The following is a 54,358-nucleotide window of genomic DNA, read 5'->3' as shown; positions in this document are numbered from 1 at the left end:
GCGAGCCGTAGCGCTCGCTGCCGTACGGGAACTCGGCGGGCGAGCTGAGCCGGAACATGCACAGCTGCCCGATCTTCATTCCCGGCCAGAGCTTGATCGGCAGGGTGGCCAGGTTCGACAGCTCCAGGGTCACGTGGCCCGAGAAGCCGGGGTCGATGAACCCGGCGGTCGAGTGCGTGACGAGCCCCAGCCGTCCCAGGGAGCTCTTGCCCTCAAGCCGCGACGCGATGTCGTCCGGCAGGCTGATGACCTCGTAGGTCGAGGCGAGCACGAACTCGCCGGGGTGCAGGATGAACGCCTCGTCCCCCTCGGGCTCCACCTGGCGCGTCAGGTCGAGCTGCTCGATGGCGGGGTCGATGTGGGGGTGGCGGTGGTTCTCGAACACCCGGAAGAAGCGGTCAAGCCTCACGTCGATGCTCGAGGGCTGCACCATGGATTCGTCGTACGGGTCGATGCGCACCCGTCCGGCATCGATCTCGGCCCGGATGTCCTTGTCTGAGAGAAGCACGCTCCCACGATACGCAGAGGGTGCGGAGCTCCCCCAATCGGGAAGCACCCGCACCCTCCGGACATCGTCAGCGCTGCCCGGTCTCCACAGGCACCGCGTGCCGCAGCCGCGCACACCGCGGACACCGGACGAGCCGCGCGGGCCCGATCCGCCCCGCGCCGAGATGCTGCAGCGGGAACGAAGCGGTGCTGAAGACGTGCCCCTCGGCACAACGGACGACGGTGCGCTCGATCAACCCGATCAAGTCCCTTCCCCGACAAGCAAAGTGGTGGACGAGAGAGCCACATTAGGGGATCAACGGGACACCACTCCAGGCGGCACTCCGCACACCCGCCGGCCACCCACCGGCCACCAACTTCGCCTCAAGTGGCGCATGGGGTACAGTGTGCAACGATGTCGCGCCGATCTTCGGGGCGGTTTTCGCGGATGTAGTTTAATGGTAGAACATGAGCTTCCCAAGCTTATAGCGCGGGTTCGATTCCCGTCATCCGCTCGTGGACGAAGGCCCTGGTCTCTGACCAGGGCCTTCTTCGTCGTCCGGGCACGGTCGGGGGCTCAGCCCTCGTCGATCGCGCAGGCGAGGTAGAGGTCGACGCGGTCGCGGGCGGTGGAGAGGTCGCGGCCGGTCAGGTGCTGGATGCGGCCGACCCGGTAGTGGAGGGTGCTGACGTGGATGTGGAGGGCGGCGGCGGTGGTGCGCCAGGCGCCGTTGTGCTCCAGGAAGACCGTCAGGGTGTGGACCATGTCGGCGCCGTGCTCGGCGTCGTACTCCTGGAGGGGGCCGAGGAGGCGGCGCCGGTAGGAGGCGCGGATGTCGGCGGGGACGCCGGCGAGCAGCAGCAGGTGTGAGTCGAGCGCGCGGGCCGTGACCAGGGCCAGGCGGGCGGGGCGGAGGGCCGCGAGGCGGGCGGCGTGGCGGGACTCCTCCAGGGCGCGGGCCAGTCCGGTGGCGTCGGGGGCGGGGGCGCCGAGGCCGAAGGCGATGCGGCCGCCCTCGGCGGCCGGCTCGAAGCGGGCGAGGCGGTCTTCCAGGAGCTCGGCGAGGGTCGTGTCGTCGAGCGTCGGGCCGGGGGAGATCAGGAGGGTCAGGCCGTGTTCGCCGCCGGCGACGACGGTGCGGGTGTCCGGGCTCTCGTCGAGGACGCTCTCGGCGAGGTCCGCGGCCAGGTCCCAGGGGCGCAGCGCGCCCCGGGTGAGGGCGGTCAGGACCAGGAGGGGGCCGTGGGGGTCCAGTCCCGCCGTCCGCAGCCGGGTCGCGAGCGCGGCGGGCGGGGCCGCCTGCTCGACCAGGTCGACCAGGTCGGCGTGGAAGCGCTGTTCCGTCCGGCGGCGTTCGTCGCGGCGGGCCCCGCCGAGGGCGAGGAGCTCCGCCGTCTGCTCGGCGGCCTCCGGATCGGAGGGCTCCCCTCGGACGACGAGCAGACCGCCGCCCGCGCCGCGCCGGCCTATGGGCAGGACCCGGTGGCCGTCGATGGTCGCCGGGAGGCGGTCCGCCCGCTGGGCGGTGGCGGCGAGCCGGGCGCGGACGGGGCCGGGGAAGGGCTCGGCCGGGCCCGCGAGGAGGCGGCCCGCCGAGGACAACGCCCAGCATTCGGTGCCGAGTTCGGCGGCGAGCATGGCCACCAGGCCGCCCAGGTCCGCGCCTTCGACGAGGGCGCCGACCAGCCGCCGGTGACGGCCGAGGACATCGGCGAGTTCGAGGCCGCGTTCGCGGTTGATGCGCTCGATGACGGTGCGGGAGAGCGTCCCGTACGAGATCTCGGGCGGGGCCGCCAGGACGGGGATGCCGTGCCGCGCGCACGCCTCGACGAGGGCCCGGGGCACCTCGCCCAGCAGGATGTCGCCGGCCACCAGCGCCGCCGCGCCGCCGTGGGCGAGGGAGGCGGCGAAGGTCTCGCAGTCGGCCGGGGTGCGGTACCAGCCCTCGCTGGTCAGCACGAGCTCGCCGCCGGTGAGGAACGCCGCGGGCTCCAGCAGGTCCGTCGCGTAGACCCAGCGCAGCTCCCGTGCGAGGTCGCCGTCCGGGGTGAGCAGGGTGAGGCCCAGGTCCGTCATGCCCAGCAGATCCCGCACCTGCATGTGCCGACCCCTTCCGCTCTCCGACGATCATACGAAGAGTAGTGATGTTTCGGCCATGACTTAGGTCGCCGTGAGGATGCCCCGCCACTGTCCACGGGGTGTGTACTGCCGTTGCTGCAGCACTCCGGCATCCCTGACTTCCTACGAATCTTGGAAGGGGGCACGACATGACCCGACAAGGCCCTCTCGCCCGGCGGCTCTCCGCCGCGGTGCGTTCCGCCACCGCGGTGGAGACCTCGGGTATCGAACCGATACCCGCCGACGACCGCGAAGGCGGACCGGGCTCGTCGTTCACGCTCTGGTTCAGCTCCAACGTCCAGTTCTCCAGCCTCACCAGCGGCATGCTCGCCACCGCCGCGTTCGGTCTGGGCTGGGCGCAGGCGCTGCTGGCCATCGTGCTCGGCAGCGCCGTGGGTGCGGCGGCGATCGGCATCACGTCCACGTTCGGCCCGCCCAAGGGCGTCGGCCTGCTCGTGCAGACCCGGCTTCCCCTCGGCCGGCGCGGCGCCGCGGTCCCCGCCGTGCTCGTATTCTTCAAGGCGTGCGCGTGGTTCGCGGTCAACTCGATCCTCGGGGCCTTCGCCGTCCGGACCCTGATCGGCACCGGCTTCGGCCCGGCCTTCGCGATCGTCACCGTCTCCCAGGTCGCCATCGCGCTCGTCGGCTACGGCTTCATCCACCTGGTGCAGAAGGCGATGGCCCTCGTCCTGCCGCTGCTCTTCATCGGCGTCTCCCTCTACGGATTCACCGAGAGCGACCTCGGCTCCGGCTTCGACGCCGTCAAGGCGGGACCGCTCGGCTTCGTCGGCGCCTTCGCCCTGGTGGTGGCCGTCCAGGCGGCCCGGGCGCTGAGCTTCTCCTCGTACGCCGCCGACTACACCCGCTACATGCCCGTCGACACCCCGCCCCGCGCGCTGTTCCTGTACGCCTTCACCGGCACCTGGCTCGGCTCGGTGTGGATCGCGAGCCTCGGCGCCGCCATCGGCACGATCGCGTTCATCGGCACCCCCACCGACCTCGTCGGGCAGGTCCTGCCCGGCGCGCTCGCCACCGTCACGATGCTCGCCCTCGGGGTCTCGACCATCACCTCCAGTTGCCTGGACTGCTACTCCGGCGCGCTGGCCTGGCTCATCGCCGGCGTCAGGATGGCGCGCTGGCAGGCGGTCCTCGTCGTCGGCGGACTCGGCAGCGCCATCGGCTGGTTCGCCGGCCAGGGCGACTACTGGAAGTCGTTCGAGAACTTCCTGATCATCCTCGGCAACTGGATCGCCCCCTGGCTCGCCGTGATGCTCGTCCAGCGCTTCCTCGTCCGGGACGCACCCGACGAGGAGGCACCCCGCGGCTTCGGACCCGGATTCGCCTCCTGGCTCCTCGGACTGCTCGCCGCCGTCCCCTTCATGAGCCAGCCCGGCGTCTTCGTCGGCCCGATCGCCGAGAGCCACCCCGCCCTCGGCGCCTGCGCCGCGGCCGTCGCCTTCCTGACGGCCGGGCTCATCCACTACGCGCTCACCCGGAACAGCCGGACCCGAGCCACCCCGTCCACCGACGACACTCCCAAGGAGATCCACGCATGACCGCCGTCCCCACCCCGACGACCGCGACCGACACCGACCTCGCCCGTCTCCGCGCCTCCGTGGACGTCGCCCGCCGCTCGCGGGCCGCCGGCAACCACCCCTTCGGCGCCCTCCTGACCGGCCCCGACGGCGAGATCCTGCTGGAGGCCGAGAACACCGTCACCACGGAGCGCGACGCCACCGGCCACGCCGAGACCAACCTCGTCCGCCTCGCCACCGGGAAGTACGACGCCGACTTCCTGCGCACCTGCACGCTCTACACCAGCACCGAGCCGTGCGCGATGTGCTCCGGCGCCATCTACTGGGGCAACATCGGCCGCGTCGTCTACGCCCTCGGCGAGGACGAGCTCCTGGCCATGACCGGCGCCAACGAGGAGAACCCCACCATGGCCCTCCCCTGCCGCACGGTCTTCACGGCCGGCCAGCGCGACCTCCCCGTCATCGGCCCGGTCGACCTCCCCGAGGCCCGCGAGGTCCACACCGGCTTCTGGAACTGACCCGGCGGAAACCCCACCAAGCACCCTCCCGAGGGCTGTCAGGGACCCTCGGGAGGGGTCCGTTCCCCGCGCGACCCCCTGGCGCTCCGTGCCCCACCGGCGGGCCCTGGTCACCGACCAGGGCCCGCGTCGTCGTCCGTGCCTCGGGGAGCGCGTGCCGTTCGGGTGCGGGTGGCGTTGAGGAGGTGAGCGACCTCATCGTGGTCGACTGCCTTGGGAGGGCACATGCGCCTGCTGCTGATCCGACACGGCCAGACCGACGCGAACCTGGCGGCCGCCCTCGACACGGCCGCCCCCGGGTCGCCGCTGACGGAGACCGGGCACCGGCAGGCCGAGGAGCTGGTCGGGGTGCTGCGGGAGGAGCCGGTCGGGGCGGTGTTCGTCTCGCCCCTCACGCGGGCCCGGCAGACGGCGGGGCCGCTGTGCTCGGCGCTCGGGCTGCGGCCGGCGGTGCGGGACGGGCTGCGGGAACTGGAGGCGGGCGTCTGGGAGTCGAGCACGTCGGGGGAGGACGTCAGCAGGTACGCGGCGGTCGCCTCGGCCTGGGCGTGCGGGCGGCCCGAGGTCCCGATGCCGGGGGCGTCCGACGGGCGGGAGTTCCTCGGCCGCTTCGACGCGGTGATGGCCGAGGCGGCGGACTGCGGGGCCCGCGTCGCCGCGCTGGTGACGCACGGCACCGCGATCAGGATCTGGACGGCGGCGCGGACGGACAACGTCCGCATCGGCTTCGCCCTGGAGAACGAGGTGCCCAACACGGGTGTCGTCGTCGTGGAGGGCACCCCGGCGACCGGCTGGCGGGTGCGGTCGTGGGCCGGGACCGAGATCGGGGACCGGGCGGAGTCAGCCCTCCTCGTGGGGTGAGCACCAGGCCGGGGACGCCTTGCGAGGGGCCGGCAGGTCGACGAACTCCTGCCCGGACAGCTCGGCGATGCGGTGCATGAGGCGCAGCGTGGTCTCCCGCAGCGCCGCGGTGGCCGGGAAGCCGTCGGCGCGGCGCTCGTGACCGTCGGCCGGGCCGGTGAGCGGCGGTCCGAACCTGATCCGGACCGGGTGGGGGCGCAGCCGGGTGGTGCCGATCGGCTGCACGCGGTCGGTGCCGCTGATCCCGAAGGGGACGAGGGGGGCGCCGCTGACGAGCGCGAGGGCGGCGGCGCCCGGGCGGCCCCGGTAGAGCCTGCCGTCCGGTGAGCGGGTGCCCTCGGGGTAGAGCGCGAGCAGCCCGTCGCCGTCCAGGACCTCGCGGCCCGTGTCCAGGACGGCACGGGCGGCCGCCGGTCCGCCGTACCGGTCCACCGGCAGTACGCCGAGGCGGCGGTAGTGCCCCGCCATCAGGCGTCCCCTGGCACCGGGGCGGGTGAAGTACTCCTCCTTGCCGAGGACGGCGACCCTGCGGGGGACCGCCGCGTAGAGGAAGAGGGTGTCGCAGACGGCGAGGTGGTTCCCGGCCAGGACGACGGGGCCGGTCGCCGGGATGTGGTCGAGGCCGGTGACCGTCACGGGGGCGTAGGCACGGGCGACCAGGCGCATGGCGGCGCGCACGCCTCGGTAGGTGAGGTGCGGCGGCAGGTGCGGCGCCAGGTGCCGCGATCGGCGCGTCATCGGGCGGACGGAGCCGGGGTCGCCGGGGCGAGGACGTCGACGGCCTGGAGCCACAGGTCAGCCAGCTTCTCGGCCATGGGCAGCGCGGTGTCCGCCGTGAAGGAGCAGACGGCCTGGTCGCGCCAGAGGGTGAGCGCCGGCTGGTACGGGAAGGGGGCCGGAAGGCAGTTCAGGCTGGTGAAGCGGGCGGCCCGGCGGCCGGCGAAGCCGATGTCGGCGGTGAAGCCCAGGACGGTCGTCTGCATTCCGGCACGAGCGAACACCCGCCCGGAGAGCGTGCGGACACCGGTGGCGCCGAGTCCTCCCATGGCCCTTCCCATGGCCCAGCGGACCCCCGGGTCCTTCAGCGGCCTGGTGCGTCGGGCGACGGCCCTGGCCCGCTCGGCGAGATCGCTCCGGTCCCAGGGGAGGTCGACCAGGGCCAGGGCGAAGCGGTTTCCGGTGTAGGGGGCCACGCCGACCTGGTCCAGGGACACGGGGAGGACGATGCCCCGGGTGCGCCTGCCCTCCGCCGTCCAGCCCGTGGGGTCGGCCGCCTCCGCGACCCGGGTCAGGGCGGCGACGTGGACGTCCAGGACCGAGCACTCCAGCGCCCGGGCCGCCGCGCGCAGGCGCGCGACCGGCACGGCGACCGAGGTGAACACCCGTCGGCCGTCGCGCACTCCGGGCACTCCGGGTGCACCGGGTGCACCGGATACCCCAGGCACCCCCGGCGCACCCGGCGCCCCCGACGCATCCGACGCATCCGGCAGCAGTGGTCGTCGCGGTGCCCGCGTCAGCAGTCGGGGGGTGGCGGCGGCCACGCGCAGGCGGCCGCCGACGCGCGTGCCGAACGCGGGGCGTTCCTTGCGGCGTTCCGGCGTCGAGGCGGCCGTGCCCGGCTCGGCGAGCGAGAACAGCAGGCGGATCAGGCGCATCAGGCTGACCCCGTCCTGGAGCGCGTGATGGGCCCGGTAGCAGAGGAGATGGCCGTCCCCGTCCTCGCCGGCGACCAGCCACACGCCCCACGGCCGTTGCCCGCACCCGGCCGTCGGCAGGTTGACCAGGGCGTCGTAAGCGCGTGACCAGTCGCCGGAGCGGCAGCCCTGTACGGGGAGCCGGCGCACGTGATCGGCGAGATGGTCACCGCAGCCGGCCAGCGGCGGCAGCAGGGGCAGGCGCCGCCGCACCTGGTCCTCCACCGCCTCGATGCCGGGGGCCGCGCCCCGCATCTCCATGGCCGCGCCGATGTGGAGGTAGTGGACGGACTCCGGCATCTCGCGGATCGTCCGGTCGAGCGCCGGGAAGGCGGCGGCCGCCTCGGTCATGTCCGTCCTCTCATTCATTCACTCAGCCACTCAGCCACTCAGCCACGGATCGCGCAGTCGCGCCGTCACGCCCGTCACGCCGTCACGCCGTCACGCGTTCGCTCATTCGCTCATTCGCCCGGAGCCAGTTCGGGCCACACGACGGTGGTGGCCCCCCAGGTCAGGCCCGCGCCGAACGCCGCCATCACCAGGCGGGCGCCGGGCGCGAGGGAACCGTCCCGGACCGAGTGGTCCAGCAGCAGCGGCACCGAGGCCGAGGAGGTGTTGGCGACCTGGTCGATGTTCGCGAGCCAGCGCTCCTCCGGCACGGCGAGCCGGGTCGCCAGCGCCTGGCAGATGCGGGCGTTCGCCTGATGGATCGCGACCCGGTCGACGGCGGGCAGCTCCCAGCCGCGCCGGTCGGAGGCTTCGGCGATCGCCGCGCCCATCCGCTCGACCGCGTGCCGGAACACCTGCCGCCCCTCCATGCGCACGTACGGGCGCGGTTCGTCGGCGGGGCGGTCGTACCCGGTACGGGAACCTCCCCACGGGGTGCCCAGCAGGCCCGCGCCGGATCCGTCGCTGCCCAGTACGAACGGCCCGAGGGCGCCGGGCTCGTCGGCGTGCCCCGCCCGCAGCACGACCGCCCCCGCGCCGTCGCCGAAGATCGCGGCGGTCGTCCGGTCCCCGGGGTCGGTGATGGCGGACATCGTGTCCGCCCCGATCACGAGGACCCGTTCCGCCGTTCCGGCGGCGATGTGGCCGGCGGCCACCGACAGGGCGTACACGAACCCGGCGCAGGCCGCGCCGAGATCGAGCGCGGCCACCCCCGTCAGCCCGAGGAGGGACGCGATCTCGGGCGCGCACGTCGGGATCAGCCGGTCGGGCGTCGCCGTCGCCAGGAGCACGGCGTCGACCTGTCCGTGCCCCTGCGACTTCAGGGCCCGGGACCCCGCCTCCACCGCCATGGCGACGGTCGCCGTGCCCGGCTCCACCCGGCGCCTGCTGCGCACTCCGGTGCGCTGGTGGATCCAGTCGTCGGTCACCCCGAGCCGTTCGGCGACCTCGGAGTTGGGCACCACCGTGGGCGGCAGCCAGGAGCCCAGGCCGCACACCACCGCCGCCGGAGCGGCGCCGTTCCGTGCGGCCGTCACTGGGCGACGGGCTGCTGACGGCGCTGTTCGAGCAGTGCCGCCACCGCCCCGATCGTCGGGCACGCGGCGAGCTCGTCCTCGTCGACGACGACGCCCCACTCCTCCTGGACGATCATGGCCAGTTCGGTCACGGCCAGGGAGTCCAGCCCCGCCTCGTCCGCCGTCGCCTCGGCGGTCACGGCGTCCTCCGGCAGCCTGAGCCGGTCCACCAGCGTCTCCCGCAGCCACTCGTACACGGTTCTCCCTGTTGCTCGCGTCCGTCGCCGCGGCATCGCGGCATTCCGGGTCAAGCTTCCAGACGGCCAACTCGGGGCAGGCGCCGCGATCATCCTCACGAGTGAACCCCGGCCGGGGATTCCCCCGGTCGGGGGTACGGCGGCACGGAAGCCGCGCGGAGGGGGGTAAGCGGGATCCCTTCCGGCCCTCGGCCTCAGCCCGGGCCCCGGGCCGCCCGGCTCTACCGGACGCGGACGCCCCAACTCCATACTGAGGCCCTGGTTTCCGGGTGGGGGAGGCTTGGGTGTCGTCGGAGCAGAGTGCCGTGCGGGTGCCGGACGCGTTACGCGTCGCGGCCCGGGAGTACGAGCTGGGGGCCCGCAAGGGGCTGGTGCGGAACGAGCCGAAGCGCTTCCCGTGGGGCGGGGTGCTGCCGGTGGGCGCGCTCGGCGTGTTCCTCGGGTGGATCGCCCTCTCGTACGCGATCGAGGACCAGCGGGAGGAAGGCGCCTGGTACTTCTCGCTTCCGCTGATCGTCCTCGCGGCGATCCCGCTGGGCTTCGTCGCGTATCTCCTCTTCGTCTGGCTGTTCCGGCCCCGGCCGCCCCAGGTCTGGGTGGCCTGGTACGAGCGCGGCGCGCTCTGGCACGTCGACGGCGGGGAGACGGCGGCGTTCACCTGGGACGAGATCGCCTCCGTCACCCGGCAGGACACCCAGGTGACGAACGGGGTGACGAGCGCCACCACGCACCAGTTGACCATCCGGTCCGAGCAGGGTGACACGGTCGTGCTGGGAGACGAGTTCGGCGGGATCGTGGCGTTCGCCGAGGGCCTCGGGGACGCGTTCGCCCGGGCGCGGATCCCCCGGGACGCCGCCCGCCTGGAAGCCGGTGAGCGGGTCGGCTTCGGCCTGGTCGGCATCGACGCCTCCGGCATCGGGCAGGACGACAACCGGGTCGGCTGGCCGGAGGTGGCGCGGATCGACGTGACGCGGGGGCGCGTGGAGATCCGCCGCCACGGCGAGCGCAAACCGTGGCTGACGCTGCCGGCCGCCGGGTTCCCCAACCTGATCGTCTTCCTGACCCTCGCCGACGCGCTGCGGCGGCAGCACGAGTCCTGAGGCGGCGGTCAGGCCCGTTCCCGTTCCCGTACGCCCTCCCGTTCCCGTTCCCGGACCACGGTGAACAGGACGGGTGTGCCGACGCCGAGGGCGGCGGCCGCGTCGGCCGCCGTCGCGGCGAGCCAGCCGACCGCGTCGCAGGACCACTCCGCCAACGCGCCCGCGAGGGTGATGCCGTGCCGGGGCGGGCCGTTCCAGAAGCGGTCGTCGAACGGCGGCGCGGGAAAGCCCGCCGGACCGGCCGCCGTCTCGTCCAGCGCGCCCGCGAACACGTCCTGGTCCGCGGGGACGAGGGCGCGGGCGAGCCGCCGCGCCACCGCCGGGACCGTCGGGTCGAGGCCGCCGTCGACGCGCACCCGCACCGGGACCCGCGCCCCCGGGCCGCCGCCCGTGCCGAACCACTCCGGCGTCCGCAGAGACGGCACCCTCGCGTACGGCGGACGGGCCGAGGCGTCGAGGCCCTGCACCGGCAGGAGGACCTGGACCGCGGTGAGCCGCACGGCGCCGACCCGCTCGGTCACCTCCTGAGCACAGCGCAGGAACGGCTGTACGGGGAGCGGCCGGTCGTCCGCCGGCGCGCTCGCCTCGACCTGGAACCACGAGAGGAGACCCGCTCCCGGAGCGGCCAGCGGGTGCTCCCAGCCCGCGTCGTTCATGGCCCACAGGCCGGGCGCGGCACCCTCGTCGCCGCGCCCCGAGCGGTCGTCCAGCCAGCCCATCGCGAGCGACCGCCGGTGGAACAACTGGTAGGCGTCGTACCCCGCGTGGGGCTCCCGCTCCCCGTACAGAGCGGCGAACATGGTCCCCGCCGTGGGCAGCGCGCCGGGCGCGACGCCCGGCCGCGCGGCGGCGTCCTGCTCCGGCATGTGGCTTCTCCCCCGCGAGTCGAAGGCACCGGCAGACGTGGCCTCGGGCGCTCCGCCCCGAGCGACCGGCGTGAGGACGACGATAGCCACCGGGAGCCTGAGCCGGTCGGCGGCGGCTCCGTCACCTCACGGGATCCTCCGGGGATCCGTCACCGACCCGACCCTCCCGACCCGTCCCGGTCCACGCACCGAGCATGGCATCCCCAGCCGGACCGAACAGTGCCGGGCTCCGGCAGCGTTCGCGTACGAAGACCGCGGGCCGACCGGTCCTCTCGCACCCCGTAGGGAGCCGTCCGCTGTGGCGGTCAGGCCGGTCGCGGCCCCCACCACGTCGCCGGGGACGCCGTCTCGTAGCCCAGGGACTCGTACAGGGGGCGGCCCAGTTTCGAGGCCGTGAGGGTGAGGGGGAGGTGGGCCAGGTGGGTCAGGGAGCCCGCCATGACGGCGCGGCCCACGCCCCGGGAGCGGAAGTCCGGGGGCGTGCCCACCCAGTAGTGGCTGGCGATACCGTCCGCCGCCAGGGACAGGCACGCGCCCGCCGGGGCGCCCTCGTACCGGGCCAGGTGGATCTCCAGGCCCGGCTCCGCCAGCAGCGGCGCGGGGAAGAGTTCGCCCGCGCGGTACGGCAGGAAGCCGTCCAGTTCGAAGCCCGCGATGACGATCCGCTCGGCCGCCTCCAGGTCCTCCGGGGTCTTCGCCCGCACCACCTCCAGGGCCGGTTCCGGCGCCGGGGCCGGGCGGCGGAGCATCACCGGCATCTGCCAGCTCCGCAGGTCCAGTCCGGCCAGGTCGGTGGCGCCGAACGGGTCCTCCGCGTTCACCGGGCCCTTCGCCGCCCGGACCAGGTCCTCCAGGGTCGACCTGTCCTCCCGCGTCAGGCTCGGCTCCTGGATCAGGACGCGCAGGCCCGCCCGTTCGCCGCCCTCCACCGCCACGAAGCCCGGGCGGCTGGTCACCTCGTGGCCCCTCGCCCTTCCGATCGTCGTCCAGGCCGTCGCGGAGTTGCGGGCCTGGAGGCGTGGGGCATCCGTCAAGGGGGGCGGGGTGGGGGGTGGGGGCTGCGGTGTCGTGCGTGCCGTGCGTGTCGTCATGGGGCGTACGGTAGTGCGCTGTTGACCGGGTCGACAGGCCAATCGGGGGGCTCGGGCGTGGGCCATTTCCTGGCTTCCGCCGCGTCTTGGGCGGGTCTTGGACGTCCGCTGTACGCGCGCTGGACGGGTGCTGCACGGGCGGTCGCGAGGGTGGGGGTGTTCCTTCGTCCCCCGCCCCGCACCACCAGTGGAGTCGCCATGAGCCGTCGTACGTTCAGCAGGAGCGCCGTCATCGTGATCGGGGCCGCCGGTCTCGTCGTCGGGACCGTCGGCGCCGTCGTCGCCACCGCCGAGCCCGCCGAGGCCGGGCCGCGGCCCTCCGAGCGGCAGATAGCCGGCCTCTTCGACCAGTGGAACCGCTCCCTCCAGACCGGTGACCCGAAGAAGGTCGCCGACCGCTACGCCTCCGACGCGGTCCTGCTGCCCACCGTGTCCAACCAGGTCCGCACCGACCGCGCCGAGATCGTCGACTACTTCGAGCACTTCCTGCGGAAGAAGCCGTTCGGCAAGAAGGTCGAGACGGTCGTCGAGGTCCTCGACAAGGACACCGCCATCGACACCGGCGTCTACGAGTTCACCCTCACCGACCCCAAGACCGGCCAGAAGAGCACCGTCGCGGCCCGCTACACCTACGTCTACGAGAAGCGCGACGGCGACTGGCGGATCGTCAACCATCACTCCTCGATGATGCCCGAAGGGTGATGACCACCCACAGGCCCGAACCCGGCGCGTCCGTCAGGGACACCGTGCCCCCGTCGTCCGTCACGAGCTGCTTGACGACGGCCAGGCCGAGGCCCGAGCCCGCGCGCCCGGTCAGGCCCTGACCGCGCCAGAAGCGGTCGAAGGCGCGGGACTTGTCCGCGTCCGACATGCCGGGGCCCTCGTCGAAGACCGAGAGGCGCAGCCCGGCCCCCTGGGGGTCGATCCGGACGGTGATGGTGCCGCCGTCCGGGGAGACCTCCAGCGCGTTCGACAGCACGTTGTCCAGCACCTGCTCCAGGTGCCCCGGCCCCGCCAGCACCGACGGCCGGCCCCCGGTCGTCTCGATGAACTCGATGGCGACCGCCCGCTCCTCCGCCGCCGACCGCCACACCGACAGGCGCTCCGCCACGATGTCCAGCAGCGGCATCGGCTCCGCCGCCGTCACCTTCGCCTCCGCACGCGCCAGCACCAGCAGGCCGTTGACCAGCCGGCTCATCCGGACGACCTCCGCCGTCGCCAGGTCCACGTCCTCCCGTACGAACTCGTCGTCGACGCCGTCCGCGATGTTGTCCAGCGACAGGCGCAGGGCCGTGAGCGGGGTACGGAGCTGGTGCGAGGCGTCCGCGACGAAGTTGCGCTGCGAGGCGATCAGGGTGTCCAGCCGCTCCCCCGCCTCGTTCAGCGTGCGCGCCAGCGTCTGCGTCTCCACCGGGCCCTCCACCGGGGACCGCGCGGTCAGGTCGCCGTCGCTGAACTTGCTGGCCATGTCGTTGAGCTGGCGCAGCGGGCGGGTCAGCCGGCGCGCCACCATCGCCCCGATCAGCGCCGCCACCGCCAGCACCACCACGGCCAGTCCGGCGCGGAAGCCCCAGATCGTCCACAGCCGGTGGTTCAGGCTGGCCGTCGGGTAGACGATCCGGACCGCGCCGACGATCCGCTCGCCGTCCTTCGCCGGGACGGTGACGACCAGGTCGCTGCCCCAGATGAAGTCCGAGCCCCAGTCCGCCGTCGACCGCCCCTCGTCCAGCGCCCGGTCCAGCGCCGCCCCGGGCGCCGGAGCCGGCAGGCCGGTGGCGCAGGCGGCCGTGGGCGTCACCCTGACGCGGGCGCCCGTCTGCGCCTCGTACGCCTGCGCCATCTCCTCCAGCGCCTGGCACGAGCTGACCCGGCCGTTCCCGGCCAGCAGCGCCATCGTCGTCGCCTCGCGTGTGGCGAACGCCTCGGTGTCGTTGCGGAGTTGCGCCGTGAGCGTGAACGCCACCGGCACGGTGAAGAGGAGGATCGCCACCGCCACGAGCAGGATGTAGCTGAGGATCAGACGGCGGATCACGACGCCGCCGGGGGGATCTCCGGGCGGGCGGCGGCGGTTCCGGTCCCGGGCTCCGCCGGGGCCGCGCCCTCCGGCCGACTTCCGGGCTCCGGCCGGCCTCCGGGCTCCGGTCGGCTTCCGGGCTCCGGCCGGCTTCCGGGCTCCGCAGGGGCCGCGTCCTCGGGCCGGCTTCCGGGCTCCGCCCCGCCCCCGGGCTCCGGGTCGGGTGTCACCATCAGGCGGAAGCCGACCCCCCGCACCGCCTCGACCGCTATCGCCCCCGCCAGCTTCCGCCGCAGCGCCGCCACGTGGACGTCCAGGGTCTTGGTCGGGCCGAACCAGTTCGCGTCCCAGACCGCCTCCATGATCTGCTCCCGCGACATCAGCGCGCCCGGCTCCTCCGTGAGGAAGGCCAGCAGGTCGTACTCCTTCGGCGTCAGCGCCACCTCCGCGCCGTCCAGCCGCACCCGGGCCGCCCTGCGGTCCACGGTCAGCCGGGAGCCGTAACGATCCTGCGGTGTCCCCTGGGCGCCCGCCGGGAGCGGCGGACGGGGCTGCGCGCGGCGCATCACCGCCCGTATCCGGGCGATGACCTCCCGGACCCCGAACGGCTTCGACACGTAGTCGTCGGCGCCGAGCTCCAGGCCGACCACCCGGTCCGTCTCGTCGCTGCGCGCGCTGATCACGATGATCGGCACGTCGCTGCGCTCGCGCAGCGCCCGGCACACGTCGAGGCCGTCGGTGTCCGGCAGCCCGAGATCGAGGAGGACGACGTCGTACGGGCCCTCGTGCTCCAGGGCCCCGCCCCCCGTCATCACCCATTCCACGGCGAAGCCGTAGCGCTTCAGGCCCCGGAGCAGGGACTCGGCGACCGGCTCATCGTCTTCCACCAGCAGTACGCGCACACCGCGCACCCTACGGTGCCCGATACTTCTGCGGTGCCCCCGAGTCCCGTTCCCTCCAGTCCCTCCAGTCCCTCCAGTCCCTCCGGTCTTCCCGGTCTCCCCGTTCCCCCCGTGATACCCCTGCCCGCCGACCCCGTCGATCCGGCCGTGCCCGCCTGGACCGGGCCCGACGCGGCGGCCTGGTCGGGCGCCCGCGCCGCCGCGTGGGCGAGGCCGCTGTGGGCCGTCCTGGTGCTGCTGTTCCCGCTGGCCGCCGCGATGGGCGCCGCTCCCGTGCCCGTCTGCACCGACGCGGTGCCGTGCGGGCCCGACTGGTCCGGCCTGGCGCAGACGGGCCTGGCCCTCGCCCTCCTCTACTGGAACGCGCGCCTGCCCGAACTCGTCCTCGTCGCCGCGCCCGTGCTGGCGTTCGTCGTGGCCTGGGAGCAGTTCCCGGCCGCCGACTGGCAGGCCGGCGCCGCCGACGCCGCCGTCCTCGCCGCCCTCGCCTTCGGCTGGGCCTCGGCCCGCGAACGCCTCGCCGCCCGGCGGCGCCAGCGCGCGCTCGTGGAGCGGACCGCCGTCCCGGTGGCCCTCCCCACCGAGGCGCCCGGCGGGCCGTGGCGGCCCGGGACGGTGGCGTGCGGCGTCGGACTCGCGCTGATCGCCGTGGCGGCGGGCGCGGTCGCGCTCGCGCTGCGGGGCATCGACGAAGGCGAGCGCCGGTCCGAGCGGGCGACCCGCACCGAGGCCCGGGTCACCGGCCACACCGACCTCGCGGTCACCCTCCGCACCGTCGACGGGCGCGCGTTCGGCGTCGACTCCGTGTTCCCCGAGGACTACCGCCCCGGCACCGTCGTCACGGTCCTGGAGGACGGCTCGGGGCGGTGGCTCGCCGCCGAGCCGTACGACCCGGTCGGCTGGCAGCTCCTGACGCTGGTCACCGGGCTCCCCGGGATCTCGCTCCTCGCCGGCGGCGTGCTCGCCCGGCGGCGGTACGGCGCCCTCCACGCGGGCCCGGTGCCCGCCCTGCGGGTGGCGGTCCGGCTGGGCCTCGACGGCTCCCTGCGCGTCCACCCGGCCGACGACCCGGCGGGGCGCACGCCGCTGTTCTCCTGCGCCGTGGTCCCCGTGGCGGTGCTCGCCGAGGACCACCGGCGGCGCGTGCCCGACCCGTCCGCGGGGGACCCGTACGCCGGGCTGCGCGCGGCCGTGCTGCTCGGCGCGCCGTACGAGGACGCCGAGCTGGTCTTCCGGCTGACCGGCTGGGGCGGGGACCCGGTCACCGCCCGCACCGTCCGCCCGGTCCGGCTCCGGCCCTCGGCCGAGCCCCCTGCCGAGCCCCCAGTCCGGCCCCCGGCCGGGCGCTGACTCACACGAAGAGGAACGCCGTCGCGGTGCAGGCCCCCAGGGCCGCGCCCGCGACGGTCTGCGCGGTCGAGTGGTACGAGAGGGCCACCCGCGACCAGCACACCGCGAGCGTGAGGGCGTAGCCGAACAGCCACCACGGGGAGTGGACCACCGCGAGCAGCGTGACCACGGCCGAGGCCACGGCGGAGTCGACCGAGATCTTCCAGACGGTGTTCACCGCGAGCAGCCCGATGGTCATCACCCACAGCCCGAGCATCGCCGCCAGGATCCGCACCGGCGCCCCGCCGAGGAGCATGACCAGCGAACCGGTGCCGATGGAGCCGAGGATGACGAGGAAGATCGGCGCCCGCTGGGTGCGGTCCACCACGTGCCGGTCACCCCAGGTGCCCCGCTTGCGCTCCCACTCGATGTACCCGGCCGGGATCAGCCCGGCGCACAGCGCGCCCAGCAGGCCCCACAGCAGGCCGGTCCAGTGCCCGGCGGCGGCCAGCCCGAGGCCCAGCATCCCGGCGAGCAGGGCGTTGCGGGGCTGGAGGACGTCGGTCACCACGCGGGCCACCTCGGTCGCACGGGCCGTACGGGGTGCGGTGGGCGTCCTGGGTGCGGTGGGCGTCCTGGGCGGGTTCGTGGGGGCGTCCATCGTGTTCCCCTCGGTCATGCCGTGGCCTCCAGACCCGCGCGCAGGACCACGCGGCCGCGCTGCTCCGGTATCGACGTGTACGCGGCGGCGACCCGCACCAGCCAGGCCACCTCGCCGTCCTGGTCCGTCGCGTGCTTCGTCTCGAAGGCGGCGGCCCGCCCGGCCGGCGCCCCGTCCGCCTTGGCCGCCAGCGCCGCTTTGATCCAGTACGCGTCGGCGAGCGCGTCCGTCCGCTCGGGGCCCGCGCCCTCGCCCGCCGCGGCCTCCTTGGCGGCGGTCAGCAGGCTGTCCGGCACGTAGTGGCGCAGCTTCTCGACCGCGTCCGCGATGTCGGCGGCCCAGCGGTCCACGCGCAGGTCGGCGGGGGTGTCGAAGCGGGTCAGCTCGCGGGCGAGGGAGGCCGGCGGGGCGAAGGGCTGGTCGGGGAAGGCCGTCATCAGCTCCCGCCACAGGGGGTGCAGCCCGACCTGGGCGCGCCACAGCCTGGCCCGCCGCCAGCCCTTGCTGAAGGCGGGGAGGGAGGCGCCGAGGGCGAAGAAGGCGAAGAGGACGATCTGGGCGGCCTCGGTGGCCTCGTCGAAGGCCAGCGCGAAGCCCTCGCTGGGCTGGTCGACGACGCTGATCCACAGGAACAGGGTGCGGCTGAGGGTGTAGAAGACCCCGATGACCATCGCGAAGGTCATCATGCCGAGCCCCACGCGCAGGTGCCGTAGCCGGGCGTTCGCGGTGGCCAGCGCCCACTGGTAGGCGCAGACGGCGGAGGCGGCGCCCAAGTACAGGTAGAAGACCGTCATGTAGAGCGTGGCGCCCCACTGCCCGGCGTGCTCGGCCACGAAGCGGTCGGCCGGCTTGGAGCGGTCGACGACCGTGAAGAACAGCACGGTGAGGAGGACGAGGGTGACCACCGACGCCTTGGCCGCGACCTGTTGGACGGCGCGGGCGAAGCGCACGTGCCGGGGGACCGGGCCGCCCTCGGGGAAGTGCCCGTAGATGGCGACGATGTAGCTGAGGATCGCGAGGATCGCGAGCGTCGAGGTGTAGTGCTTGATGAGCACCGCGAGGTCCACGACGGGGCTGTTGTTGAGCCCGGTGCGGACCGCCTGGGTCTTGGTCCACAGGGCGGCGGCGAAGCCCGCGTAGCAGCCCCAGAGGGCGCGGCGGCGCTTGTCCTCCTCGTCGCCCCAGAGGGCGGCGGGCATCCGCCACAGGGCGACGGCAGTCATCAGACCGGCGATGAGGTAGCCGGCGAGGTCGAGTGCGGTCACGTGGGGTCCTCGGGTGTTCTGCGGGTGCGGAAGAAGCCCCGGCGGCGGTGCGCGACCGGCCGGGACAGCGAGTTGGCCAGCCGGCCCACCATGTCGTCGCTGGTCACGTCCCGGGCCATGCGGGGGATGAGGGAGGCGCCGAACTCGGCGATCCGCTCGTCGTGGCTGTCGTACTGCGCGCGGGCCTGGACCGTGCCGGAGGAGAGCACCCGGTCGATCAGCGAGGTGTCGAAGACCGGGAGCAGCCGCCGCAGCCGCTCGGCGTCCAGCGTGCTGCCGTGGTCGAACCACTCGTGGCACAGCTCGTGCAGGATGACGTGCTGGGTCTGGTACGCGGTGGGGCGGCGGCGGTAGAGCACGTAGCTGGTGGTGCCGGAGGCCAGGCGCAGCCCGCAGGCGGCGTTGACCCGCGCCAGGCGGTCGGGCAGTTCCTGGAGCACGATGGTGCGGCCCCGGGCCGCCTCCATGTTCGCCACCAGGCCCTCGATGGTGAAGGGGGCGGGTATCGGGAGGTCAGCCAGCCCGGCTTCGCACTCTTTGCGCAGTTCACGCAGGGACATTGAGGCCTCTTGGTCGTCGTCACGCGTGTGTGACATGCGGTCGGCGAGTGTAGCCAACGCGGGTTTCCGACCAGGAGGCGCGTCCGCTACCTCCCGGGGGCGGCGGGGCCGTCGGCGGGCGGCGCGGGCCGGTCCGGCGCCCTGTCCGGCACCGAGTCAGGAGTCGGAGCGGGCGTCTCGTCCGGCGTCTCCGCGAGGAGGGAGAGCGCGAACTCCAGCAGCTCCGGCGGGAGTCCGTCCTCCGTCACGCCCCGGCCCGCGATCCCGCTGATCTCGCCGGTGCGCCGCTTGGCGAGGAAGCGGAGTCCGGCGACCACGTCGCCGACGACCTCCGACTCCTCCTTGAAGAAGCGCCAGTCCACGCCGAAGCCCAGCCCGAGGGCCTTCAGGATCTCCTCGGAGGGCTGGGTGACCTTGCCGGCGAGGATGTTGGAGAAGTAGCTGTGGGAGAGGGAGCCGCCGCGCTCCTTGACGAGCTCGGAGAAGGTCCGCCCGGACATCTTCTGGCCGGGGAAGGTCTTCTCCAGCATGTACTCGACCTTCTGCCGCAAGGTCTGCAGCTCAGGCGCGTCTTCGTCGGCGATGTCCATCCGGGTTACCTACGTTCGCATCCCGCACCGGTGCGAGTACCGGGCTTGCGTAAACACTCTACGTCACTGTTAACTGCAAAAAACACGGCCGGGGCACCACAGGGGAGTGTCCCGGCCGTGCCACCGAGCCATAGAAGTCGGGGAATTCAGGGAAGTCGGGGAAAGTCGGGGAAGTCAGAGAAGTAGCCCTTCGCGACGGGGGATGCGCGAAGGGCTACCCGTGCAGTATGCCAGCCCGCCGGGGGCCGCCGCACCGCGCACCCTGACACCCTGTCACGTCGGGCGTACGGGCTCCCCCGGCCCCGTAGGCCCCTCCGGCCCCGTAGGCCCCTCCGGCCCCGTAGGCCCCGTCGGCTCCTCCGCCAGGAACTCCGTCACCGCGAAGGCGAAGAGCAGCGCCAGCGCCAGCCCGACCACCACCCAGCCCGTCGGGTACGACCAGAGCACGTACGCGAGGACGGCGAGCGCCACCAGGATCCAGGTGATCCAGCGCCGGTGGCGGCCCACGAAAGGGCCCACCGGGCCGGTGCGGAAGCCCGCGTGGTCGGCGGTCACGCGGGCCGCGCCGACGCCCGAGTGCCAGACGCCCCGCACCAGCACGGCGTACTTCCCCGGGCCGGAGAGCCAGGCGGCGAGCGCGACGACCAGGCCGAGGACCGCGACCATCCGCACCGAGGTGCGCAGATAGCGGATCAGGATGTCGTAGACCGAGCCGGCGGCGGCCGGGGAGACCCCGTTGGGCAGGGAGTCGAGGTAGACCGTGCGGAAGACGGTCAGGCCGACGCCGAGGACCAGCGCGCCCGCGACCACGCCGAGCGCGGCGGCGACCAGGCTACGGCGCCGGTGGGCGGCGAGCAGGACGCCTCCCGCGACGAGCACGACGGCGATCACCGGGAGCCAGAAGCCCATCTTCTGGAGGAGCGCGAAGCCGGTCTTCGCCTTCCCGATGTCGTCGGCCTGGACGAGGGTGAAGTCGGTGTGGACCTCGGGGATCTTGCCCGCCACCGTCAGGCCCGAGTCGACCAGCCGCTGCTTGACCTGGTCGACGACGGGCGCGAGGTCCAGGGTCACCGTGTTCTGGTCGATCTTCACCGCGCCGTCCTCGTCGCCGGTGAGCGCCCGGTCGAGGGAGGTGTGGACGGCCCGGTTGGCGTCCTTCCAGATGGTCTCGAACTGGTCGGAGGCGACGACGTCCCGCGTCTTCTCCTGGACGAAGCTGCCGACGGCGCTTTCGAGGGAGTCGCCCAGCTTGCCCAGCGACTTCTCCAGCAGCGGGCGCTGCTCGGGGGCCACGCCTTCGAGCAGGTCCTTGAGGTCGATGTGCTCCATGACCGCTTGGGTGACCCGGGTCGCGACGGCCGCCTGGACGTCGGCGTCCGAGGCGAGCGGGGCGACCGTGGCGACGTACCGGTCGGTGTTGCCCAGCAGGTCGGCCGTCCAGGCGGCGAGCAGGCTCAGCGGGGCCAGGACGCAGCCGACGACGATGAGGAGGGCCGAGAAGAAGGAACGCAGCCGGTGGCGGGCCGGGGCCGGCGGGCGGGTCTCCGCCTCCAGCGCGGCCACCCGGGCGCGCAGCACCGAGAGTTCGTCCTCGCCACCGGTCGTCATGCCGCCTCCGGAGTCGTCCCGTCCCTGGCGGAATAAACCAGGGCAGATCAGTCCGATTGTGCGGGGGACACGGAGGTTTGTCGCTCCGAGCGGGGCCGTTTGCGATCATCCGGGCATGAAGCTGCGCTGTGCCGTACTCGACGACTACCAGGGCGTCGCCCTGTCCCGTGCCGACTGGAGCCGCCTCGACGGCCGGGTCGAGGCGCGCTCCCTGCGCGAGCACCTCGGCGACCGGGACGAGCTGGTCGCCGCCGTCGGCGACTGCGAGATCCTCGTCGTGATGCGCGAGCGGACCCCCCTCGACGCCGCGCTCCTGGACCGGCTGCCCCGGCTGCGGCTGATCGTCACCTCCGGGATGCGCAACGCCTCCGTCGACGTCGCCGCCGCCCGGGCCCGCGGGATCGCCGTCTGCGGCACCGCCAGCGGCTCCGAGCCGCCCACCGAGCTCACCTGGGCGCTGATCCTGGGCCTGGCCCGGCACGTGCACACGGAGAGCCGGGCGATGCGCGAGGGCGGACCCTGGCAGTCGACGCTCGGCCTGGACCTGGCCGGCCGCACCCTGGGCCTGGTGGGCCTCGGCAAGATCGGCGGGCGGGTGGCGCGGATCGGCCTCGCCTTCGGCATGGACGTGGCCGCCTGGAGCCCGAACCTCACCGACGAGCGGGCCGCCGGGCACGGCGTGCGGCGGGCGGAGAGCCTGCCCGCGCTGCTGGGCGCCGCCGACGTGGTCTCGCTGCACATGGTGCTCTCCGACCGCACCCGCGGGCTGCTCGGGGAGGCGGAGCTGCGGGCGATGCGGCCGGGCGCGTACCTCGTGAACACCTCCCGCGCGGGTCTCGTCGACGGGCCCGCGCTGCTGCGGGCGCTGCGCGAGGGGTGGATCGCGGGCGCCGGGCTCGACGTGTACGAGACGGAGCCGCTGCCCGCCGGGGACCCGCTGCGGACCCTGCCGAACGTCCTCGCGCTGCCGCACCTCGGGTACGTCACGGAGGCCAACTACGCCCGCTACTTCGGGGAGGCGGTCGAGGACATCGAGGCGTTCCTGGCGGGCGCGCCGGTGCGCGAGCTGGGCTGACCCGGGCGGCACCCGCCCCGGCCGGAGCCGATGGACGCGCGTCGGCCCCGTACCCCCGGGTGAGGGGTACGGGGCCGGTGACCGCGTACGGGACGGGTGGCGGCTCAGGCGGCCGGGGCCGGCCGCGCCGCCGGTACCGGAGCCGGACGCGGGGCGAGGAGCCGCTCCGCGAGCAGGCCGAAGGCGAGTCCGAAGACCACCCACAGCCCTGCCTGGATGCCGAGGGTCGCGAGCCGGAACTCCCACAGCACGGCGGCGGGGAAGCTCGCCTGGACGGCGTCCTCGTTGCCGGGCAGGAAGAGGCAGGCGACCGCGATCGCGACGACGAAGCCCGCGCCGGCCACGACGGTCGCGTTCCAGTTGCCGAGGCGGGGGGCGAGCCTGCGGCCCGCGACGACCGCGGCGGCGCCGAGCAGCACGCTCAGCAGGATCATCAGGAAGAACAGCGTGGTGCGCTGCCCGATGGTGTCCGGATTGCCGACGGCCGGCGGGGTCGCCGGATACTTCAGGAACGGGACGAAGTAGACCGTGGTGAAGGCGCCCGCCGCGACGAGCGCCGCGGTCGCCTTCGCGCCGAAGCGGCCGATCCGGCCCAGCACGAAGCAGAACACCAGCGCCGCGATGCCGCCGAGGGCGACCCCGTAGACGAGGACGCCGGTGGCGAGACCCGCCGTGGACTGGAGGTCCCGGCTGACGATCTCCTCCTCCTCGGCGGGCTCCGCGGCCTGCCCGTGGCCCGAGCCGTGGCTGTGGGCCTGGGCGTGCTCCGCCTTGGCGGCGGCCTCCTCGACGGCGATCGAGGCGTTGACCGACGGCTCACCCGCGACGTACGCGACGCCGAAGGCGAAGAGGCCGGCGAGCAGCCCCGCGAGCATGCCGCGGAGCAGGAGCCGTCCCACGAGCGAGCCCGTGGGAGCGGCGGGGGTCCCGGTGGCGGGGACGGGGGATGGAGCGGTGGACGACATGTGCGTGCTCGCCCCTCAGTGGCAGGGGAAGCCGAGCAGGTGGCGCCCGTCGTGCACCCACTCGTGGACGTCGCTGCCGGCGAAGAGCGAGGTGGCCCCCTGCTCGGCACCGACGAAGTAGAGCGCGACGAGCATCAGGATCCCGGCGAACAGCGCCCACGGGAGCACCGCGCGGACCGGCAGGGAAACCGGGACGGCGATGGACGGCGTGGATGCGGCGACGGGCGACGCTATGGCCTCGGCCATGGTGGAACCTCCTGGGGAACTCGCGTCCCATACGGTGGTGCGCGACGACGGTCGTCGGGTCTGACTCACCTCTCCCGGGGGCGCCGGGGCGGGCTCACAGTGGCGCGACCGTGCCGGATTCACACCGGGCTTCCGTCTCGCCGTCGTCGTTCTGTGGAAATTGACGCCTGACCGTACCGCGCCCGTCACTCCGCGCCAAGAGCGCCTGGGAGAAGGGCCGATGAATTGAGGGATGAATCACCCATGCCCGCGCGCGCCCTGCCGACCGTCCGGCTCACGCTGATCTCCCCCGCTCCGACGGCCGCGCTCCGGGAGGCGCGGTTCGACGACTCCGGCCCGGTGGAGCCGGTGACGGCGGGGCCGCTGCGCCTGGCGGCGGGGGTACGGGTGGTGAGCTCGCCGTCCGGGCGGTGCGCGGCGACCGCCGCCGCGCTCGGGATCGACCCGGCGGCCGTGCGGCCCGAACCGGCCCTGGCGGGCTGCGCGGTGGGGCGCTGGCACGGCCGCCGGCTGGACGAACTCGCCGCCGCCGAACCGGAGTCGGTGGCCGCGTGGCTGTCCGACCCGGACGCGGCCCCGCACGGCGGCGAGTCCCTGCGGGCGCTGCGGGCGCGGGTGGCGGGCTGGCTGGACGCGCTGGAGCCGGGCACCGGCGCGGTGTACGCCTTCGTGGAGCCGGACGTCGTCCGCGCGGCCGTCGCCCACGCCCTGGACGCCCCCGGCTCCGCCCTGTGGCGCCTGGACGTCCGCCCCCTGCACGCGGTGGAGCTGTCGGGCCGCGCGGGCCGCTGGAACGTGCGGACGGGGGCGCCGGTGGCGGGGTGAGGACCGCCACCGGGGAGCGCCCTTCCCGCCACCGGGGAGCGCCCCTCCTGTCACAGGGGACCCTCCCCGCCACCCGGGGGAGCGCCCCCTCAGTCCAGGGACGCCCGCGCCAGGTCCAGGAACTCCGCGTCGGTCAGCCCGAGTCGGCGGGCCTCGGCCGCCAAGGAGCGCAGGCCGTCGACGAGTCGCGCCCGCCCGGGTGCGGCTGCGCCCGGGACGATGACGGCGCCTCGGCCCCGGCGCAGCTCGATCAGGCCCTCCTCGCGCAGCCGTTGGTAGCCGCGCAGCACGGTGTGGACGTTGACGCCGAGGGAGTCGGCGAGTTCCCGCGCGGCGGGCAACCGCTCGCCGGGAGCGGCGCTGCCGTCGGCGAGCGCGCCGCGGACGCACCCGGCGATCTGGTCGCCGAGCGGCACGGCGGAGGCGGGATCGACCCGGAAGAGCACGGTCAGTCCTTTCCGGGGACGCCGGGGGCGGCGGGGGAGCCGGGGGCGCCGGGCCCCCGCTCGCCTCGGGCCGTGAGGGTGTTCAGGAGCGCCGCCGCCGTCGGGGCGTCGTCGACCGTCACCAGGAACTCCCGCCCGTCCCGCCGCCGTACGGCCAGCGCGGGGCCCGAGCGCAGGATCACCCCGGCGGCCCCGGGCCGCACCCGGTAGCCCCAGCCGCCGAACTCGGCGAGCGGCTCGACGTCCCGGACCGTCGCCCCGGCGATCTCGGCCAGCGGCACCCGCAGCCGGGGCCGGGCCGCCAGCGCGGGGCGGACGGTCAGCCCGCGCCGGTCGGCGGTCACCCGGACCCGGCTCAGCGCCGCCCCGGGCACGCCGACGGCCAGCGGGATCAGCGCGTACGGCCAGGGGGCGAAGAGCAGCACGACGGGCACGGCCAGCAGGAACGCCCCGGCGAGCAGGCTCATCGGCGGCGAGCCCGCCGTCCGCGCCCAGCCCGCGAGCTCCCCGTCGCCCAGGTCGAGCCGGAGCTCCCCGCCGGGCGCCGCCGCCGGGTGCGGGGGCTCCTCGGGGACGAACCGGATGAGCGCCCGGCCCGCGAGGGCCAGCAGCGCGCCGACGGCCAGCGCCACGGTCAGGCCGGCGAGCGGCAGCCGCGCCCCGGCGGGGTCGGCCAGGTCCAGGTTGGCGCGGAGGGTCAGGACGAGCAGCGCGCCGGTGAACCCGGCGGTCGCCCACGCCCCCCACAGCACCCGGCGGCGCACGAGGAGCGTCCAGCCCGCGCCGAGCGCGAGCAGCAGCACCGCGCCGACCGCGAGGAAGACACCGGTGCCGGTGAAGCCGTCGGCGACCCCGTCCACGCCGAAGTGGGTGGCGAGCCGGCCGGGCAGCCGGTCGCGCCAGAGCGCGGACAGCGGCGGGCCGACGGCGAGCGCGAGTACGAACGGCAGCGCGGCGAGCAGGCGCAGCCGGGGTGCGGCACGGTTCACGGAGTCCTCCCCAGGGTCGCTCTTTCTTTTACTTGTTACCACTCTACTAGAACAATCAGATTCTCGGGATGCGGAAGCGCCCGGCTCCCTGTTGACTGGCCGCTGACTGGCCCAAACGCGTACGAATGGGGAGAAACGGATGCGCCGTCGGCCCACCGGCACCACCCTCGCCGCCCTCACGGCCCTGACCGCCCTCACCGCCGCCGTGACCACCGGCTGCGGCGGCGACCAGGCCGAGCCCGATCCGCTGCGGGGCGGCCAATGGGGCCTGGACGCCCTGAAGATGCCCGACGCCTGGAACACCGACCGGGGCGAGGACACCGTCATCGCCGTCGTGGACACCGGCGTCGACCTCGACCACCCGGACCTCAAGGGCCGGCTGGTCGACGGCTACGACCTCGTCGACGGCGACGACCAGCCCAAGGACCTCAACGGCCACGGCACCCACGTCGCCGGCATCGCCGCCGCCCACACCGACAACGGCGTGGGCGTCGCGGGCGGCGCCCCGGGCGCCAAGATCATGCCGGTGCGGGTGCTGGGCGCGGACGGCAGCGGCAGCGACGAGAACATCGCCAAGGGCATCGTCTGGGCCGCCCAGCACGGCGCCGACGTCATCAACCTCTCCCTCGGCGAGTCCGGCCTGATGGCCCGGCTGCTCAAGGGCGGCGTCCTCAACCAGGCCATCTCCGTCGCCGACGCCAAGGGCGCGGTCGTGGTCGCCGCCGCCGGCAACGACTCCACGGCCCTCCAGCCGTACCGCCTCGACACCCCGGTGCTCGTGGTCAACGCCGCCGGCGAGAACGGCGCCCCCGCCTCCTTCACCAACTTCGGCGCCCAGAACGCCGTGTCCGCGCCCGGCGTGGACATCCTGTCCACCCTGCCGACGTACCCGACGAAGGAGTCCCTGAAGAACGCCTCGGGCTACGGCAAGCTGTCCGGGACCTCGATGGCCTCCCCGTACGTCTCCGCCGTCGCCGCGCTGCTGCACCGGCAGGGGCTGGACCCGGCCGCCATCCGGAAGACGATCCAGGACACCGCGAGCAACCCGCGGAACCTGGTGAAGCTCGGCCTCGGCAACGTGGACGCGGCGGCGGCCGTCAAGGCGGCCAAGGACGCCAAGGACGCCAAGGGCACGAAGAAGCCGTGACGGGCGCGGGGAAGCCGTGACGGAGCGGCGGGGGTGTGGGACGGTGGGGTCATGCCCGTACCCGTGATCCTCGACTGCGATCCCGGACACGACGACGCCTTCAACATCCTGCTCGCCGCGGCCCATCCGGCCGTCGACCTGCTCGCCATCACCACCGTGGCGGGCAACCAGACGGTCGAGAAGACCACGCTCAACGCCCGCCGGGTGTGCGCCGCGGCCGGGATCCACGGCGTACCCGTCGCGGCCGGACGCGACCGCCCGCTGCACGCCGGACCGTACGGGGCCCCGCGCGTCGCCGAGGACATCCACGGCGGCTCGGGGCTCGACGGGCCCGGCTTCGGCGACGGCGAGCCGGCCGTGCCGCAGGACCCGCGCGACGCCCTCGCGCTGACCCGCGACATCCTGCTCGCCCACCCGGCGCCGGTCACCCTCGTGCCGACCGGCCCGCTGACCAACGTCGCCGCACTGCTGCTCGCCCACCCCGAACTGGCCGCCCGGATCGAGCGGATCGTGCTGATGGGCGGCTCCACCGGGCGGGGCAACACCACACCCGCCGCCGAGTTCAACATCCTCTGCGACCCGGAGGCGGCGGACCTCGTCTTCCGCAGCGGGATCCCGCTCACCATGTTCGGCCTGAACGTCACCCACCAGGTGCGGGCCACCCCCGAGGTGCTCTCCCGGCTCGCCGCGCTCGGCACCCCGCTGGGGCACCTGTGCGTCGAGCTGCTCACCTACTTCGCCGCCACCTACCGCGAGGTCTTCGGCTTCGACGCGCCCCCGCTGCACGACCCGCTGACCGTGGCCCACCTGATCGACCCGTCGCTGGTCAGCCTGGTGCGGGCGCCGGTCGCGGTCGAGCTGACCGGCACGTACACGCGCGGGGCGACCGTGATCGACCTCGACGGGGTGACCGGGCTGCCGGCCAACGCCGAGGTCGGCATCGAGGCGGACGCGGACCGCTTCTGGGACCTGATCGTGGACGCGGTCCGGGTTTTGGGCGAGCGGTCCGGAGCCCCCGCCCCGAAGTGACGAGCCACTGACGAGCACGCCGACGAGCACCGACAAGCGCTAACGAGACGCAACGTCTTGCGGGAATGCCCCGGAGGGGCGTACGGTGAGCGCGTCGAGATAGACGAGACGCTACGTCTCGTCTCATTACATCTCGCGGCTCTGTCGCCCAGCCCCCGGAGGCCGCCCTTGTTCCGTGTCCATCTCACCGACGTCACCAAGCGCCACGACGACCGGCTCGTCCTCGACCGGGTCTCCCTCTCCGTCCGCGCCGGCGAACGCGTCGGCGTCGTCGGCGACAACGGCTCCGGCAAGTCCACCCTGCTGCGGCTGCTCGCCGGCCGGGAGCGGGCCGACGCCGGGACCGTCACCGTCGAGGCGCCCGGCGGCCTCGGCCACCTCGCCCAGACCCTCGACCTGCCCGCCACCGCGCGCGTCGGCGACGCCATCGACCTCGCCCTCGCCGACGTACGGGCCCTGGAGCGGGCCATCCGCGCGGCCGAGGCCGCCCTCGCCCGCACCGGCGACCTGGAGGGCTACGCCGCCCTGCTCGCCGCCTACGAGGCACGCGGCGGCCCCGACGCCGACCGGCGGGTGGCGAGCGTGCTGCGGCGGCTCGGCGCTCGCGGCCCCCTCGACCGCGAGCGCCGCCTGGGCACCCTCTCCGGCGGCCACCGCTCCCGGCTCGCGCTCGCCGCGACGCTCGCCGCCGACCCCGAACTCCTGCTGCTCGACGAGCCGACCAACGACCTCGACGACGAGGCCGTCGGCTGGCTGGAGGAACGGCTGCGGTCCCACCGCGGCACCGTCGTCGCCGTCACCCACGACCGGGCCTTCCTCGACCGGGTCACCACCGCGGTCCTGGAGGTGGACCACGAGACCCGGGCCGTGCGCCGGTACGGCGACGGCTACGGCGGCTATCTGGCCGGGCGGGCCGCCGACCGGGCCCGCCGGGAGCGGGAGTACGCCGAGTGGCGGGCCGAGTCCGCCCGGTACGCCGCGCTCGCCGACCGCGCCATCGACCGCTTCTCCGCCATCCCCCGCAAGGCCCCCGCGGCCTTCAGCGGCGCCGGGGCCTTCCGGGCCCGGTCCCGGGCGCACGGCGCGATGAGCAGGATCCGGGCCGCCCGCGAGGAGCTGCGCGGGCTCGCCGCCGCGCCGGTGCCCCGGCCGCCCGAGCCGCTGCGCTTCGCCGCCCGGATCGAGGGCCGCCCGGCCGCCGTGGAGCTCGCGGGGGTGCGGGTCGAGGGGCGGCTGCGGCTGGACGCGCTGCGCCTGGAGCCGGGCGAACGGCTGCTGGTCACCGGCCCGAACGGGGCCGGCAAGTCCACCCTGCTGCGGCTCCTCGCGGGCGAACTCGCCCCGGACGCGGGCACGGTGGACGTGCCGGTCCGGGCCGGGCTGCTGCGGCAGGACACCGCGGGCGCGGCCGATCCGCGCCCGCTGGCCGTCGCCTTCGGCGCGGGCCGGGAGCGGGAGCTGCTCGGGCTCGGCCTGTTCGCCCCGGCCGAGCTGGCGACGCCGGTGCGGGCGCTGTCGGCGGGGCAGCGGCGCAGGCTGGAACTGGCCCGCCTGGTCACCGCCCCGGCGGGGCTGCTGCTGCTCGACGAGCCGACCAACCACCTCTCCCCCGGCCTGGTGGAGGAGGTGGAGGCCGCGCTCGCGCACTACCCGGGCACCCTGGTGGTCGTCAGCCACGACCGGCGGCTGCGGGCGGGCTTCGGGGGGCGGCGGCTGGAGCTGGCGCCCTGGACCGCCGTGCCGGAGCCCGCGACGGGAGCCGCTACGGGGTGCTCGCGCTAGTCGGCGGGTACGGCTTCAGCGACCCGCCGCCGATGCCGGGGGCGGTGCGCTCGGGCGCCGGGGGCGCGCTCGCGGAAGGCCCGCCGTCCGCCGGGGTGGCCGAGGCCGACGGGTCCGCGCCGGCCGAGGCCGACGGGCTCCCGGCGGTCGGGGAGGCCGCGGACCCCGAAGACCCCGAAGACGTCGAGGACGCCGGGGCGGTCGGGCTCGGGGACGTGTCCCCGCCGCTCCCGCCGTCGCCCCCGCCCGAGCAGGCTCCCAGGCCCAGGGTCAGGCCCAGCACCAGCACCGCCGTCGTCACCGCTCCGCGGGCACGCACGCCCACCACCCCACCCCAGGTCGGAGTCCCGATCCGCGCGAGCGCGCGGATCGGGATCGTAACTCAGGAGCTCAGGAGCTCAGGACTCGTCGGCGCCCTCCAGGTCGCCCTCCGTCTCCAGGAAGACCTGGCGCAGCGCCGCCAGCGTCTCCGGGTCCGGCTTCTCCCACATGCCACGGGACTCGGCCTCCAGGAGCCGCTCCGCGATGCCGTGCAGCGCCCACGGGTTGGCCTCCTTCAGGAAGGCCTGGTTCTCCGGGTCGAGGACGTACGCCTCGGTGAGCTTGTCGTACATCCAGTCGGCGACCACGCCCGTCGTGGCGTCGTAGCCGAAGAGGTAGTCGACCGTCGCCGCCAGCTCGAACGCGCCCTTGTAGCCGTGCCGGCGCATCGCCTCGATCCAGCGCGGGTTGACCACGCGGGCGCGGAACACCCGGGAGGTCTCCTCGACCAGCGTGCGGGTGCGGACCGTCTCCGGGCGGGTGGAGTCGCCGATGTACGCCTCGGGGGCCGTGCCCTTCAGCGCGCGGACGGTCGCCACCATGCCGCCGTGGTACTGGAAGTAGTCGTCCGAGTCGGCGATGTCGTGCTCGCGGGTGTCCGTGTTCTTCGCCGCGACCGCGATCCGCTTGTACGCCGTCTCCATCTCGGCGCGCGCCGGGCGCCCTTCGAGCCCGCGCCCGTACGCGTAACCGCCCCACACCGTGTACACCTCGGCCAGGTCGGCGTCGGTGCGCCAGTCCCGCGAGTCGATCAGCTGGAGCAGCCCCGCGCCGTACGTGCCCGGCCGGGAGCCGAAGATGCGGGTGGTGGCCCGCCGCTCGTCGCCGTGCTCCGCCAGGTCCGCCTGCGCGTGTGCCCGTACGTAGTTGTCGGCGGCGTCCTCGTCCAGGCCCGCGACCAGCCGTACGGCGTCGTCGAGCAGGCCGATGACGTGCGGGAACGCGTCCCGGAAGAAGCCCGAGATGCGCAGCGTCACGTCGACGCGCGGGCGGCCCAGCTCGGCGAGCGGGATCGGCTCCAGGCCGTTCACGCGGCGCGAGGCCTCGTCCCACAGCGGGCGGACGCCCAGCAGCGCCAGCGCCTCGGCGACGTCGTCGCCCGCGGTGCGCATCGCGCTCGTCCCCCACAGGGACAGGCCCACGGAGGTCGGCCACTCGCCGTTGTCGTCGCGGTAGCGGGTCAGCAGCGAGTCGGCGAGCGCCTGGCCGGTCTCCCACGCGAGGCGGGACGGCACGGCCTTCGGGTCGACCGAGTAGAAGTTGCGGCCGGTCGGCAGCACGTTGACCAGGCCGCGCAGCGGCGAGCCGGAGGGCCCGGCCGGGACGAAGCCGCCGTTCAGCGCGTGGACGGCGTGCGTGAGCTCGTCGGTGGTGGCCGCGAGGCGCGGCACGACCTGCTCGCAGGCGAAGCGCAGCACGGCGTGGACCTCGTCGCCGTACCCGTCGGCCACGGTCGCGATCGCGTCCACGGACCAGCCGGCGGCCTCCATGCCCTCGACCAGCTCGCGCGCCTTCGCCTCCGCCTCGTCGGCGGTGGTGCGGGTGGCCGCCGACTCGTCCAGGCCCAGCGCCTCGCGCAGGCCCGGCAGCGCCTGCGTGCCGCCCCAGATCTGACGGGCGCGCAGGATGGAGAGGACCAGGTTGACCCGGGCCTCGCCGGCCGGGGCGCCGCCCAGGACGTGCAGGCCGTCGCGGATCTGGGCGTCCTTGACCTCGCACAGCCAGCCGTCGACGTGCAGCAGGAAGTCGTCGAAGCCGTCGTCCTCCGGGCGCTCCTCCATGCCGAGGTCGTGGTCGAGCCTGGCGGCCTGGATCAGCGTCCAGATCTGCGCGCGGATCGCGGGCAGCTTCGCCGGGTCCATGCTGCTGATCTGCGCGTACTCGTCGAGAAGCTGCTCCAGGCGCGCGATGTCGCCGTAGGAGTCGGCGCGGGCCATCGGCGGCACGAGGTGGTCGACGAGGGTGGCGTGCACGCGGCGCTTGGCCTGGGTGCCCTCGCCCGGGTCGTTGACGAGGAACGGGTAGACCAGCGGCAGGTCGCCGAGGGCCGCGTCCGGGCCGCAGGCGGCGGACAGGCCGGCGTTCTTGCCGGGCAGCCACTCCAGGTTGCCGTGCTTGCCGAGGTGCACCATCGCGTCGGCGCCGAAGCCGCCGTCCTCGGCGCGGGCGGCGATCCAGCGGTAGGCCGCCAGGTAGTGGTGCGAGGGCGGCAGGTCCGGGTCGTGGTAGATCGCGATCGGGTTCTCGCCGAAGCCGCGCGGCGGCTGGATGAGGACGAGGAGGTTGCCGCGCCGCAGGGCGGCGAGCACGATGTCGCCCTCCGGGTCGCGGGAGCGGTCCAGGAACATCTCGCCGGGCGCCGGGCCCCAGTGCTCCTCCACCCGCTCGCGCAGCTCCGCCGGGAGCTCGGCGTACCAGCGCTTGTAGTCGGCGGCCGGGATGCGGACCGGGTTGCGGGCGAGCTGCTCCTCGGTGAGCCAGTCCTGGTCGTGGCCGCCGGCCTCGATCAGGGCGTAGATCAGTTCGTCGCCGTCGCCGGAGACCAGGCCCGGGAGGTCCTCGACGGGGCCGAAGTCGTAGCCCTCCTCGCGGAGCCGGCGCAGCAGGGCGACGGCGGAGGCGGGGGTGTCGAGGCCGACGGCGTTGCCGATGCGGGAGTGCTTGGTGGGGTACGCGGAGAGGACGAGCGCCAGCTTCTTCTCGGCGTTCGGGATGTGCCGCAGCCGGGCGTGCCGGACGGCGATCCCGGCGACGCGGGCGGCGCGCTCGGCGTCTGCCACGTACGCGGGCAGGCCGTCCTCGTCGATCTCCTTGAAGGAGAACGGGACGGTGATCAGGCGCCCGTCGAACTCGGGGACGGCGACCTGGCTGGCCGCGTCCAGCGGCGACAGGCCCTCGTCGTTCTCCTCCCAGGCGGAGCGGGAGCCGGTCAGGCACAGGGCCTGGAGGATCGGCACGTCGAGCGCGGCGAGCGCCCCCGCGTCCCAGGCCTCCTCGTCGCCGCCCGCCTGTGCCTCGGCGGGCTTGGTGCCGCCCGCCGCGAGGACGGTGGTGACGATCGCGTCGGCGCCGCGCAGCTCCTCCAGGAGCTCCGGCTCGGGGGCCCGCAGCGAGGCCACGTACAGGGCCTTGGCGCGGGCGCCGTGCGCCTCGATCGCGTCGCACAGGGCGCCGACGAAGGCGGTGTTGCCGCTCATGTGGTGGGCGCGGTAGTAGAGCACGGCGACGGCCGGGCCGTCGGCGACGGCCTCGGAGGCGGTGCGCTCCAGCGGGCCCCAGGTGGGGGCGGCGGCGGGCGGCTCGAAGCCGTGGCCGGTGAGCAGCACGGTGTCGGAGAGGAAGCGGGCGAGCTGGCCGAGGTTGGCCGGGCCGCCGTGTGCCAGGTAGGCGTGGGCCTCGGTGGCGACGCCGACCGGGACGGTGGACGCCTCCATCAGCTGCGCGTCGGGGGCCTGTTCGCCGCTGAGCACGACGACCGGCTTCCCGGCGGCGCGGAGCGCGTCCAGGCCCTCCTCCCAGGAGCGCAGGCCGCCGAGGAGGCGTACGACGACGAGCTCGGCGCCGTCGAGGAGGGCGGGCAGGTCGGCGGCGGGCAGCCGGGCCGGGTTGGCGAACCGCCACTCGACCGCGCCCTCGGCCGGGGCGGCGTTCGCCGCGCGGGCGCTGAGCAGGTCGGTGTCGGAGTGCGACAGCAGCAGGAGCATGGCGAGCTCAGGCCCTTCCTCGGGGTTGTCCGCGCCCCGGGTGGTCGTATGGACGGCGGGGAGTTCCTGACTCACCGCCCCGCGTTCCCCCGGGCCGGCTCACAGTGGCGGGACCGCGCCGGATTCTCACCGGGCTTCCTCCCCGGGGTCCTGGGACCCCATGCCGCTTGCATCCTAGATCGTCCGGGAGCCCCGGGGGAGGGGCCCTGGGGTCGGGCGGATCACACCCGGCCACGGCGGCGTCACGGCCGGTGGGGGCGGGACGGCCCGTGGGTATGCTCGCCGCCATGTCGGCCACCCCACGCACCTCGCCCGAAGCGGGCGAACCTCTCATACGGGATCGCGGCGACGCCTGTCCGGGTGCGCTGAGACTCCACCCGGCGGACGACGGGCGGCTCGCCCGACTCCGGCTGCCCGGGGGGCGCCTGACGGAGCCTCAGCTCCTGGCACTGGCCGACGCGGCCGAGTCCCTCGGCGACGGGGAGCTCAGCATCACCTCGCGTGGCAACGCGGAGCTGCGCGGCCTGGGCGAGGGCTGCGGCGCCGAGCTGGCCGCGCTCCTCGACCGCGCGGGCCTGCTGCCCTCGCCGGGCCACGAGCGGATCCGCAACATCGTCGCCTCGCCCACCGCCGGCCTGGACGGACTCGGCGGCCCGGACCCGCAGTTGTGGGCGCGCGAGCTGGACGCGCTGCTGTGCGCGGAGGACTGGACGACGGCGCTCTCGGGCCGCTTCCTGTTCGTCCTGGACTCCGGGCGCGGAGACGTCGCGGGGCTCGGCGGCGATGTGACCTTGCTCGCAGAGCGAGCGGGGACGGGGGCGGGAGCCGGGGCCCGTGCTGAGGCCGGGACTACGGCTGGCGCCGGGGCCGGGGCCGGGGCGGGTGCGGCCGGGCCAGGCGAGCGCGCGCTGCTGCTCCTCGGCGGCCACGCCCTGCGGGTCGCCGCCGTCGACGCCCCGCGCGCCGCGCTCGCCGCCGCCGGGGCCTTCCTGCGGACCGCCCGGGCCGCCGGGAACGGCGCCTGGCGGGTGCGGGAGCTGCCCGAGGACCGCCTGCCCGAGCTCGCGGACGCCCTCGCCGGCGCCCTCGCGGACGCCGGGATCGCGGCGGAGCCCGTCCCCGGCCCCGTACCGCTGCCGTGGGGCGCCCCGCCCGTCCCCGGGCCGCTCGGCCCCGGCGCCCTGTACGTCCTCGCCCCGCTCGGGCGGCTCACCGCCGCCCGGCTGCGGGCGCTGGTACCGGCCGCCGAGGTGCGGTTCACGCCCTGGCGCGGGGTGGTCGTCGCCGCGCCGCCCGCCCGGCTCGGCGCGCTGGCCGAGGCGGGCCTGATCACCCGCCCCGACGCCCCCGGCACCGGCGTCGGCGCCTGCGCCGGACGCCCCGGCTGCGCCAAGTCCCTCGCCGACGTGCGGCGGGACGCCGCCCTCGCGCCGGCCGGCTCGCTGCCCGTGCACTACTCGGGCTGCGACCGCCGCTGCGGGCACCCGCATGGCGCCTGGGTCGACGTCCTCGCGACCGCCGACGGCGGCTACCTCGTCGACGGCGCCCCCACCCCCCGCACCTCCCTGTCCGAAGCCGTCGCGGCGGCCCGCGGCCCGGCGACACCCACGAGATGAGCGAGAACACCAGGATGTACGAGTACGAGAAGGACGGCGCGGAGATCTACCGCCGCTCCTTTGCCACGATCCGCGCCGAGGCGGACCTCGCGGGCCTGCCCGCCGACGTCGCCACGGTCGCCGTACGCATGATCCACGCCTGCGGCATGACCGACCTGGTCCGGGACATCGCCTACTCCCCCGGCGTCGTCGCCTCGGCCCGCGCCGCCCTGCGCGCGGGCGCGCCGATCCTGTGCGACGCGCGGATGGTCGCCAGCGGCGTCACCCGCAAGCGGCTGCCCGCCGACAACGACGTGGTCTGCACGCTGTCCGACCCGGCCGTGCCGGGCCTCGCCGCCGAGCTGGGCACCACCCGCTCGGCCGCCGCCATGGAGCTGTGGCGGGACCGCCTGGAGGGCTCCGTCGTCGCCGTCGGCAACGCGCCGACCGCGCTCTTCCACCTCCTGGAGATGATCGCGAAGGGCGCCGGGAAGCCCGCCGCCGTGCTCGGCATCCCGGTGGGCTTCATCGGTGCCGCCGAGTCCAAGGACGCGCTCGCCGCCAACGACCTCGGCCTGGAGTACCTGGTGGTCCGGGGCCGCCGGGGCGGCAGCGCCATGACCGCGGCGGCGCTCAACGCCCTCGCGCACGAAGCGGAGATCCAGCAGTGACGGCAGTGAACACGGGGGCCGCCGTGCCCGGAAAGCTGTACGGGGTCGGGCTCGGGCCCGGTGACCCCGACCTGATGACGGTGGCCGCCGTGAAGGCCATCGCGGAGGCGGACGTCGTCGCCTACCACTCGGCCCGGCACGGGCGGTCCATCGCCCGCTCGATCGCCGCCGCGCACCTGCGCGAGGACCACATCGAGGAGCGGCTGATGTACCCGCTCACGGTGGAGACCACCGACCACCCCGGCGGCTACCGGGGCGCGCTCGACGACTTCTACGAGGAGGCCGCGGCCCGGCTCGCCGCCCACCTCGACGCGGGCCGCACGGTCGCCGTGCTCGCCGAGGGCGACCCGCTGTTCTACGGCTCGTACCAGCACATGCACAAGCGGCTGGCCGACCGCTACGACACCACCGTCATCCCCGGCGTCACCTCCGTGAGCGCCGCCGCCGCCCGGCTCGGCGAGCCGCTGTGCGAGGCGGAGGAGGTGCTGACGATCGTCCCCGGCACGCTGCCGGAGGACGAGCTGACGGCCCGCCTCGCGGGCACCGACTCGGCGGTCGTGATGAAGCTGGGCCGCACCTTCCCCACCGTGCGGCGAGCCCTGGAGCGGGCCGGCCGGCTTGAGGACGCGCGGTACGTGGAGCGGGCGTTCATGGCGGGCGAGCGCACCGGCCGCCTCGACGAGATAGCCCCGGACTCGGTCCCGTACTTCTCGGTCGCCGTCCTGCCCTCCCGCATCGACGCCGAGCCGCCGGTACGCGAGCGGGGCGAGGTCGTCGTGGTCGGCACCGGGCCGGCCGGGGCGCCCTGGCTGACGCCCGAGTCGCGCGGCGCGCTCGTCAACGCCGACGTCCTCGTCGGCTACACCACCTACCTGGACCGCGTGCCGGTCCTGCGCGCCGGGCAGCTCCGGCACGGCTCCGACAACAAGGTCGAGTCGGAGCGCGCCGAGTTCGCCCTCGACCTGGCCCGGCGCGGGCGCCGCGTCGCGGTCGTCTCCGGCGGCGACCCGGGCGTCTTCGCGATGGCGACCGCCGTCCTGGAGGTCGCCTCGGAGGAGCGGTACGCCGACGTGCCCGTCCGCGTGCTGCCCGGTGTGACCGCCGCCAACGCCGCCGCCGCCGCGGCGGGCGCGCCGCTCGGCCACGACTACGCGACGATCTCCCTCTCCGACCGCCTCAAGCCCTGGGACGTCATCGCCGGCCGCCTGCGCGCCGCCGCCGAGGCCGACCTGGTCCTCGCCATCTACAACCCGGGCTCCCGGTCCCGCACCCACCAGGTCGCCGCCGCCCGCGAGCTCCTGCTGGAGCTGCGGGCGCCCGACACCCCGGTGGTCGTCGCCCGCGACGTCGGCGGCCCGGAGCAGTCGGTGCGGATCCTGACCCTGAAGACCCTGGACCCGGCCGAGGTCGACATGCGCACCCTGCTCCTGGTCGGCTCCACCCAGACCGTCGTGACGGAACGGGGCGACGGGCGGACCATCGCGTGGACGCCGCGGCGGTACGGATAGACGGTCTCCCCGACGGGAGGGTCCCGGCGGCTACCGGCTGAACGTCCCCAGACCCTCCGCGTCCAGGTACTCGACGGTGAAGGACTTCCCGTCCGGGGCGAAGGTGACCCCGGTGCGGCCGACGGCGTTCTCGCCCGCGGTCTCGAAGCTGAACGTGTCGCCGGCGTAGTGCGTCAGGCGGTACGACTGGGGCTTCGGGCCCAGTTGGAGGGTGAGGGTGCCGTCGGCGGCGGCGACGATCCGGGCCGGGCCGTAGTACGCGTTGCGGTACGTGCCCGCGTAGGTCTGGGCGGCCTTCGGGGGCGCGGCGCCGGACGGCGGGCGGGTGTAGTCGGTCTTCGAGCGGAGCGCGTCCGTCTGCGCCTGGTACACCTGCTGGATGAGCGGGATCCAGTCGCGGGTGGGCTGCCCGTGCTCCGCGATGTCGAAGAAGTCGAGCGCGACGGCGTCGGCGACGCCGACCGGTGAGGCGTTGGTGAGGACGACGATGCCGAGCTGCTCGCCGGGCAGCATCGTCACGTTGGTGTGCGCGCCGAGTTCGAAGCCGCCGGTGTGCGACAGCTTGAGCCGGCCCGCGTCGTCGTAGCTCACGTTCCAGCCGAGGCCGTAGAAGCCGGTCCGCGCGGCCGGGGCGTGCGGCGGGTTGGAGACCGCCTCGGGCCAGTGGGTGCGCTGGAGGGCTTCGGCGGGGATGATCTGGCGCCCGTCCAGCTTGCCGTCGGCGAGCTGGAGCTTCACCCACGTCGCCATGTCACGGGCGGACGAGCTGACGCCGCCCGCCGGGGACTGGGCGTCCGCGTCCCGTACGTACCGCGCCTTCCACGTGCCGTCGGCGGCCTTCGCGTGACCGTAGGCGCGGTCGGGGGCGTTCACGAAGTCCTGGAAGCGGGAGCTGGTACGGCTCATGCCGGCCGGCTTGTAGAGGACGTCGTCGGACAGCTTGTCCCAGGGCACGCCCTTCTCCGCCGCCACGGCCACCGCGGCGCCCGTCAGGCCGAAGTTGGTGTAGGCGTAGCTCGCCCGGAACGGGGTGAGGGGCTCGTACCGCAGGTGGGACAGGATGTACTGCTGGTCGTAGCCGAGGTCTTCGAGGAGGTCCCCGGCGTGGTCGGGGAGGCCGCTGCGGTGCGCGAACAGGTCGGCGGCCGTCATGTGCGAGGTGACCCACGGGTCCTTGAGCGCGAAGTCCGGCGCGTACGGCGCGACGGGTTTCGTCCAGCCGTCGACGCCGACGGCGCCCGCGACCACCGTGGAGGCGATCGGCTTCGAGACGGACGCGAGCTGGAAGACGGTGTCGGCGTCGACCGTGGCGCTCTCGCCGACCTTCCGTACGCCGTACCCCTGGAGCTTGATCACCTTGCCGTCGTGGACGACGGCGACGGAGACCCCCGGCACCCCGGTCCGTTTCATGGCCGCCTGGACCACCCCGTCCAGCTGGTCGACGGCCCGCCGCACGTCGGCGTCGTCGAGCTGGGCGGGCGGCTGGGCCGGGGGCGGCGAGGGCCCCGGCGCCGTGGCGCCGAGCAGCGCCGTCAGTCCCGCCGCGGCAAGCCATCGAACGGTACTCATCTCTCCATTGAAGGACCTGCCGCCGAGTCTGTCGCGCGCTGCCCGGCGGGGGCCGGCCCCGGAGCCGGCCGGCCCCCGCCCCGGTGGGGCCTCAGGCCCGGCCCCGGCCTCAGGCGGGCCCCAGGCCCAGCGCCCAGCCGGCCGCCTCCTCCGGCGTCGCCGCCACCGCGACCCCCGCCGGGACGGGCGGGCGGCGCACCACGACGACCGGGATCCCGGCCTCGCGCGCGGCGGTGAGCTTCGGGGCGGTCGCCGCGCCGCCGCTGTCCTTCGTCACCAGGACGTCGATCCGGTGCCGGGCGAGCAGCTCACGTTCGCCCTCCAGCGTGAACGGGCCGCGTTCCAGGAGGACTTCGGTACGGGCGGGCATCGGCGCGTCGGGCGCGTCGACGGACCGGACGAGGAACCACTCGGGGCGCTCGGCGAAGGCCGCGAGCCCCATCCGGCCGGTGGTCAGGAACACGCGGTCACCGAGCCCGCCGAGCGCGCCGGCGGCCTCCGCCAGCGAGCCCGCCTCGTGCCAGTCGTCCCCGTCCACCGGGACCCAGCCGGGCCGCCGCAGCGCGAGCAGGGGAACATGGGCGGTGGCGGCCGCCCGGGCCGCGTTGAAACTGATCCGCTCGGCGAAGGGATGGGTGGCGTCGATGACCGCGTCCACGCCGTGGAGCCGTATCCAGTCGGCCAGCCCCGCCGCCCCGCCGAAGCCGCCGACCCGCACCTCGCCGGCCGGCAGGCGCGGCGCGGCGACCCGCCCGGCGAGGGAACTGGTGACCCGGGGCCCGGCCCCGTCCGTCGCGTCCGTCGCGCCGTGCAGCAGCCCGGCGAGGACCCGGCCCTCGGTCGTTCCCCCGAGTATGAGTACGTGCATGGGAGTCCATCCGTGAGTGCGACGAGTTCCGGCGGCGGGCGTGAGGCCCAACTCAAGCACACGGGCCTGCGCCCGGGCTGGACGACCGGCGCCTGCGCGACGGCGGCGACGACCGCCGCGTACACGGCGCTGCTCACCGGCGAGTTCCCCGACCCGGTGACGATCACCCTGCCGAAGGGCCAGACCCCGGCCTTCGCGCTGGCGGTGGAGTCCCTGGATCCCGGCACCGGCTCGGCCACGGCCGGGGTGGTGAAGGACGCGGGCGACGACCCGGACGTGACGCACGGGGCGCTGATCCGCTCGACGGTGCGGCTCCTGCCGCCCGGCTCGGGCGTGGTCTTCCGGGCCGGTCCCGGTGTCGGCACGGTCACGCTCCCCGGCCTGCCGCTGGAGGTGGGCGAGCCGGCGATCAACCCGGTGCCTCGGCGGCTGATGCGCGAGCACGTGGCGGCGGTCGCGGCGGCGCACGGCGGGAGCGGGGACGTGGAGATCACGGTGTCGGTGGACGGCGGCGAGGAGATCGCCCGGTCGACCTGGAACCCGAGGATCGGCATCCTCGGCGGGCTGTCGATCCTCGGCACGACGGGTGTCGTCGTGCCGTACTCGTGCTCGGCGTGGATCGACTCGATCCGCCGGGGCGTGGACGTGGCCCGCGCGGCCGGTCTCACCCACGTGGCGGGCTGCACGGGCTCCACGTCGGAGAGGACGGTGACGGAGCTGTACGAGCTGCCGGAGCTGGCCCTCCTCGACATGGGCGACTTCGCGGGCGCGGTCCTGAAGTACATCCGCCGCCACCCGGTGGACCGGCTGACGGTCTGCGGCGGCTTCGCGAAGCTGTCGAAGCTCGCCGCGGGCCATCTGGACCTGCACTCGGCCCGCTCCCAGGTCGACAAGGGCTTCCTGGCCGACCTGGCCCGCTCGGGCGGCGCCCCGGAGGCGCTGGCCGAGGAGATCACCGCCGCGAACACGGGCCTGGCCGCCCTGCGCCTCGCCGAGGCCGCCGCCGTCCCCCTCGGCGACCTGGTCGCCGCCCGGGCCCGCGACGAGGCCCTGGCGGTGCTGCGCGGCGCCCCGGTGACGGTGGACGTGGTGTGCGTCGACCGGGCGGGGGCCGTGGTGGGGCGCTCGGAGGCGGCGGGTCCGCTCAGACCTTCCTGACGACGACGTGGTCCGGGAGCAGCCGCTCCAGGTCGTCCACGTCCGAGGTGAGCACCGTGACGTGCCCGGTCTGCCGCAGGGCGACGACGGCCAGGAGCGCGCCGATCGCGTACTTGTGGCCGTGCAGTCCGGCGGCGGCGAGGAGACGGCGGGCCTGACGGGCCTCGTCCTTGCCGATCTCCGCCACCTTGATCCGGGACAGGATCCAGTCCCAGCGCTGCCCGGTCGTCCTGCCGTCGTGGGCCTCGACCAGGGTCAGCGGGGAGGTGATGACCTCCGCGCGGCCGGCGGCGGCGAGGTCGAGGCGGGCCATCATCGTCCGGTCGCCCCGGACCGCCAGCGACAGGGCCTCGCTGTCCAGCACCAAGGTGCGGGCCCGGGGGGCGGGGTCCGGCCGCCGCTTCGTCACGCGGCTTCCCCGGCGGTCCGCTCACGGGCCGCACGGCGCCGGTCGTGCTCGGCATCGAGGTCGTCCAGCTCGGCGAGAGCGGCGGCCCGCTCTCTCTCGGCCACCGCCCCGTGCTCCTCTTCCAGCCAGCCGACGAGCTCCCGCAGCCGGTCGCGGTCGCGCCGCAGCCGCAACGCCTCCGCGACGTACGCCGAGAGGCCGTGCTCGGCCGCGTCGGCGCGGACCTCCTCCAGGAGGTCCTCGGGGATCGTCACCGTCACCTTCTTGGTAGCCATACTCACCATACCTATCGCCGTACAGGCGACCGGCGCACGGATGCCCGACATGCGCCCCCCACCCCCCGAACCTAGGCTTGCCAGGGCAGAGCCCCCAGCCCACCCAGGTCTCCAGGGAGGAACCCGCCATGTCGAAGCGAGGCAACAAGCGCCGGGCGCGGAAGAAGAAGGGCGCCAACCACGGGAAGCGGCCCAACGCCTGAGCCGTCCCGTCGCGGTCCGGGGCCTCAGCAGGTGTGGCGGTCCCGGGCCGGGTCGTACAGGTGGCTGTCGCGGAACTCCGACGCGGCCAGCGTGCGGCCCACGATGATCACCGCCGTCTTGGTGATCCCCGACTCCCTCAGCTGGTCCGCGATGTCCGCGAGGGTCCCGCGCAGCACCAGTTCGTCCGGGCGGCTGGCCATCGCGACGACGGCCGCCGGGCAGTCCTCGCCGTAGTGCGGGACGAGTTCGGCGACGATCCGGTCGGCGTACCGCGCCGCCAGGTGCAGCACCAGGAGGGCGCCGCTGCGGCCGAGGGTCGCCAGGTCCTCGCCGGCCGGCATCGGTGTCGCCTGCTGGGCGATCCGGGTCAGGATGACGGTCTGGCCGACGGTCGGGACGGTCAGCTCCCGCTTGAGGGCCGCCGCGGCGGCGGCGAAGGCCGGGACGCCGGGCACGACCTCGTACGGGATGCCCGCCGCGTCCAGCCGGCGCATCTGCTCGGCCATGGCGCTGAAGACGGACGGGTCGCCGGAGTGCAGCCGGGCCACGTCCAGACCGGCCGCGTGGGCGGCGGCGGTCTCCGCGACGATCTGGTCCAGGTCCATCCGGGCCGTGTCGACCAGCTTCGCGTCCGGGGGGCACTCGGCGAGCAGCTCGACGGGGACGAGCGAGCCCGCGTACAGGCAGACCCCGCACCGGGCGAGGGTCCGCGCGCCGCGCACGGTGATCAGGTCGGCCGCGCCGGGGCCCGCGCCGATGAAGTAGACGGTCATGTCGGTGTGTTCAACCCTTCGTTACGGACCATTGGGTGACCGGCATCGCCTGCCGCCAGCCGGTGAAGCCGCCCACCGGCACGGCGGCGGCGACGGCGAGCCGGACCAGTTCGCCGCCGTGCGCGCGGTGGCGTGCGGCGAGCACCGCCTCGGACTCCAGCGTCACCGTGTTGGCGACCAGCCGGCCGCCGGCCGGGAGCGCGTCCCAGCAGGTGTCGAGCAGGCCGGGGGCGGTCAGTCCGCCGCCGATGAAGACCGCGTCGGGCACCGGAAGACCGGCCAGCCCGTCGGGGGCGGCGGCCGTCACCACCCGCAGCCCGGGGACGCCGAGGGCCGCCGCGTTGCGCGCGATGCGGGCGGCGCGCTCCGGGGAGCGTTCCACGGAGACGGCCCGGCAGTCGCGGTGGGCCCGCATCCATTCGACGCCGATGGAGCCGGAGCCGCCGCCGATGTCCCAGAGCAGCTCGCCGGGGGCGGGCGCGAGCGCGGCCAGCGTGGCGGCGCGGACGTGCCGCTTGGTGAGCTGCCCGTCGTGCTCGTACGCCTCGTCGGGCAGGCCGGAGGTGACGCCGAGCCGGAGCGCGTCCGGGTCGCGGACGCAGTCGAGGGCGATCACGTGCAGCGGGTCGGCGGCGCCGTGCGGCCAGTCGGCGGCGGTGCCGTCGAGGAGCGCCTCGCGCGGGGAGCCGAGCTGTCCGAGGACGCGGATCCGGGTGCCGCCCCAGCCCCGCGCGCGCAGCAGGGCGGCGACCCGGGCCGGGGACTCGGGGCCCTCCCCGAGCAGCAGCAGGCGGCGCCCGTCGTGCAGCCGGGCGACGAGTGCGTCGAGGGGGCGGGCGACGAGGGAGACGGTCTCGGTGGCCTCCAGGGGCCAGCCGAGGCGGGCGCAGGCGTACGAGACGGAGGACGGGTGCGGCAGGACCCGGAGCCGCTCGGGGCCGAGGGTCCGGGCGAGCGTGTGCCCGATCCCGTAGAACATCGGGTCGCCGCTGGCGAGGACCGCGATCCGGCGGCCGGCGTGGGCGTCGAGCAGTCCGGGCACGGCGGGCAGCAGCGGGGTGGGCCAGGGGACGCGGGCGCCGGGGCAGTCGGCGGGCAGCAGGCCGAGCTGGCGGGGGCCGCCGATCAGCACCTCGGCGGCGCGCAGGGCCCGTCGGGAGGGCTCGGGGAGTCCGTCCCAGCCGTCCGCGCCGATCCCGACGACGGTCACCGGCCCGGGTACCGAACCGGGCACCGGCCCGGGTATCGCAGCAGCGTTCACGCCCGGGACTCTACGTGAGCGGGGCCGGAGCCCCCGCGCGCGGTCGCTCGCGGTCACTTCTGGGCGTGCTGCCCGACGTAGAAGAGCACCCAGACGAAGCCGGCGAAGGCGTGCGTGGCGAAGACGTACACGAAGACGCGGAGCATCACGCCCCGCTCCTTCCAGCGCTCGGTGTCGGTGGGGTCGTCGGCCATGCCGTCCAGCCTAAGGGCCGGGAATAGGCGCGGGGGGTGCGCCGTTCCCCCTGATGATTTAAGATTCAACCAACAAAGCGGCCGGCACCGGCGGCGAAAGGCGAGAGGTGAGCACGATGCAGTTCGGGATCTTCACCGTCGGCGACGTGACGACCGACCCGACGACCGGCCGTACCCCCACCGAGCACGAGCGGATCAAGAACACCGTCGCCATCGCGCTCAAGGCCGAGGAGGTCGGCCTGGACGTCTTCGCGACCGGCGAGCACCACAACCCGCCGTTCGTCCCGTCCTCCCCGACCACGCTCCTCGGGCACATCGCGGCCCGCACGGAGAACCTGATCCTCTCCACCTCCACCACCCTGATCACCACCAACGACCCGGTGAAGATCGCCGAGGACTACGCGACCCTCCAGCACCTCGCCGACGGGCGCGTCGACCTGATGATGGGCCGGGGCAACACCGGCCCGGTCTACCCGTGGTTCGGCCAGGACATCCGGCAGGGCATCCCGCTCGCCATCGAGCACTACGCGCTCCTCCACAAGCTGTGGAGGGAGGACGTGGTCGACTGGGAGGGCAAGTTCCGCAGCGCGCTCCAGGGCTTCACGTCCACCCCGCGCCCGCTCGACGGCGTCCCGCCGTTCGTCTGGCACGGCTCCATCCGCTCCCCGGAGATCGCCGAGCAGGCCGCCTACTACGGCGACGGCTTCTTCGCGAACCACATCTTCTGGCCCAAGCAGCACACCGAGAAGATGGTCCGCCTCTACCGCCAGCGGTACGCGCACTACGGCCACGGCACCCCCGAGCAGGCCGTCGTCGGCCTCGGCGGCCAGGTCTTCATGCGGAAGAACTCGCAGGACGCGGTACGGGAGTTCCGCCCGTACTTCGACAACGCGCCGGTCTACGGCCACGGCCCCTCCCTGGAGGAGTTCAGCCGCGAGACCCCGCTGACCGTCGGCTCCCCGCAGGAGGTCATCGAGCGCACCCTGTCCTTCCGCGACTACGTCGGCGACTACCAGCGCCAGCTCTTCCTGGTCGACCACGCCGGGCTGCCCCTGAAGACGGTCCTGGAGCAGCTCGACATCCTCGGCGAGGAGGTCGTCCCGGTGCTCCGCAAGGAGTTCGCGAACCTGCGCCCGGCCGACGTCCCCGCCACCGCCCCGCTCCACCCCGCCGTACAGCGCGCCCACGAGGCCAAGCCCGCAGAGAAGCAGGAGGTCTGAGGTCATGCGGACGCTGAAGCTGGTCGCCGTCTCCGCCGGCCTGAGCACCCCCTCCTCCACCCGGCTGCTCGCCGACCGGCTCCTCCAGTCGGCCCGCTACCGGCTCGCCGAGCGGGAGTACGCCGTCGACGTCGAGGTCGTCGAACTGCGCGACCTCGCCGTGGACATCGCCAAGAACCTCGTCACGGGCTTCCCGTCCGAGAAGCTCCAGGGCGCGATCGACGCGGTGACCGGGGCGGACGGCGTCATCGCCGTCACCCCCGTCTTCACCGCCTCCTACAGCGGGCTCTTCAAGTCCTTCTTCGACCTGATCGACCCGTCCGCGCTCACCGGCGTGCCGGTCCTGCTCGGCGCCACCGGCGGCACCGCCCGCCACTCCCTCGCCCTCGACCACGCCCTGCGCCCGCTCTTCGCCTATCTGCGGGCCCTCACCGTCCCGACCGGCGTCTACGCGGCGTCGGAGGACTGGGGCTCGGGCGGCGACGAGTACACCGAGGGGCTGCCGGCCCGGATCACCCGCGCCGGGACCGAGTTCGCGGACATCGTGGCCGGCCGGCCCGCCCGGCGCGGCGACGAGGACGAGATCGTCCCCTTCGAGAAGCAATTGGCCGATCTGCGGCTGGATTGATCCGTTTGTTACGTTGGTCGGGAGGTCTCCACTCGGGGCCTCCCGACAGCGAAACGGAGGTCGGTCATGGCCGGCGGCAGGATCGTGGTGGGCGTGGACGGCTCGGCTCCGTCCCTGAGGGCACTGAAGTGGGCGGCGGCCCAGGCCGCCCTGACCGGGGATTCCCTCCATGCGGTGATCAGCTGGGAGTTCCCGGCCTCCTGGGCCACCCTGATGCCGGGCGTCCCGGCCGAGTTCGACCCGGAACGCCTCGCGCAGCAGATCCTCGACCAGGCCCTCGACCAGACCCTGGCCCCCGCCACCGCCGGCGCGGCCACCCGCACCGTCGTGGGCGGCAACGCGGCCCAGGCCCTGATCGACCAGGCCAAGGGCGCCACCCTGCTGGTGGTCGGCGACCGGGGCTACAGCGGCTTCAAGGCGGCCGTCCTCGGCTCGGTCTCCTCCCACGTCACCCAGCACGCCCCCTGCCCGGTCGTCGTCGTCCGCGGCGACATCCCGGGCGAGGAGGGCTAGGAGGGCCGGGAGGGCCGGGAGCCAGGGCCTGCGGGCCGGGCCCCGGCCGAGGCGGCGTCGGCGTACGGCCGGCGCCGCTCCGGGCGGCCGGTTCAGTGGGGCGCGGCGTGCCCCGCCGCGTCCTCGTGGGTGTAGAAGAGGTAGAACGCGGCGGCGCCGCTCACCGCCGCGACGATCACTCCGAGCAGCGCGGACGAGTAGACGCTCGCGCCGGACAGGCTGTAGAGGAAGCCGACCGCGATGCCGGCGAGGCCGCCCCAGGCCACCGCGCGCAGCTCGCGCCGCAGCCGTCCGCCGAAGCGGCGCAGGCTGTGGACCGAGACGGCGACCACGACGGCGCTGATCAGGCCGAGCCAGAACTGGCCCCAGGACAGGGCGCCGCCGTGGCGGGCGATGACCGGGGCGTAGAGACCGTAGGCGACGCCGAGCGTGACGGGCACGGCCCAGCCGTGCGTGCTCAGCTGCCTCCGGGGGGATACGGCTGCGTGTGCGGCCATGGCGGGAGCTCCTTTCCCCGGAACCGCTCCTGCGGTTCCCGCACCCTCCAGGGCACACCCGCCCCGGGCCCCCCGCAAGTGGATCAGGCGGCGTCGGCTCCCGTCGGGCGCCCCTCACCCGTATGGCTCAACTGAACCGTTCGCGGGCGGGCCGGCGCTCCGACGATGGGTCCATGAGCCAGAACACCGCACCATCGCAGCAGCGGACACCGGGCCGGAGCGGCGGCGGCTGGGCCGCCGGGGGGACCCTCTTCGCCGGTGTCCTCATGCTGGTCACCGGCATCATGGACGTCTTCCAGGGCATCGCGGGCATCGCCGAGGACGACGTCTACACCCGGGTCGGCGACTACGTCTTCAAGTTCAACCTGACCACCTGGGGCTGGATCCACCTCGTCCTCGGCGTCGTCGTCGCCATCGCGGGCTACGGCATCCTCAAGGGCGCCGAGTGGGGCCGGGTCGCGGGCATCGCGCTCGCGTCCCTGAACGTCATCGCCCACTTCCTCTTCCTGCCCTACCAGCCCTGGTGGGCGCTCTTCTCCATGGCCGTCTCCATCTTCGTGATCTGGGCCCTGGCCACCGACGAGCCCGACCGGGGCGAGCGCCGGTGAGCCGGGCACGCGCCGCGGCGGGCGCGCTCGCGCTGCTCCTCGGGCTCTCCCTGGCCGCCACCGGCTGCGACCAGGCCAAGGAGGCGGCCGGCGACATCGTCTCCTCGGCCACGGCCGCCGCCGCGTCCGCCGCCCAGCAGAAGATGGACGAGGTCAAGGACGGGGTGAACGCGACCGGCGACGTCAAGGCCGGGCCGACCTCGACGGACGGCGACCGGACGGTCGCCGAGATCACCGCGACCAACCCCAAGGACAAGACCGCCGACTACACGGTGTGGGTCAACTTCCGCGACACCGACGGCAATCTGCTCGACTCCGTCATCCTGAACATCGACGCCGTCGAGGCCGGGAAGTCCAAGTCCGGCACGGCACGCAGCAACCGGAACCTCACCGGCGACACCAAGGCCGAGATCCAGCAGGCCGTACGCCACTAGGACCTGTCGCAGGGCCCGTCCGGCAGGCCGTACGCCGCCGAGGCCCCCCGGGGCCCCCGGGCGCCCGACCTGCGGGGCGGGCGCCCATCGGCCACGCTGAAAGGCATGGACACCATGGACGACGACGAGATCCTCACCACCATCGGCACCCTCGTCGAGGAGGAGCGCGCCCTGCGCGCCCGCACCGGCGGCCTCCCGGACGAGGAGCGCTCCCGCCTCGCCGAGCTGGAGGTCCGGCTGGACCAGTGCTGGGACCTGCTGCGCCAGCGGCGCGCCAAGGCCGAGTACGGCGAGGACCCGGACAGCGCCGCGGTCCGCCCGGCGGCCGAGGTCGAGGGCTACCGCAACTGACCCCGCCCGCCGCGCCCCGGCGCTCCCCACCCGCCTGGCTCACCGCGGGACTCCGCCCGCAGCCCACCCCGGTGCCCTGGGCCGCCGTGCTGCGCGCCGCCGTCGCGCTCGCCGCGCCGCTGGCGGTCGGCTTCGCCGCCGGGCAGCCCGCCTACGGGGCGCTCGTCTCCATGGGCGCCCTGTCCGGCGTCATCGGCGACACCGCCGACGCGTACCGGATGCGGATCTTCAACATCGCCGTCCCGCAGCTCTTCGGCGCCCTCGGCGTCACCCTCGGCACCCTCGTCTTCGGACAGGGCTGGCTCGCCGTCGCCGCCCTCACCGTCATCGCGCTGGTCTCCGGGATGATCTCCTCGATCGGCGCCGTCGCCTCCGTCTCCGGACTGCTGCTCCTGCTCAACGCCGTCGTCGGCGCCGGCCTGATGATGCCCGACCCCTGGTGGAAGGCGCCGCTGCTGCTCGGCCTCGGCGGCGTCGTCGTCCTCGTGCTCACCCTGCTCGGCTGGCCGCTGCGCGGCGGCACCCCCGAACGCACCGCCGTCGCCGGGACCTACCGGGCGCTCGCCGAGCTCTTCGAGGCCTCCGGCACCGGCTCGTACGACGAGAAGCGGCAGGCCGTCACCGCCTCCCTCAACCAGTCCTACGACCTCGTCCTCGCCCGCCGGGCCCGCCAGCACGGCCGGGCGCCGAGCCTGGTGCGGCTGCTCGCCCAGCTCAACGCGCTCGTCCCGGCCCTGGAGGCCGCGCCCGCCGCCCACCTCGCCGCCCGCCGCTTCCACTGGCCGCTGCCGCCCGAGGTCCCGGCCGCCGTGCGCGCCCTCGCCGACGCCGTCGACCGGGGCCGCACCGGGCCGTACACGCTCGACCTGCCCGAGGCCCGGCGCCCCTCCGAGAAGGCTATCGACGCGGCCCTGCGCTACGCCGCCACCGTCGTCCACAACGCCGAGCCCAACCCGCACAACGTCGACGACCGGCTCGGCCGCCCCGCCGCCCTGCGGGTCCGGATCCGGCGCACCGCGCGCGGGGTGCTGTTCTCCGAGGCGTCCTGGCGCTACGGGCTGCGGCTCGCCCTGTGCATCGGGCTCTCCCAGGCCCTCGTCTCGATGATCCCGGTGCCCCGCTCGTACTGGGTCGCCCTCACCGTCACCTTCGTCATGAAGCCCGACTTCGGCTCGGTCTTCTCCCGCGCCGTGCTGCGCGCGCTCGGCACCGCCGGCGGGCTGCTGCTCGCCGCGCCGGTGCTCGCCGCCGTGCCGCGCGGCTGGTGGGACGTGCCCGTGATGATGCTGCTCGGCGCCCTGATCCCGGCCTTCTCCGCGAAGGGGTACGCCTTCCAGACCGCCGCCATCACCCCGGTCATCCTGCTCCTGTCCGACCTGCTCAACCACCAGGGCTTCGACCTCGTGCTGCCCCGGCTCTACGACTCGCTGATCGGCTGCGCGATCGCCCTGGTCGCCGGCTATCTGCTGTGGCCCGAGTCCTGGCACACCCGGGTCGCCGACCGGCTCGCCGACGCCGTCGCCGACACGGCCGGCTACGTGGCCCTCGCCTTCTCCCCGCCGTCGCCGCCCGCCGGGGGCCCCGACCACGCGGTGACGGCCCGGCACCGGGCCCGGCGCGCGCTGTACCGGGACATGTCCGCCGTCCGCTCCGAGTTCCAGCGGGCCCTCACCGAACCGCCGCCCGCCGGGGACCTCGCCGCCGCCTGGTGGCCGCTGACCATCGCCGTGGAGCGGATCGTGGACGCCACCACCGCCGCCCGGATCCGCGTCGACCACGGCGCGCCCCCGCCGCCGCCCGCCGAGGTCACGGCCGTCGAGGGGCAGTTGCGGGAGCTCGCCGAGGGGCTGCGGTCCAGCGACGTCCTGGTGGCGGTCCGGATCGACCTCGGCGGCGACGAGGAAGGCGTCCTGGAGCCGCTCCGGCAGGAGGTCAGAGCGGCGCGCGCCATCGCCTCGCCGTAACAGGGCTCCGGAGGAGGCGCCTTGGACGCGGCCGAGGTTCAAACCCGGCCAATGGGGCGTACGGAAGCCCTTACCGGCGGTTGCGGAACGCTACCCTCCCACCGCCGTTACCGGAATCCACGCGTACGACTACGATGCGCTCGACTCACCGTGATCCGCGCCCCCTCCCCGGCCACAAGCGACCTGGTGGCAGGGTCACTTGCCTGCGTCCCCCGTCCTTCCCCTCCCCGAGGACACCCCTATGCGCACCACCTCCGGCAGAGGTCTCCAGCCCAACGCCCTGGGCACCTTCGACACCATCGTGATGGCCGTGGCCGGGAGCGCGCCGGCGTACTCGCTCGCCGCGACGACCGCCGTGCTCTTCGGCGCCGTCGGCCTCGCCGGGCCCGCGGCCCTGCTCTACTGCGCGATACCGATGCTCGGCATCGTCCTCGCCTACGCCCGGCTCGGCCGCATCGACGTCAACGCGGGCGCCGGCTACTCCTGGGTGGGCCGCACCCTCCACCCCGCCCTCGGCTTCCTCTCCGGCTGGGCGCTGGTCTTCGCCGCGACCGTCTTCATGGTCGCCGGATCGCTGCCCGCCGGCTCCCTGACGCTCTCCCTCTTCGATGCCCGGCTGGCCGAGAACACCGCCCTGTCCTGCGCGGTCGGCGCCGGCTGGTTCCTGATGATGCTGCTCGTCGTCCTGGGCGGCGCCCGGCTCACCGTCCGCGCCCAGCTCCTCATGTCCGGCGTCGAACTGGCGATCCTCCTGGTGTTCGTGCTGGGCGCCGTCGCGCACCGGGGCCACGCCACCGCCTTCGACTGGTCCTGGTTCGGATTCGGCCACTTCGGCGGCTCCGCCGGCTTCGCCTCCGGCGCCCTGATCGCCGCCTTCTACTACTGGGGCTGGGACGTCACCAGCAACCTCAGCGAGGAGACCCGCGACAGCCGCCGCACCGCCGGACTCGCCGCGCTCATCGGCGTCGGCGTCGTCTTCCTGCTCTTCGAGGCCTTCACCGTCTCCGTCAACGTGCTGCTGAGCGCCGGGCGGATCGAGAGCGCGGGCGCCAACGTCCTCGCCGTCCTCGGCGAGGAGATCTGGCCCGGCGCGGGCGGCAAGCTCCTCGTCCTGGCCGTGCTGCTCTCCACGGTCGCCACCCTGGAGACCACCCTCATCCAGGTCACCCGCTCGCTGTTCGCGATGGGCCGCGACCGCACCATGCCCGCCGCCCTCGGCACCGTGCACCGGCGCTGGAACACCCCCTGGGTGGCCGTCGTCGCGGTCGGCGGGGCCGCGCTCCTCATGTTCGCCGCGGCGGCCGTCGCCGGCACCGTGCAGCAGGTCCTCAAGGACGCGGTCAGCGCCATCGGACTGCAGATCGCCTTCTACTACGGCCTCGCCGGCATCGCCGCCGTCGTCGCCTACAAGTCCCTCCTCTTCAGCTCCGTACGGGACTTCGTGCTCGGCGGGGTCTGGCCGCTGCTCGGCTCCGCCTTCATGCTGTGGGCCTTCGTCGAGTCCCTCGGCGAACTCTCCGCCAACGCCCTCGTCATCGGCCTCGGCGGACTCGCCGTCGGGATCGTGCCGATGGGCGTCTACTGGGCCAAGGGCAGCGCCTACTACCGGCCCGCCCGCCTCGACGCGGCCCGCGCGCTCGCCGCCGCAGGCCCCTTCGACTCACCCGACTCGCCGCGCGCCCGCCGCGCCGACGAGTCGTACGCCACGGACTTCTGACGGCCGCTGCCCCCGAGGGAGGAAAGGGAGGACCGGATGGCCGCACTCCGCAGACCGTCCCGCTCGTCACGGGCGGCCCGCTTCACGCCCGACTTCGACCCGGACTTCGGCGACCGGGCGCTCACCGAGGCCCGCCACGACATGGTCATCGGCCGCTGGCAGGGGGTCCGCGACCTGCTGCGGGCCACCGGCGACGACTGGCCGCGCCGCACCCACCGGCTGCGGCTGCTCTCGCACGCCGCCGCGGGCGGCTCCACCGTCGAGGCCTGGCGGGCCGCCGAACCGGGCGACCCCGACGCGGCCGTGCTGCGGGCCGCCACCGACGTCGTCCGCGTCTTCGACACCGCCATCGCCGCCGGCCGCGGCGGCGCCCTCGACCGGGGCCGCATCGACGCCGCCGTCGACGCCTGCCTCGCCGCCGCCGAGGCCGCCCCCGCCGACCCGATGCCCTGGGTCTCGCTGCTGTCCGTCGCGCGGCTGTACGAGGGCGGGGTGCCGCGCCGCGAACTGCGCCACTGGTTCGACGAACTGCGGCGCCGCGACCCGTACAACACCGAGGGCCACACCCAGGTGCTGCGCTACTGGTCGGCCCGCTGGCACGGCACCCACGGCGCCATGTACGACTTCGCGCGCGACGCGGCCGGCGTCGCCCCGCCCGGCTCGCCGCTGCCGGTCCTGGTGCAGATCGCCCGGGTCGAGGAGTACCGCTACATCGCCGACGGGGCGCTCGGCCGGGGCCCCGTGCGCGGCTTCGACCAGCACTGGAAGCACGAGCTCGCGGTCACCGAGCTGCGCCGCACCCACGCCCGCTGGATCGGCGGCCGGGAGCCCGGCCGCCCGGTGGCCCCCGAGGAGGTCGCCGACCTCAACTACCTCGCCCACGCCGCCTGCTACGCGGGGCGGCCGGAGCTGGCGCGGGAGCTCCTCGGGCTGCTGGGCACCCGGGCGGCGTGGGTGCCCTGGGTGTACACGGGTGAGCCCGAGGAGCAGTTCAGGCGCTTCCGGGAGGGCCTGGCGGTCGACTGACCGCCGGGCCCCTCGCCGGAGCCTGAGGTGCCTCAGGCACCTCAGGCGCCTCAGACGCCGATGTCGCGCCCGTCGGCCCGCCACACCGACACGACGGCCGGGCGGACGATCTTGCCGGGACCGTCCGGCCAGGCCGAGGCCGGCTTCTCGACGGAGGCGCCGTCGATCTCGCCCGGGTGCTGCACGGCGACCAGGACCCGGCGGTCCTGCACGATCGGACCGCAGGTCTCGGCGCCGGTCGGCACGGTCAGGAACTGCTTGAGCTCACCGCGCCGCTCGCCGTGCGTGGCGACGCCGAACAGGCCGTCGTGGGAGCCGAGCTGGTTGCCGTCGGTGGAGATCCACAGGTTGCCGTGCGGGTCGAAGGCCACGTTGTCGGGGCAGGAGATCGGCGAGACCTTCTCCTTCGGGAAGCCCGCGAAGTAGGTGGCCGGGTCGTTCGGGTCGCCCGCGACCAGGAACAGGCGCCAGGCGAAGCCGTCCGAGGCCGGGTCGTCCCAGTGCTCGGCGAGCTCCAGGATCTGCCCGTGCTTGTTGAGGTTGCGCGGGTTGGCCTCGTCCGCGCCCGGGTTGGTGCCCTTGCCTCGGTTGGTGTTGTTGGTGAGCGCCACGTAGACGCGGCCGGTGCGCGGGGAGGGCTCGATGTCCTCGGGGCGGTCCATCTTGGTGGCGCCGACCTTGTCACCGGCGAGGCGGGTGAAGACGTACACCTCCTCGGCGGTCATCCCGGGCACGTGCGACACGGCCCCGCCCGGACCGGCCGTGGCCAGCGGGATCCACACGCCGGAGCCGTCGAACTCGCCGTCCGCCGGGAGCTTCCCGCTGCCGTCGATCTCGGCCGCCGGGCTGTCGCCGGTCAGCTTGGCGACGTACAGGGTGCCCTCGTCGAGCAGGGTGAGGTTGTGCGCGTGCGCGGCCCGCGAGGAGCCCTTCTTCATGCGCTTGCTCGACACGAACTTGTAGAAGTAGTCGAAGCGCTCGTCGTCGCCCATGTAGACGACCGGGCGCCCGTCCGCCGTCATGCGCGGCTGCGCGGCCTCGTGCTTGAAGCGGCCGAGCGCGGTGCGCTTGCGGGGCGTGGACTCCGGGTCGTACGGGTCGAGCTCGACGACCCAGCCGAAGCGGTGCCCCTCGTTCGGCTCCTGCTTGAGGTCGAAGCGCTTGTCGAACCGCTCCCACTTGCGCTCGGTGGCGCCGGTGCCGATGCCGTAGCGCTTGTCGGTGGCGCTGGAGGCGTTGGCGAAGTACTGGTTGAAGTTCTCCTCGCCGTGCAGCGTGGTGCCCCACGGGGTGGTGCCGCCGGAGCAGTTGTTGAGCGTGCCGAGGATCCGACGGCCGGACGGGTCGGCGGAGGTCTTCAGGAGCGCGCTTCCGGCGGCGGGGCCGGTGGCCTCGAAGACGCTGGTGGCGGTGAGGCGCCGGTTGAGCCGGTGCCGGGTGACGGCGGTCAGCTTGCCGCTGCGGTGC

54 protein-coding genes, 1 tRNA gene and 1 riboswitch (2 of these 56 cut by a window edge) are annotated in these 54,358 nt (G+C 74.7%); of the genes, 26 read left to right on the top strand and 29 right to left on the bottom strand.

The genetic code is table 11. The features are described from left to right. Positions 1-508 carry the 5' portion of a dCTP deaminase gene (gene dcd, locus ACZ6J5_RS21400; RefSeq protein WP_469393774.1) on the bottom strand. The gene continues 68 nt to the left of window position 1, outside the view, so 508 of the gene's 576 nt are visible here — the first part of the coding sequence; the start codon lies at positions 506-508; the stop codon falls past the left edge of the window. 422 nt (positions 509-930) lie between these two features. Between dcd and ACZ6J5_RS21395 the strand changes: the two genes are divergently transcribed. Then, a tRNA-Gly gene (locus ACZ6J5_RS21395) sits at positions 931-1,001 on the top strand. Positions 1,002-1,063: 62 nt separating this feature from the next. On the opposite strand, the gene ACZ6J5_RS21390 is transcribed toward ACZ6J5_RS21395, so the two are convergent. Beyond that, complete coding sequence (locus ACZ6J5_RS21390; protein ID WP_469393772.1) at positions 1,064-2,587, bottom strand: PucR family transcriptional regulator; 1,524 nt, start codon at positions 2,585-2,587, stop codon at positions 1,064-1,066. A 167-nt stretch (positions 2,588-2,754) separates the two neighbouring features. On the opposite strand from ACZ6J5_RS21390, the gene ACZ6J5_RS21385 reads away from it, so the two are divergent. The 3 genes from ACZ6J5_RS21385 to ACZ6J5_RS21375 all read left to right on the top strand — a co-directional run bounded on the left by ACZ6J5_RS21385 (position 2,755) and on the right by ACZ6J5_RS21375 (position 5,519). Continuing rightward, a complete protein-coding gene (locus ACZ6J5_RS21385) occupies positions 2,755-4,161 on the top strand; it encodes a purine-cytosine permease family protein (RefSeq protein WP_469393770.1) in 1,407 nt (468 codons plus the stop codon). Further along, a complete protein-coding gene (locus ACZ6J5_RS21380; RefSeq protein WP_469393768.1) occupies positions 4,158-4,658 on the top strand; it encodes a nucleoside deaminase in 501 nt (166 codons plus the stop codon). The genes ACZ6J5_RS21385 and ACZ6J5_RS21380 overlap by 4 nt, the downstream gene beginning before the upstream one ends. Before the next feature lie 225 nt (positions 4,659-4,883). Then, the gene (locus ACZ6J5_RS21375; RefSeq protein ID WP_469393766.1) at positions 4,884-5,519 is read left to right on the top strand and encodes a histidine phosphatase family protein; all 636 of its coding nucleotides are present in this window, start codon (positions 4,884-4,886) and stop codon (positions 5,517-5,519) included. Here the strand turns inward: ACZ6J5_RS21375 and ACZ6J5_RS21370 are convergent. From ACZ6J5_RS21370 to ACZ6J5_RS21355, 4 genes are all read right to left on the bottom strand, one after another. Then, entirely contained in the window at positions 5,499-6,257 is a 759-nt protein-coding gene (locus ACZ6J5_RS21370) for a lysophospholipid acyltransferase family protein (RefSeq protein WP_469393764.1), read from the bottom strand. The genes ACZ6J5_RS21375 and ACZ6J5_RS21370 overlap by 21 nt on opposite strands. Next, complete coding sequence (locus ACZ6J5_RS21365) at positions 6,254-7,564, bottom strand: wax ester/triacylglycerol synthase domain-containing protein (protein WP_469393762.1); 1,311 nt, start codon at positions 7,562-7,564, stop codon at positions 6,254-6,256. Before ACZ6J5_RS21365 ends, ACZ6J5_RS21370 begins: the two co-directional genes overlap by 4 nt. A 110-nt stretch (positions 7,565-7,674) precedes the next feature. After that, the gene (locus tag ACZ6J5_RS21360) at positions 7,675-8,697 is read right to left on the bottom strand and encodes a beta-ketoacyl-ACP synthase III (protein WP_469393760.1); all 1,023 of its coding nucleotides are present in this window, start codon (positions 8,695-8,697) and stop codon (positions 7,675-7,677) included. Continuing rightward, positions 8,694-8,933, bottom strand: a complete 240-nt coding sequence (locus ACZ6J5_RS21355) for an acyl carrier protein (protein WP_469393758.1) — start codon at positions 8,931-8,933, stop codon at positions 8,694-8,696. The genes ACZ6J5_RS21360 and ACZ6J5_RS21355 overlap by 4 nt, the downstream gene beginning before the upstream one ends. Positions 8,934-9,217: 284 nt before the next feature. On the opposite strand from ACZ6J5_RS21355, the gene ACZ6J5_RS21350 reads away from it, so the two are divergent. Then, positions 9,218-10,033: a DUF6585 family protein gene (locus tag ACZ6J5_RS21350; RefSeq protein WP_469393756.1), complete on the top strand. Its 816-nt coding sequence runs from the start codon at positions 9,218-9,220 to the stop codon at positions 10,031-10,033. Between the two features lie 8 nt (positions 10,034-10,041). On the opposite strand, the gene ACZ6J5_RS21345 is transcribed toward ACZ6J5_RS21350, so the two are convergent. Both ACZ6J5_RS21345 and ACZ6J5_RS21340 read right to left on the bottom strand, forming a co-directional pair. Next, on the bottom strand, positions 10,042-10,899 hold the full coding sequence (locus tag ACZ6J5_RS21345; protein ID WP_469393754.1) for a hypothetical protein: 858 nt from the start codon (positions 10,897-10,899) through the stop codon (positions 10,042-10,044). A gap of 305 nt (positions 10,900-11,204) precedes the next feature. After that, the gene (locus ACZ6J5_RS21340) at positions 11,205-11,855 is read right to left on the bottom strand and encodes a GNAT family N-acetyltransferase (protein ID WP_469393752.1); all 651 of its coding nucleotides are present in this window, start codon (positions 11,853-11,855) and stop codon (positions 11,205-11,207) included. A gap of 333 nt (positions 11,856-12,188) precedes the next feature. Between ACZ6J5_RS21340 and ACZ6J5_RS21335 the strand changes: the two genes are divergently transcribed. Next, entirely contained in the window at positions 12,189-12,692 is a 504-nt protein-coding gene (locus ACZ6J5_RS21335; RefSeq protein WP_469393750.1) for an SgcJ/EcaC family oxidoreductase, read from the top strand. Here ACZ6J5_RS21335 and ACZ6J5_RS21330 read toward each other — a convergent pair. Next, the gene (locus tag ACZ6J5_RS21330; RefSeq protein WP_469393748.1) at positions 12,658-14,022 is read right to left on the bottom strand and encodes a HAMP domain-containing sensor histidine kinase; all 1,365 of its coding nucleotides are present in this window, start codon (positions 14,020-14,022) and stop codon (positions 12,658-12,660) included. The genes ACZ6J5_RS21335 and ACZ6J5_RS21330 overlap by 35 nt on opposite strands. Continuing rightward, a complete protein-coding gene (locus ACZ6J5_RS21325) occupies positions 14,019-14,906 on the bottom strand; it encodes a response regulator (RefSeq protein ID WP_469393746.1) in 888 nt (295 codons plus the stop codon). Before ACZ6J5_RS21325 ends, ACZ6J5_RS21330 begins: the two co-directional genes overlap by 4 nt. Before the next feature lie 111 nt (positions 14,907-15,017). Here ACZ6J5_RS21325 and ACZ6J5_RS21320 point away from each other — a divergent pair, with 111 nt between their 5' ends. Continuing rightward, positions 15,018-16,256, top strand: a complete 1,239-nt coding sequence (locus ACZ6J5_RS21320; RefSeq protein WP_469393745.1) for a hypothetical protein — start codon at positions 15,018-15,020, stop codon at positions 16,254-16,256. Between the two features lies 1 nt (position 16,257). On the opposite strand, the gene ACZ6J5_RS21315 is transcribed toward ACZ6J5_RS21320, so the two are convergent. The 5 genes from ACZ6J5_RS21315 to ACZ6J5_RS21295 all read right to left on the bottom strand — a co-directional run bounded on the left by ACZ6J5_RS21315 (position 16,258) and on the right by ACZ6J5_RS21295 (position 20,919). Next, positions 16,258-16,896: a hypothetical protein gene (locus tag ACZ6J5_RS21315; protein WP_469394184.1), complete on the bottom strand. Its 639-nt coding sequence runs from the start codon at positions 16,894-16,896 to the stop codon at positions 16,258-16,260. A gap of 14 nt (positions 16,897-16,910) precedes the next feature. Further along, a complete protein-coding gene (locus ACZ6J5_RS21310; RefSeq protein ID WP_469393743.1) occupies positions 16,911-18,161 on the bottom strand; it encodes an MAB_1171c family putative transporter in 1,251 nt (416 codons plus the stop codon). Beyond that, on the bottom strand, positions 18,158-18,721 hold the full coding sequence (locus tag ACZ6J5_RS21305) for a toxin (protein ID WP_469393741.1): 564 nt from the start codon (positions 18,719-18,721) through the stop codon (positions 18,158-18,160). The genes ACZ6J5_RS21310 and ACZ6J5_RS21305 overlap by 4 nt, the downstream gene beginning before the upstream one ends. An 86-nt stretch (positions 18,722-18,807) precedes the next feature. Continuing rightward, positions 18,808-19,311 (bottom strand): hypothetical protein, encoded by a 504-nt coding sequence (locus tag ACZ6J5_RS21300; RefSeq protein ID WP_469393739.1) that lies wholly within the window; start codon positions 19,309-19,311, stop codon positions 18,808-18,810. A gap of 273 nt (positions 19,312-19,584) precedes the next feature. After that, the gene (locus tag ACZ6J5_RS21295) at positions 19,585-20,919 is read right to left on the bottom strand and encodes a hypothetical protein (RefSeq protein ID WP_469393737.1); all 1,335 of its coding nucleotides are present in this window, start codon (positions 20,917-20,919) and stop codon (positions 19,585-19,587) included. A 115-nt stretch (positions 20,920-21,034) separates the two neighbouring features. Here ACZ6J5_RS21295 and ACZ6J5_RS21290 point away from each other — a divergent pair, with 115 nt between their 5' ends. Further along, positions 21,035-21,994 (top strand): D-2-hydroxyacid dehydrogenase family protein, encoded by a 960-nt coding sequence (locus ACZ6J5_RS21290; protein WP_469393735.1) that lies wholly within the window; start codon positions 21,035-21,037, stop codon positions 21,992-21,994. A 104-nt stretch (positions 21,995-22,098) separates the two neighbouring features. Here the strand turns inward: ACZ6J5_RS21290 and ACZ6J5_RS21285 are convergent, their stop codons facing one another. Together ACZ6J5_RS21285 and ACZ6J5_RS21280 are read right to left on the bottom strand one after the other, a co-directional pair. After that, positions 22,099-22,959: a CbtA family protein gene (locus ACZ6J5_RS21285; protein ID WP_469393733.1), complete on the bottom strand. Its 861-nt coding sequence runs from the start codon at positions 22,957-22,959 to the stop codon at positions 22,099-22,101. 15 nt (positions 22,960-22,974) lie between these two features. Beyond that, positions 22,975-23,205 carry a CbtB domain-containing protein gene (locus ACZ6J5_RS21280; RefSeq protein WP_362484068.1) on the bottom strand — a complete coding sequence of 77 codons (231 nt, stop codon included), beginning with the start codon at positions 23,203-23,205 and terminating at the stop codon, positions 22,975-22,977. Between the two features lie 243 nt (positions 23,206-23,448). Between ACZ6J5_RS21280 and ACZ6J5_RS21275 the strand changes: the two genes are divergently transcribed. Beyond that, entirely contained in the window at positions 23,449-24,030 is a 582-nt protein-coding gene (locus ACZ6J5_RS21275; RefSeq protein WP_469393731.1) for a histidine phosphatase family protein, read from the top strand. Positions 24,031-24,119: 89 nt separating this feature from the next. Here the strand turns inward: ACZ6J5_RS21275 and ACZ6J5_RS21270 are convergent, their stop codons facing one another. Together ACZ6J5_RS21270 and ACZ6J5_RS21265 are read right to left on the bottom strand one after the other, a co-directional pair. Further along, entirely contained in the window at positions 24,120-24,476 is a 357-nt protein-coding gene (locus ACZ6J5_RS21270) for a GntR family transcriptional regulator (RefSeq protein WP_469393730.1), read from the bottom strand. Positions 24,477-24,478: 2 nt separating this feature from the next. Further along, positions 24,479-25,465, bottom strand: coding sequence for an SdpI family protein (locus ACZ6J5_RS21265; RefSeq protein ID WP_469393728.1), 987 nt, complete (start codon positions 25,463-25,465; stop codon positions 24,479-24,481). Between the two features lie 139 nt (positions 25,466-25,604). On the opposite strand from ACZ6J5_RS21265, the gene ACZ6J5_RS21260 reads away from it, so the two are divergent. The 3 genes from ACZ6J5_RS21260 to ACZ6J5_RS21250 all read left to right on the top strand — a co-directional run bounded on the left by ACZ6J5_RS21260 (position 25,605) and on the right by ACZ6J5_RS21250 (position 29,423). Then, positions 25,605-26,612, top strand: coding sequence for a S8 family serine peptidase (locus tag ACZ6J5_RS21260; protein WP_469393726.1), 1,008 nt, complete (start codon positions 25,605-25,607; stop codon positions 26,610-26,612). Between the two features lie 51 nt (positions 26,613-26,663). Beyond that, positions 26,664-27,641 carry a nucleoside hydrolase gene (locus ACZ6J5_RS21255; RefSeq protein ID WP_469393724.1) on the top strand — a complete coding sequence of 326 codons (978 nt, stop codon included), beginning with the start codon at positions 26,664-26,666 and terminating at the stop codon, positions 27,639-27,641. 168 nt (positions 27,642-27,809) lie between these two features. Continuing rightward, positions 27,810-29,423: an ABC-F family ATP-binding cassette domain-containing protein gene (locus tag ACZ6J5_RS21250; protein WP_469393722.1), complete on the top strand. Its 1,614-nt coding sequence runs from the start codon at positions 27,810-27,812 to the stop codon at positions 29,421-29,423. 398 nt (positions 29,424-29,821) lie between these two features. Here the strand turns inward: ACZ6J5_RS21250 and cobN are convergent, their stop codons facing one another. After that, complete coding sequence (cobN, locus tag ACZ6J5_RS21245; RefSeq protein ID WP_469394182.1) at positions 29,822-33,448, bottom strand: cobaltochelatase subunit CobN; 3,627 nt, start codon at positions 33,446-33,448, stop codon at positions 29,822-29,824. 40 nt (positions 33,449-33,488) lie between these two features. Then, positions 33,489-33,628: riboswitch (cobalamin riboswitch) on the bottom strand. Between the two features lie 107 nt (positions 33,629-33,735). On the opposite strand from cobN, the gene ACZ6J5_RS21240 reads away from it, so the two are divergent. The 3 genes from ACZ6J5_RS21240 (at position 33,736) to cobJ (ending at position 37,222) form a co-directional block, all read left to right on the top strand. After that, complete coding sequence (locus ACZ6J5_RS21240) at positions 33,736-35,064, top strand: cobalamin biosynthesis protein CobG (RefSeq protein ID WP_469393720.1); 1,329 nt, start codon at positions 33,736-33,738, stop codon at positions 35,062-35,064. Positions 35,065-35,078: 14 nt separating this feature from the next. Next, positions 35,079-35,714, top strand: coding sequence for a precorrin-8X methylmutase (locus ACZ6J5_RS21235; RefSeq protein ID WP_469394180.1), 636 nt, complete (start codon positions 35,079-35,081; stop codon positions 35,712-35,714). A gap of 74 nt (positions 35,715-35,788) precedes the next feature. Continuing rightward, positions 35,789-37,222, top strand: a complete 1,434-nt coding sequence (cobJ, locus tag ACZ6J5_RS21230) for a precorrin-3B C(17)-methyltransferase (protein ID WP_469394178.1) — start codon at positions 35,789-35,791, stop codon at positions 37,220-37,222. Between the two features lie 30 nt (positions 37,223-37,252). Here the strand turns inward: cobJ and ACZ6J5_RS21225 are convergent, their stop codons facing one another. Together ACZ6J5_RS21225 and ACZ6J5_RS21220 are read right to left on the bottom strand one after the other, a co-directional pair. Then, complete coding sequence (locus ACZ6J5_RS21225) at positions 37,253-38,791, bottom strand: serine hydrolase (protein ID WP_469393718.1); 1,539 nt, start codon at positions 38,789-38,791, stop codon at positions 37,253-37,255. A gap of 109 nt (positions 38,792-38,900) precedes the next feature. Further along, positions 38,901-39,659, bottom strand: a complete 759-nt coding sequence (locus tag ACZ6J5_RS21220; protein WP_469393716.1) for a cobalt-precorrin-6A reductase — start codon at positions 39,657-39,659, stop codon at positions 38,901-38,903. Positions 39,660-39,671: 12 nt separating this feature from the next. Between ACZ6J5_RS21220 and ACZ6J5_RS21215 the strand changes: the two genes are divergently transcribed. Continuing rightward, entirely contained in the window at positions 39,672-40,817 is a 1,146-nt protein-coding gene (locus ACZ6J5_RS21215; RefSeq protein WP_469393714.1) for a cobalt-precorrin-5B (C(1))-methyltransferase, read from the top strand. Here ACZ6J5_RS21215 and ACZ6J5_RS21210 read toward each other — a convergent pair. Next, complete coding sequence (locus tag ACZ6J5_RS21210) at positions 40,804-41,226, bottom strand: hypothetical protein (RefSeq protein ID WP_469393713.1); 423 nt, start codon at positions 41,224-41,226, stop codon at positions 40,804-40,806. The two genes, ACZ6J5_RS21215 and ACZ6J5_RS21210, sit on opposite strands and share 14 nt — an antisense overlap. Next, complete coding sequence (locus ACZ6J5_RS21205) at positions 41,223-41,501, bottom strand: CopG family transcriptional regulator (RefSeq protein ID WP_469393711.1); 279 nt, start codon at positions 41,499-41,501, stop codon at positions 41,223-41,225. The genes ACZ6J5_RS21210 and ACZ6J5_RS21205 overlap by 4 nt, the downstream gene beginning before the upstream one ends. A 128-nt stretch (positions 41,502-41,629) precedes the next feature. Here ACZ6J5_RS21205 and ACZ6J5_RS21200 point away from each other — a divergent pair, with 128 nt between their 5' ends. After that, the gene (locus ACZ6J5_RS21200; protein WP_373297613.1) at positions 41,630-41,704 is read left to right on the top strand and encodes a 50S ribosomal protein bL37; all 75 of its coding nucleotides are present in this window, start codon (positions 41,630-41,632) and stop codon (positions 41,702-41,704) included. 24 nt (positions 41,705-41,728) lie between these two features. On the opposite strand, the gene cobM is transcribed toward ACZ6J5_RS21200, so the two are convergent. The 3 genes from cobM to ACZ6J5_RS21185 are packed head-to-tail and all read right to left on the bottom strand — an operon-like array spanning position 41,729 to position 43,933. Next, positions 41,729-42,478 (bottom strand): precorrin-4 C(11)-methyltransferase, encoded by a 750-nt coding sequence (gene cobM, locus ACZ6J5_RS21195; RefSeq protein WP_469393709.1) that lies wholly within the window; start codon positions 42,476-42,478, stop codon positions 41,729-41,731. Between the two features lie 10 nt (positions 42,479-42,488). Beyond that, the gene (cbiE, locus tag ACZ6J5_RS21190; RefSeq protein WP_469393707.1) at positions 42,489-43,739 is read right to left on the bottom strand and encodes a precorrin-6y C5,15-methyltransferase (decarboxylating) subunit CbiE; all 1,251 of its coding nucleotides are present in this window, start codon (positions 43,737-43,739) and stop codon (positions 42,489-42,491) included. Positions 43,740-43,792: 53 nt separating this feature from the next. Further along, on the bottom strand, positions 43,793-43,933 hold the full coding sequence (locus tag ACZ6J5_RS21185) for a DUF6126 family protein (RefSeq protein WP_469393705.1): 141 nt from the start codon (positions 43,931-43,933) through the stop codon (positions 43,793-43,795). 116 nt (positions 43,934-44,049) lie between these two features. On the opposite strand from ACZ6J5_RS21185, the gene ACZ6J5_RS21180 reads away from it, so the two are divergent. The 3 genes from ACZ6J5_RS21180 to ACZ6J5_RS21170 all read left to right on the top strand — a co-directional run bounded on the left by ACZ6J5_RS21180 (position 44,050) and on the right by ACZ6J5_RS21170 (position 46,294). Then, positions 44,050-45,153, top strand: a complete 1,104-nt coding sequence (locus ACZ6J5_RS21180; protein WP_469393703.1) for an LLM class flavin-dependent oxidoreductase — start codon at positions 44,050-44,052, stop codon at positions 45,151-45,153. A gap of 4 nt (positions 45,154-45,157) precedes the next feature. Next, positions 45,158-45,781 (top strand): FMN reductase, encoded by a 624-nt coding sequence (locus ACZ6J5_RS21175; RefSeq protein ID WP_469393701.1) that lies wholly within the window; start codon positions 45,158-45,160, stop codon positions 45,779-45,781. Positions 45,782-45,847: 66 nt separating this feature from the next. Further along, complete coding sequence (locus tag ACZ6J5_RS21170; protein WP_469393699.1) at positions 45,848-46,294, top strand: universal stress protein; 447 nt, start codon at positions 45,848-45,850, stop codon at positions 46,292-46,294. Positions 46,295-46,386: 92 nt separating this feature from the next. Here the strand turns inward: ACZ6J5_RS21170 and ACZ6J5_RS21165 are convergent, their stop codons facing one another. Then, the gene (locus ACZ6J5_RS21165) at positions 46,387-46,791 is read right to left on the bottom strand and encodes a hypothetical protein (RefSeq protein ID WP_469393697.1); all 405 of its coding nucleotides are present in this window, start codon (positions 46,789-46,791) and stop codon (positions 46,387-46,389) included. 173 nt (positions 46,792-46,964) lie between these two features. Here ACZ6J5_RS21165 and ACZ6J5_RS21160 point away from each other — a divergent pair, with 173 nt between their 5' ends. From ACZ6J5_RS21160 to ACZ6J5_RS21135, 6 genes are all read left to right on the top strand, one after another. Beyond that, on the top strand, positions 46,965-47,399 hold the full coding sequence (locus ACZ6J5_RS21160) for a DUF7144 family membrane protein (RefSeq protein WP_469393695.1): 435 nt from the start codon (positions 46,965-46,967) through the stop codon (positions 47,397-47,399). Beyond that, entirely contained in the window at positions 47,396-47,833 is a 438-nt protein-coding gene (locus ACZ6J5_RS21155; RefSeq protein ID WP_469393693.1) for a hypothetical protein, read from the top strand. Before ACZ6J5_RS21160 ends, ACZ6J5_RS21155 begins: the two co-directional genes overlap by 4 nt. Positions 47,834-47,947: 114 nt before the next feature. Continuing rightward, positions 47,948-48,184 (top strand): DUF2630 family protein, encoded by a 237-nt coding sequence (locus tag ACZ6J5_RS21150; RefSeq protein ID WP_469394176.1) that lies wholly within the window; start codon positions 47,948-47,950, stop codon positions 48,182-48,184. Positions 48,185-48,255: 71 nt separating this feature from the next. After that, positions 48,256-50,148, top strand: coding sequence for an FUSC family protein (locus tag ACZ6J5_RS21145; RefSeq protein WP_469393691.1), 1,893 nt, complete (start codon positions 48,256-48,258; stop codon positions 50,146-50,148). Positions 50,149-50,389: 241 nt separating this feature from the next. Continuing rightward, positions 50,390-51,865: an APC family permease gene (locus tag ACZ6J5_RS21140; protein WP_469393689.1), complete on the top strand. Its 1,476-nt coding sequence runs from the start codon at positions 50,390-50,392 to the stop codon at positions 51,863-51,865. A gap of 36 nt (positions 51,866-51,901) precedes the next feature. Beyond that, positions 51,902-52,891 (top strand): hypothetical protein, encoded by a 990-nt coding sequence (locus tag ACZ6J5_RS21135; protein ID WP_469393688.1) that lies wholly within the window; start codon positions 51,902-51,904, stop codon positions 52,889-52,891. A gap of 50 nt (positions 52,892-52,941) precedes the next feature. Here the strand turns inward: ACZ6J5_RS21135 and ACZ6J5_RS21130 are convergent, their stop codons facing one another. After that, positions 52,942-54,358: the 3' portion of a PhoX family protein gene (locus ACZ6J5_RS21130; protein WP_469393686.1), read on the bottom strand. The gene runs 644 nt beyond the window's last position; only the last 1,417 of its 2,061 coding nucleotides appear in the window; its start codon lies off the right edge, out of view — the gene reads right to left on this strand; the stop codon is at positions 52,942-52,944.

It is taken from the genome of Streptomyces sp. NPDC042100, assembly GCF_055582325.1.
Note: the sequence above shows the minus strand (reverse complement) of the source record. Positions and strands in the feature narration are given on the sequence as shown.

Excerpts from the sequence above, each read along its gene's own strand:
- ACZ6J5_RS21390 (WP_469393772.1), bottom strand. The coding sequence starts at position 2,587 with ATGCAGGTGCGGGATCTGCTGGGCATGACGGACCTGGGCCTCACCCTG.
- ACZ6J5_RS21385 (WP_469393770.1), top strand. The coding sequence starts at position 2,755 with ATGACCCGACAAGGCCCTCTCGCCCGGCGGCTCTCCGCCGCGGTGCGT.
- ACZ6J5_RS21380 (WP_469393768.1), top strand. The coding sequence starts at position 4,158 with ATGACCGCCGTCCCCACCCCGACGACCGCGACCGACACCGACCTCGCC.
- ACZ6J5_RS21375 (WP_469393766.1), top strand. The coding sequence starts at position 4,884 with ATGCGCCTGCTGCTGATCCGACACGGCCAGACCGACGCGAACCTGGCG.
- ACZ6J5_RS21370 (WP_469393764.1), bottom strand. The coding sequence starts at position 6,257 with ATGACGCGCCGATCGCGGCACCTGGCGCCGCACCTGCCGCCGCACCTC.
- ACZ6J5_RS21365 (WP_469393762.1), bottom strand. The coding sequence starts at position 7,564 with ATGACCGAGGCGGCCGCCGCCTTCCCGGCGCTCGACCGGACGATCCGC.
- ACZ6J5_RS21345 (WP_469393754.1), bottom strand. The coding sequence starts at position 10,899 with ATGCCGGAGCAGGACGCCGCCGCGCGGCCGGGCGTCGCGCCCGGCGCG.
- ACZ6J5_RS21335 (WP_469393750.1), top strand. The coding sequence starts at position 12,189 with ATGAGCCGTCGTACGTTCAGCAGGAGCGCCGTCATCGTGATCGGGGCC.
- ACZ6J5_RS21315 (WP_469394184.1), bottom strand. The coding sequence starts at position 16,896 with ATGGACGCCCCCACGAACCCGCCCAGGACGCCCACCGCACCCAGGACG.
- ACZ6J5_RS21305 (WP_469393741.1), bottom strand. The coding sequence starts at position 18,721 with ATGTCCCTGCGTGAACTGCGCAAAGAGTGCGAAGCCGGGCTGGCTGAC.
- ACZ6J5_RS21300 (WP_469393739.1), bottom strand. The coding sequence starts at position 19,311 with ATGGACATCGCCGACGAAGACGCGCCTGAGCTGCAGACCTTGCGGCAG.
- ACZ6J5_RS21295 (WP_469393737.1), bottom strand. The coding sequence starts at position 20,919 with ATGACGACCGGTGGCGAGGACGAACTCTCGGTGCTGCGCGCCCGGGTG.
- ACZ6J5_RS21290 (WP_469393735.1), top strand. The coding sequence starts at position 21,035 with ATGAAGCTGCGCTGTGCCGTACTCGACGACTACCAGGGCGTCGCCCTG.
- ACZ6J5_RS21285 (WP_469393733.1), bottom strand. The coding sequence starts at position 22,959 with ATGTCGTCCACCGCTCCATCCCCCGTCCCCGCCACCGGGACCCCCGCC.
- ACZ6J5_RS21280 (WP_362484068.1), bottom strand. The coding sequence starts at position 23,205 with ATGGCCGAGGCCATAGCGTCGCCCGTCGCCGCATCCACGCCGTCCATC.
- ACZ6J5_RS21275 (WP_469393731.1), top strand. The coding sequence starts at position 23,449 with ATGCCCGCGCGCGCCCTGCCGACCGTCCGGCTCACGCTGATCTCCCCC.
- ACZ6J5_RS21260 (WP_469393726.1), top strand. The coding sequence starts at position 25,605 with ATGCGCCGTCGGCCCACCGGCACCACCCTCGCCGCCCTCACGGCCCTG.
- ACZ6J5_RS21255 (WP_469393724.1), top strand. The coding sequence starts at position 26,664 with ATGCCCGTACCCGTGATCCTCGACTGCGATCCCGGACACGACGACGCC.
- cobN (WP_469394182.1), bottom strand. The coding sequence starts at position 33,448 with ATGCTCCTGCTGCTGTCGCACTCCGACACCGACCTGCTCAGCGCCCGC.
- ACZ6J5_RS21240 (WP_469393720.1), top strand. The coding sequence starts at position 33,736 with ATGTCGGCCACCCCACGCACCTCGCCCGAAGCGGGCGAACCTCTCATA.
- ACZ6J5_RS21235 (WP_469394180.1), top strand. The coding sequence starts at position 35,079 with ATGTACGAGTACGAGAAGGACGGCGCGGAGATCTACCGCCGCTCCTTT.
- cobJ (WP_469394178.1), top strand. The coding sequence starts at position 35,789 with ATGACGGTGGCCGCCGTGAAGGCCATCGCGGAGGCGGACGTCGTCGCC.
- ACZ6J5_RS21225 (WP_469393718.1), bottom strand. The coding sequence starts at position 38,791 with ATGAGTACCGTTCGATGGCTTGCCGCGGCGGGACTGACGGCGCTGCTC.
- ACZ6J5_RS21220 (WP_469393716.1), bottom strand. The coding sequence starts at position 39,659 with ATGCACGTACTCATACTCGGGGGAACGACCGAGGGCCGGGTCCTCGCC.
- ACZ6J5_RS21205 (WP_469393711.1), bottom strand. The coding sequence starts at position 41,501 with ATGGCTACCAAGAAGGTGACGGTGACGATCCCCGAGGACCTCCTGGAG.
- cobM (WP_469393709.1), bottom strand. The coding sequence starts at position 42,478 with ATGACCGTCTACTTCATCGGCGCGGGCCCCGGCGCGGCCGACCTGATC.
- ACZ6J5_RS21185 (WP_469393705.1), bottom strand. The coding sequence starts at position 43,933 with ATGGCCGACGACCCCACCGACACCGAGCGCTGGAAGGAGCGGGGCGTG.
- ACZ6J5_RS21180 (WP_469393703.1), top strand. The coding sequence starts at position 44,050 with ATGCAGTTCGGGATCTTCACCGTCGGCGACGTGACGACCGACCCGACG.
- ACZ6J5_RS21175 (WP_469393701.1), top strand. The coding sequence starts at position 45,158 with ATGCGGACGCTGAAGCTGGTCGCCGTCTCCGCCGGCCTGAGCACCCCC.
- ACZ6J5_RS21170 (WP_469393699.1), top strand. The coding sequence starts at position 45,848 with ATGGCCGGCGGCAGGATCGTGGTGGGCGTGGACGGCTCGGCTCCGTCC.
- ACZ6J5_RS21165 (WP_469393697.1), bottom strand. The coding sequence starts at position 46,791 with ATGGCCGCACACGCAGCCGTATCCCCCCGGAGGCAGCTGAGCACGCAC.
- ACZ6J5_RS21160 (WP_469393695.1), top strand. The coding sequence starts at position 46,965 with ATGAGCCAGAACACCGCACCATCGCAGCAGCGGACACCGGGCCGGAGC.
- ACZ6J5_RS21150 (WP_469394176.1), top strand. The coding sequence starts at position 47,948 with ATGGACGACGACGAGATCCTCACCACCATCGGCACCCTCGTCGAGGAG.
- ACZ6J5_RS21140 (WP_469393689.1), top strand. The coding sequence starts at position 50,390 with ATGCGCACCACCTCCGGCAGAGGTCTCCAGCCCAACGCCCTGGGCACC.
- ACZ6J5_RS21135 (WP_469393688.1), top strand. The coding sequence starts at position 51,902 with ATGGCCGCACTCCGCAGACCGTCCCGCTCGTCACGGGCGGCCCGCTTC.